The following is a 57,671-nucleotide window of genomic DNA, read 5'->3' as shown; positions in this document are numbered from 1 at the left end:
ATTTAGATTATAACTTCCGTAAACAGAAATATCATGTGTTTTATCATAAGGAGTGCTATACCATTCCCCCAGATTAATACCAGTTTCCTGATTAGACCTGCCGGTATCTTCAACAGCAGGTCTGCCGGGAGTTCTTTGTTCTGAGCGTGATAGGGTATAGGCAAGCCATCCCTGAAACTTCCCCTGATTTTTTCTAAAAAGCAACTCCAAACCATATGCCCGGGCAGAACCATTTAAAATTACCTGCTCAATTGCATTATTGGCAATTAAGTTTGCGCCATCGATATAATCTATTCTATTTTGAATGTCTTTATAAAAGACTTCAGTCTCAAAGGAATAATCACCGCTTTTTATGTTTCTAAAATATCCAAGTGCGTATTGATCCAACAGCTGTGGTTTAACAAAAGGACCGCTGGGAGTCCAGACATCCAGGGGAGTAGGTGAACTGGTATTTGATAGCAGGTGAAGGTATTGGGCAAGTCTTGTATAACTGGCTTTAAACGAATTATCCGGATTTAGAGTGTAAGCCAGTGAAACGCGCGGTTCCAGATTTGCAAATGTGGCCAGAGTTTCTCCCCGATCCGGATTTATGGTTCCAATGGGTTCTGCTTCTCTGTAGATAAGCAGAAAGGGATCAAAAATAACCGGGTTGTTATTTTCGTAAACATTCAATTCCTCCTGACCCAGTCTCATGAAATAACTAAACCTTAAGCCATATTGTAGACTTAGTTTTTCTGTTATGTCCTGTTCTACGCCCAAATAGGCGGCAAATTCATTGGCATATTTTTCAATGAGTTGTTCTTCTACAATTCCGGATTCCGGACTGTTTGGAACTATTTTCCCCGGATTGAATTTATAATAGATATTATTTAAGCCATAATTAAGTTGAAATTTTTCGCTCAGATAATGTTTAAAGTCATATTTGACATTAAAATTCTTAATTCCGGAATTCCATTCAAACCCTACAAAATCAAGCTCCAGACCATAGTAATAATCAGAATAGATCAACGAGAGGTTAGAGAATAATTTATTGGAAAAAAGATGGTTCCAGCGAAAGTTAACTACACTGTTACCATAGGTATTTACAAAATTATTGGAGATGCTAAAAACATCACGACCAAAATAACCCGAAAGGTAAATACTGTTCCTTTCATTTATCTTGTAATTTAACTTGGTATTGAGATCATAGAAATAGGCTTTGTTATCAACATCAACCAAAGGAAGAAATAAATGAGCGTAGGAGGCTCTGCCGCCTATTAAAAAGGCAGCTTTATCTTTTACTATTGGACCTTCTGCCAATAACCTGCTTGCTACCGCCCCTATGCCGCCGGTCATATGAAATTTATTGCTATTACCTTCTTTTTGAAATATTTCAAGTACTGAAGAAACACGTCCACCATACCTGGCAGGAATACCCCCTTTAAATAATTTTACATCCTTTATGGCATCCGGATTAAAAACGGAGAAAAACCCAAATAAGTGGGAAGAGTTAAAAATCGTGGCTTCATCCAGTAATATGAGGTTCTGATCTGCGGCTCCGCCTCGCACGTTAAAACCTGAAGAGGCCTCTCCGGCACTGGTAACGCCAGGCAAAAGGAGCAGTGATTTTATTACATCTGCTTCACCTAAAATAACAGGGATTTTTTTTATGGTTTGAATAGATAATGCATTCACACTCATTTGGGGCTTTCGAATATTTATTTTCTCCACATCTTCAGTTACCACAACTTCTTCGAGTTGTTCAACCTCTTCAAACATTTCAAAATTCAATCTGAGGTTTTTTGTAAGTGATATGGTTTGTACTATGTCCTGGTATCCTAAATAACTCAGCCTGATTTGATACGTTCCTTCCGGCAGGGTTAAGGAGTAGAAACCATAATCATTTGTGGTAACACCGGTATTCAGATCGGGTACTAGTAAAGTAACTCCTATTAAGGTTTCATTACTTGAAGCTTCTGTTACTGTTCCATTTATTGTAAATCTTTGTTGAGAAAAGAGCGCTATAGAGCATAGAAAGAAAAAGGTTATTACGAATTTTCGTAATGGTTGGGTCATAAAAGCAATTTTAACCAAAAATATGGATTAAGAATAAAATCAAATCATTGTTAACAGTAATTTAAAAAAAGAGACCCCAACTAAAATTGTTGAGGTCTATTAATTTATTGCTGAATTATGTCAAATCTGTTCCAATAAAGAATTTAAGGTTTTACTGGGCCTCATAGCGCTTTTTATAAGCATGGGATCTGGCTTATAGTATCCGCCAATATCCTGAGGGCTTCCTTGAGCATTAATTAATTCTTCCTCAATTTGCCTGCAATTTTTTTCAAGTGAATAATATAGTGCTGTAAATGTAGTTTTAAGTTCATTATCTTCTTGCTGACTGGCAAGAGCCTTAGCCCAATAGAGACCTAAGTAGAAATGACTTCCTCTCGTATCCAATTCACCTACTTTTCTTGAAGGGGATTTATCCTTATCTAAAAATTCTTCGGTAGCTTCATCCAATGCTTTGGCCAGAACCAATGCTTTGGGATTGCTATTTTTATTTCCATAAAAGTCAAGAGATACGCTTAACGCCAAAAATTCGCCTAATGAATCCCACCTCAGGTGACCTTCTTCAAGGAATTGTTCCACATGTTTTGGGGCAGAACCCCCGGCTCCGGTTTCAAATAACCCACCTCCATTCATTAAGGGCACAATAGAAAGCATTTTTGCACTGGTTCCAACTTCAAGAATAGGGAACAAGTCTGTTAAATAATCTCTCAGCACATTACCCGATACTGAGATCGTATCTTTTCCTTGTACAATCCGGTTGAGTGTAAATTTTGTGGCTTCTATAGGCGATAATATTCTGATATCCAAACCTGAAGTATCACTTTCAGGAAGATATTTGTTTACTTTTTTAATAAGTTCGGCATCGTGAGCACGCTCTTTATCCAGCCAAAATACAGCAGGTGTATTTGAAGCTCTTGCCCTTGACACTGCAAGTTTTACCCAATCCTGAATAGGTGCATCCTTAACCTGGCACATTCTCCATATGTCGCCTTTTTCAACCTTATGATTCAAAAGTTCCTCCCCGGTTAAATTATCGATAACACTAACAATACCATCTTTTTTTATTTCGAAGGTTTTGTCATGGGAGCCATATTCCTCTGCCTTCTGGGCCATTAGGCCCACATTGGGTACAGTACCCATGGTGCGCGGATCAAAAGCACCATTCTTTTTGCAAAAATCTATAGTAGCCTGGTAGATACCCGCATAGCTGCTGTCAGGGATTATAGCTTTTGTGTCCTGCAGTTTTCCATCCTTATTCCACATCCGGCCTGAAGTACGTATCATAGCGGGCATGGATGCATCAATAATGATGTCGCTTGGTACATGAAGGTTGGTAATTCCTTTTTCGGAATTTACCATGGCAAGATCAGGACCATCTTGAATCGCCTTTGTTATATCTTCCTCAATTTCTGTTCTTTTATTCTCCGGAAGATTTTTTAATTTTTCGAATAACACTTCGAGGCCATCATTAGAACTGATGCCAATTTCCTCAAAAAGGGCTGAATATTTTTTAAATACATCCGCAAAATAGACCTCCATCACATGACCAAAGATAATAGGGTCCGAAACTTTCATCATAGTAGCCTTGAGATGAACTGAGAATAGTACTCCCTTTTTCCTGGCATCTGCCAGCTGCTCCTTTAAAAACTCAAGAAGCGCAGATTTACTAAGGACGGTTGCATCGATTATTTCACCTTGCAGCAAGGATACCTTTTCTTTTAAAATACTTACGGAACCATCCGTAGCCTTCAAAACTATGTTAACATCGCCGGCTTTTTCAATAGTAAGTGATTTTTCATTAGACCTAAAGTCACCATGGCCCATTGTGGCCACATGTGTTTTCGAATTGGCATGCCAGGCACCCATAGAATGCGGGTTTTTCTTCGCATAATTCTTTACAGGCACGGGGGCTCTTCGATCAGAATTACCCTCTCGCAGCACAGGATTTACCGCACTACCTTTAATTCGATCATATCTGGACTTAATCTCAAAATCCTTATCACTTTTGGGTTCATCCGGGTAATCGGGTAGGTTGTAACCTTTACTTTGCAGTTCTTGGATTGCCTCTTTTAATTGGGGTATTGACGCACTGATATTAGGAAGCTTTATTATGTTCGCTTCTGGAGTTTTTGCCAGGTTGCCCAGCTCAGTCAGGTCATCCGGGATTTGCTGATTATCTTCCAAGAAATCCGGGAAAACTGCTAATACCCTTCCTGCTAACGAAATGTCTTTTAATTCGATGACTACACCTGAGGTCTTGGTATATGCTTTTACAATTGGTAAGAATGATTGGGTGGCCAGGGCAGGCGCTTCATCAGTTTTGGTGTAAATAATTTTTGGCATAGATTGAAATAGATTGATTAAAGCGCAGCAAATATACAATATTAAGGTATCATTAAACACCAGATTATCAAACTTTGGCCCATATATCGAAGTGGTGTATTCTTAAATAAAAAAGGCAGGAAATTTTATATAGGGAGGATATAAAAACAAAAGCCATATCGTTGTACAAGTACAATGACATGGCTTTCTAGAAATAGCTAGCAAACTTTTTGTTCTGCACCGTAGTACAGGACTGCAACCATTGATTGCATTTGACTAACTACATCAACGTTTGAAACTTTCTATGTTCTTAATTTTTCAACCAAGCAACATAATGAAGGTATCTTCTTATCGTTTTAATTCACTTATCTTAAACACAAAGCCGAAGCTCTATATTTAACGCAAACGAATCCACATAAGTCCGGAAAACTACAGCCTTCCTTCATCATGCTCGTCTTGCAATTAAAATCTGATAATAAATTACCCTATTTCAATTTTAAAACTAAACAATAATATAAAGAACGTCAACTTTATAATGGTTCTAATGACTTACCCTAGACAGGTATGACCCTTAAACCATGATATAAATATAATGCATTTTTCAAAAGAATTCAAAATTTATAAGAATTTAAAAATCAACATGTTATGAACCTATTTTATAAACAATTGTTGATAAGTATCAAGATCAAAGTCTTTGTGTTGAAAGATATTCAGCCTGTCAATTAAACAGCAATCGGCCCCTGGTGGAGGCCGATTTATTTAAGAAATGTTTTTGGCAATTTTAAGGAGCAGATTCTCCGCCTTCAGTCTTAGACTTTTTTAATTGTCGTTGAATTTTTTTAATAGCAGATTCAATAGACTTTTCAGGTTCTATAATATTGTATTCTCCCCAGAAATCCGGATCTGAAAATCCAACGGCTGCATCACTAAGTATAATAGACGATTTTAGTCTGTCTTTAGCTTTCGGAAGTTCACCGGCAAGATTCTTTTCCCAGTCCGTTACGGCCATTTCACAGCTCATGCTATAAACTGAGTTAAAAAGTTTTTTATCCCAATTGATTTTAAATTCCAATAATGCATTGCTATAGCCATAATACCATTTTCCATCTTTTTCTCTATAATCCACTCTATAGGCAATATCTGTTGGATATACCCGGGCATTGTGGGGTTTTTTTCTGACAAACATTTTACTGGCCAGTTCTTTATCTGTAATATTTAAAGAATATATGGCGCTGGTAAGTATCTTTTTTTCAGCATCAATAAATAATTGGCCTTTATAAAGAGGGTCATAAATATCCGGACGCTGTTTAAATCCTATTACATAAATCAATTTATCATTGATCCTTGTAGATCTTTCAAAAGTAAAATTATAATCTTCCATGGTAACCTCATTAAAGATATATTCCGGGTATTTCATGATATCAACATAAAGAGCATTAAACGGGCCACCCTGAAGTTTCAAAGCTACTGTATCTAATTTGCTGTAATCCGTACTTTTTCTGGCCTTGTAAAGCTGCACCGCATCCTTTTGTCCGGTCGTATATGGGGATTTATATATGTTCACCACGGCCTCTGAAAGCGATACATTTTTCCTTCGTTTTTTAATGGTTTCCCTGTAAAATGCTGTCATAAGTGTGGGATCGTCAAAGTAATTCTCACCTTTTTTTCTAAGCGTTTCCCGTACAAGGGCTCTTGCACTTTTTGGAATAACGACATTTACCTCATCCAATTCGGTTACGGAGACCATCAAAGCAATCCTGTTATTGTTTTCCTTCAATTGCTCCAAAGGAATTGAAGAAGATTTATAACCCAAATAGCCGACCAGGACATTTCCTTGTTTGATGCTGGTAGGTATTTTTAATAAAAATTTCCCTTCCGTATTTGTTATAGTGCTGATGTTGGTTCCTTCCAAAGTTAAAGTAGCAAAGACAAGGGGGTTGTTGTTGTTCGCATCAACTACCTCTCCTCTGAATTGATTGAAAGATGTTTCTTCCTGGACGTCTTCCTGGAAGAAAGTGGCTGCGTGAATATTTGTTGGAATTCCTATTAGCAACATAATCCCTGCGGTAATCGCTAAAAGAATATTGCTAAATTTTACGTTCTGTTTCATGTTATAGCTTTTTTTATTTGGGTTGATTGCAAAAATACAACCCAATTCATTCTAATTTAATGATTTTGATCATCTTATATTGTTAATATATCATAAAAATTATCTAAAGAATGTAAAAGGTTTAATTCCCCGCAGACAGTCCATACCCGAACAGAGTAAGTTTTATTTCAACTGCTTTGGGCGGACTTTCCAATGCATTTACTTCGAATTTGGACGAAGAAATCAGTTATACCGATTATTTATATAAAACCTTGAAATTTGTTGTTATGGATTTGGCTTTATTCGGGAATCCTTTTTCCTTTTTTTACCAGTAAATTGGGTCGGTTCCAAGATACTTTTGAGCTATAGGTAAATAATAGGCCTTAATCTCTTCGAGATCATAGGTCTTATTGCATTTAGTGTAAAGATCGTATTTATTGAAATCTCGTATCCAATTTAAATATTCCTTGTCTTTGCCAGAGAGTAAAGAGCCATAGCTTTCTCCGGTATGCCATGGGTAAAAGGAATGGAACCTGATCATGGCCATCCCTGCTTCTGGTATTGAATTGCTTTTGTGGTTTTTTAAGACCTGAAACAGATATTCATCATGCCCCCAGGCTAAAGTAAGATTATCCAGACCGCAATGCTTTTCATATATTCCTAATTCAGAATTATACCTGGTATCCTTCATATCCGGATTTAGCTCATTGAATTCAGGATAAACACAGGATTCCGGAAGTGCACAGCCAACCACAAAAACATCACCAACCATTCCCCATTGTTCATTCTGGCTGGTTCCGTCTTCATCACTTCCCCATAAAAACATTACTTTCCCCAAATCATGAATGAGTCCAACCAATTGCATCCAGTCTGGCCGGTTGTCCTCTCTTATTGCTTCGGCACTTTGAATAAGATGTTGCACATTGGGCAGATCCAAATCCGGATCACTAACATCAATAAGGTCATTTAAATGGCCCATTGCATCCCAGAGATCCATGGGTTTGTCAAACTTCAAATATTTTCTTTGCATCCGCTGTACATATTCAAAGGTCTGCCTTTCGCGCATTTTACGATAATGGTCCCGAACGGCTGCGTTTACAGCTATATCCTTATAATTTCTGAATACTTTTTCCATATTAGACATTTCCCAGTAAAAGGTACAAAATAATGGTGAATACTACCAAAAACAAGCTAAACGGTCCTGCAAATTTCCATGGCTTAAGGTTTATTAATCCCGCATCCTTAATCACAAATATTTCTTTATTCGGAATAAACCGTGATACCAAAAGCATTATACCAATATTAAGTACAAATTCTATCCCCCAAATATGAACAAAATGCAGATCAACTTCCAGGATAAAGTAACTTAAAATATAAAATAGCAAACCAAAGAGCAAGCCGGCCTTAGCTCCTGTGGCTGAGACCTTGGGCAATAAAAAGCCTGCAATAATTACGCTGGCAATTGGGATGAAAAATATGCCGTTAAGTTGTTGCAGGAGTTGGTAAAGTCCTTCTGGAGCATTGGCCACAAAGGGAGCTATTCCAATAGCGAAGACGGCAAGTATGGCTGAAGTCCATTTGCCTATATTTACGAGTCTTTTTTCGGTTGCATTTTTTTGAATATACCGCTTAAAAATACCAAGGCTAAAAACTGTCGCAGCACTATTTAAAGCACTGTTGAACGTAGTGAGTATTGCCCCCATCATAACGGCTACAAAGAATCCGGTTAGCCAGGCAGGTAAAACCATTTTTACCAGGTTGGGATAAACACTGTCCGGATTGTTATAAAATTCATCCCCAAAATAATAAAACCCTATAAGCCCCGGAAGTACTATTATCAGAGGAACCAGGATTTTCAGTAACCCTGTAAACAGCAACCCTTTTTGTGCTTCTTTAAGGCTAACCGCCCCAAGTACCTTTTGGATAATTGACTGGTGCATGGTCCAGAAATAAATCTGGTTCAACATCAATCCTGTAAAAATTACTTCGAAAGGTAATATTGCAGTTCTCGATCCGGGCCCAATGCCCGTTTCTCTGCTAATAATATTAAATTTACCAGGGTTTTTTTTAAATACCATACTAATACCCTCGGCAAGATTTCCATCGCCAATACTCCAGAGGGCCAAAATAGGAACAAGCAACCCGGCCACTAGTAAACCAAAACCATTTATAGTATCTGTGTAGGCGACCATCTTAAGGCCACCAAATATGGCATAGATGGCGCCAATTCCTCCAACAACCAGTATGGTAATCCATATACCTTCTTTTTGGCTGACATTTAATAGTTCGGATATTTCAAAAATGGCCTCGATATTTAAGGCCCCGGTATATAGGACTATAGGCAGCAGCGTAGCCACAAATGATATAATAAGCAACAATGCAATAAGAGTTCTTGTTAGGCCATCAAACCGTTTTTCCAAAAATTCCGGAATGGTTGTCAGGCCCATTTTTAGGTACCGGGGTGCAAAATATAAAGCTGCAATTACCAGAGCCAATGCCGATGTCACCTCCCATGCAATTATAATGGCACCGTTTTTATAGGCAGAGCCATTCATCCCAACAAGGTGCTCGGTAGAAATATTTGTCAGTAGTAAGGACCCTGCAATGACTACTCCTGTAAGTGATCTGCCTCCCAGAAAATAACCGTCTTTGGTATTTAATTTATCCTGTCGAAGTTTCCAGGTGGCATAAAGGGCAACAAAGCCTGTGAAGAGTATAAAAGTGAGTAATGTCATTGCTTTAAAAATAAGCAATAGCATTCAAATGCAAATGGCCGCTGCTAACAAAATGGTAAAAGGGCGTAAACATTCTCTTTTTATTGGATAAATCCTGTCAGAGAATTGGAGGAAATATAAAATGCTATTTCTGTTTAATCTCAAATAATTACTCGGATCGCCTTTCACCTGCAAACACATTTACTTTGGGATCAATTGGGTTGCCCGCAGCTCTTCTTAAAGCTACAATCTGACCGCAATGCCATACGGCATCCTCAATAGGACCGTTTATTTGATTCCAGAAAGGATTATTAAATGTGCCTGATTTGGTTTTAAAGATTATTGGATGTTCATTCAGATCTTCAGCATTACCTAAAATTTCGCTGGCTTTCTTAAAATTTAACAAAGTGCGCTTTCTTTTTTCCTGGAAAGAAAGTGGTTTTTCACCGGGCTGTGTTCTGTCATTTATTTCTTTTATGGCGGAGTTGTAAACAACTCGGGATAGGTTATATATGTGATCGAGGGTTTCGTCAATAGTTCTATTGCTTTCTGAAGGCTTATATGCCAGGTCCTCAGCGTTCAATCCTTCAGTTGCCCAAAAATACCTGAATCCCAAACCATCTATCATACGGGCAACCACGGTTCCCGGGGTATAACTATCCGGATAGTCCGGAATCTGGTAGTATGGGATGTCCTGAGGGTTCTTTTCCTGTGCATTCATAACCGTAATTAAAAATAAGGCCATAAGGGTATTTTTTATCTTCATATTCTTACTTTTTTAATACTGATGGAATGCGTCTGATACAAATTCCAGAACAACAGGAAGCGACTCTCTCCAATAGGTCCAGCTATGGCTGCCATTACGAACCCGGTATTCATGGGGGATATCTTTTTTCCTCATTGCGATATGCACAAGACTGTTTCCTTCATACAGAAAATCATCATCCCCACAATCAATAAACCATCTGACTGATTTAATTTCTTCTGCGGGCATAGATTCTACCAGTGAAATGGCATTGTGATTTTCAAAATAGGCCTTAACTTGTTCTTCTGGCAAGGATTCTCCTCTATCTTTTAACCTTTCTTTGAATTTATCTATTGTAAGAGAACCAACAGACGCACTTAAAGGGCAAGAAGAAGAAAATAACTCCGGATGATGCAAGGCGTACATAAAAGAACCGCCACCACCCATGGAGAGACCGGCTATTGCACGAAATCTTTTCTCTCCTTTTATACGATACGTAGATTCCACATAGGGTATAAGCTCTTCAAAAAAGAAATCTTCATAGCGCCATTCTCCCATGTTAAAATATCCACGCTTACCGGTATTTGCATCTGGCATTACTATGATCATAGGAGTTGCTTTGCCTTCGCTAATGGCTTTATCTGTAATATGTAAAACTTCACCGAATTGAACCCAACCAGTTTGATCATCACCTCCGCCGTGCAGTAAATAGAGTACCGGATAACTTCTTTTAGAGGAATCATAATCCGGTGGTAAGTAAATCGCAAATTTTCTTTCGCTTTTTAAAATTTTACTGGTCATTGTAAGCTCGTCCAGTACAGTCCCCTGTTGACTAAATGCGAATGTGCTAATTAAGAGATAAAGGGATAAAAGAAGAATTTTATTTTTCACTTGATTTATTTTTTAGTCATGATTATTTATTTGCCAAACTATGCCCATTCCGGGAAAACACCTTCTCTTGTGTCACAAATAAAGATACCAAAATAATATGTTAATACTGATACCAAAATAATCCCAATGATATTAAGGAAAAATCCGGTTTTCGCCATTTCAATTACGGAAATGCGTTTACTTCCATAAACTATGGCATTGGGCGGCGTGGCAACTGGCAGCATAAATGCCACGAGACCTTCAATGGCCGGAAGCATAAAGAGCAGGGGGTTGGGTTCTATGCTGACTACAAGTACCGCCAGAATGGGCTATAGGGTTTCTACAGTTGCCATATTGGAGGTGATTTTAGTCAAAAAAGTGATAGGGAAACAGATGCATAGAATTAGAAGGAGAGGGTATTCAGCGATAAATTTTCTGCCTGTTGGCATGGGTTTACTTTTTTATACTAATTTATACATTGATTAACGAATTGGTAATTCTTAAGCTAATCCTCAGCTTGTTTTCAAATAATCAGACAATCTTAAAGACAGTGCAACAAGCGTAAGTGTTGGATTTGGGGCACCGGCCGTACTAAAGCACCCGGAGCCGGCTATAAAGAGATTGGAAATACCATGAACTTTGCAATTTGCATCTACTACTCCTTTATTGGGGTCTTCACTCATTCTGGTAGTTCCCATGTGATGCCAGCCTCCACCTAACTGATCTGGCATTGCATTATCGTTTTCATCCCATAGGAATTCTTCCAGTTTTACCCTGCCTATGCCGGCTTTCCCCATTTGCAGGCCAAGAATATGATAGAATTTTCTAAGACTGTATTTGTCCAGATGCGTTAACTCCCAATGCAATTGAGGTCTTGGTACACCCAAGGCATCTTTTTCATTCGAAAGCGTTATTCTGGAATTGCGGTTTGGGGCTTGTTCCATGCGTGTAAATAATTCAAAAGCCCTGTTTCCCTTCTTTTCCTGCCAGGAAGTGTTTTGCTCTCTGGATTTTCTGAAATTTGCTACTAATTTATCGAAGGATTTCCGTGGATCTTCATTGTTCCATACATCTATTAAAGGCGTCTGTTGTTTGGCCATTACAAGTGGTGTCAGGGAAGCAGTACCGTTGAGAATGCCGCTCTCTTCTTGAATCCTTTCGGTAAGAGCTAATTCCGCCCTTGGTTTTCGCGTGCTGTAATCAAAAATGTATAACTCGGTTGAAATTGGTTTCCTGAGCCATAATTCGGCAGACTTAATTTCCAGATGTTCCATAAAATATCGGCCCACGACGTCATTATCATTACCTATTCCTTTTTTTGCAACACCCCTTGAGGCCAGTAACATCCTTGCATTTTGTATTGCACCGCAGGCCAGGACAAATTTTTTGGCCCTTACTTTGTGGGTTTTTCCTTCGTGATTTTTTACTATCAGTTCCTTTATACTGCTAGCTGTATTGTTAGTTATAATTTTCGTAAGATTGGCATAAGTATAAAGATGAATATTTGGCGACTTCACAATGGTTTCCTTATATGTTTTACCAAATCTTGTGGGGGGGCTGAATTGCCACATTTTTGACCAGATAATATCTTTGTCGAGTGGGAAAGGAGTAATGGCGGGGTACTCTTTTTGCCAGTAGTGCAGGTTGTAATTATAAGTATCCAGTTCAAATAAACTTTGGGCTTTTTTATAAAAGGGTACAAGATCCTGCAGTGTTATTGGCCAGCCACTATCCGATACCCAACTTCTCTTTTTAAAATCTATTGGATCAAATGGGGCGCACATACCTCCCCAATGGCCGGTTGTCCCCCCAAATAAATGCAACCTGCATGAACGCAAAGGATAATATCTTTGCCCCGTGGAGTTACCGGAATATAAGTCTTGAATTTTGTTGTCATACTCAAAACCTCCACCTTCCAGGAGGATTACATTTTTGCCATTTTTATTCCAGTCCAGTGCCATGCTAATGCCCGCTGCACCTGCACCAACAATACAAATATCCCCTTCAATTTTGGTATTGTTTTCAAGTTTTCTGGCGTCTGTATGCATAAATTTTAATTTGCTTCAGACATTGATAAATAAGCACATTGCCTGGCTTCTGTTTTAGAGAGTAACCAGCCATCAACTAGGATAGTATTTCCGGTTCTAAAGTCATCCGTTGTTTTAGTTCTTAAGTTCATTTTTAGCTTGGTTTCCATCATTCCTGCATCCTGAAGCAAAAGTTCTTCCAAATGGTTTTTAGTATTCTCATTGGTTAGTTTCCGATACGTATTTCCAATATGAATTAAAGTTTTCCGATCACAGATTTCTGAAAGTTCTTCAGGATAGCCAAGTGCTTTGGTCGTTGCAGATTTAAACTTCAAATACCAAAGTGAAATTAAGCCCAGAACTAAGGCAAAAAAAGATACTAACAGAAAATTTCTTCTTTTCATTTTGGCTTACATCTGAAGTAATTGACTTTAATAATTGATCTGAAACGCTAAAATACACCGGCTTTAAAATCCTTCTTATAGATTTTTTTAAGCACACGCTAAAGGTAATAAAAATGATGGGTTAACCCTTATTGCAAATAGACTTTCAACCTAATGTAAATCAGGTATTTAAGACTTTTAATACCCTTTCCTGAGTGAAAGGCAAATGCCTGAGCGGTTTACCGGTTAATTTGAGGAATGCGTTGGCAATGGCACATGCCACTAAAGGCGTTCCGGATTCTCCCACACCACGGGGTGTTTCTCGAGATTCGATTATTTCCGTTTCTATGCTATCAGGGATATCTGCCATTCGCAATATTTCGTAATCATCGAAGTTAGACTGTTGTATCTGGCCGTTAACGATAGTCAGCTGTTCTTTGAGGACACTGCTAATCCCCATTAATATTCCACCTTCCATTTGAGCTTTAACATTGTCTGGTTGTATTATGATTCCTGCATCACTGGCACTCCAAAATTTATGAACGTTTATTTTGCCCGTTGTTCTATTTACTGAAATTTCACAAACACCGGTGCTAAGAGTTCCACTGCGCTCCAGGAAAGCAATTCCTTTTGCACGGTTAGAATCAGTTTCAGAACCCCAATCAGACATTTCTATTGCTTTTTCCAGGGTGGCCAGTGCCCTTGGTGACTTGGCCAGCAATTTTTTTCTAAAATCGGCCGGATCTTTCCTGAAATAGGTAGCTATTTCATCAATCATACATTCTATAGCAAATTTGTTTGGTCCATGTCCCACGGAACGCCAGTGTTTTAATCTGATACCTTCAGAAACTTCCCGCCATTCTGCAAATTTATTGGGTATATCATAATAATCTATTTGAATACCACTGGCAACCAAATTACCGCCATCCCCAACAACACAATGTGAAAAACCTGTAATATTTCCCTGGGAATCCGTGGCAGCTATTAATCGTTGTAAAGTCAGCGGTCTGTATGCGCCATATCTGACATCATCTTCACGGGTCCAAATTAATTTAACAGGTCTGGGAGCAACCTCCCTGGCCAAACCTGTTCCTTCCAAAACAAAATCGGTCATACTCCTTCTTCCGAATCCCCCTCCCAAATACTGCAAATTTATTTTTACATTTTCTTCCGGAATCCCAAGGTACTTTGGTATACCAAGCTTAGAATCGAAGCCCTGCTGACTTCCAACCCAGACCTCAGCTGAATTTCCGTCTTTACCAACCTGTACAACAGCATTAAGGGGTTCCATTTGGGCGTGATAGACATAATCATTTTTAAAATCAACTGTAAACTTTTTATCGGCTGATTTAATAGCGATACTAATATCTCCTTCATTTACTATCACTTTACCGGTTGACTTATCTGCTGCTATTTCGCCATATTTCTTGAAACATTCCTGGGAATTGAAACCGTTTGAAGGTGCTTCACTCCAGGTAATATCCAGCAGTTTTTTCGCGGCCAGAGCCTGCTCAATGGTTTCCGTAATAATCCCTATTGCATAATCAAAACGAACCAGCTTTAGCACTCCTTCGAGTGCGAGTATTTCCGACTCATTATTGAGCTTTGGGCTTGCCCCATGCACTTTTCCACGCTCCAGTACGCCAAAGAGCATTTCCGGTAATTTAATATCGATTGCAAATCTGGTGGTTCCCTTCACTTTTTCGGGAATATCTACTCTGGGTTGATCTATTCCTATAAACCGATAATTTTTAGGATCCTTGAAGTCCGGTTCAGAGAATTCCGGCAGCTTATCAGGCATGGTCAGATGAGGTACAAGTTCACCATAACTAATACTCCTGCCGCCCTGATTGTCCATTATCCGGCCATTGGCCGTGCTAAGGCCTTCTAAGGGGGTTTTCCAAAGTTCGGCTGCACTATGCATTAAAATATAACGGGCCTGAGCCCCGGCTTGCCTCATAATAGAATAATAACCATAGGTTATCCTGCTTCCTGCAGTAAGCATTACCTTATTATTTGGACTCCATTTATCCGATCCGTAAATAGCAGATACCTGGGGCGAGAATTCTACTGAGACCGTAGACCAATCTGCATCCATTTCTTCTGCAAAAATTGCAGGTAATGAAGTCATGGATCCCTGGCCCAATTCTGCTGCCGGGTTGTAAATAATAACCCTGCCGTCATCGGTTAATTGTACCCAGGCAGTTAGCGGATGCTTTTGTATAATTCCCTGAACTTCTTTTTTGCTTTTACAAGAAATCATCTGAGGCAGAATGCCGGAAACACCAATAAATAAGGCAACCCCACCGGAGGTTTTAAGAAATTCTCTTCTACTTACAGACTTATTCATTATTGTATCTAAAGTTATATGCCCTTAAATCTTTTTAAGTGTTTGCTGCTATTTTTTCTGCCGCTATTTCTATGGCTCGCAAAATGCGTAAATACGTACCACACCGGCATAGATTTCCATTCATATATGTTTTTATCTCTTCCCTAGTTGGATTAGGGTTTTCGGTAAGTAAGGCCGCGGCCTGCATAATCTGTCCTGTTTGGCAATAGCCACATTGAGGGGCTTGAGCTTCTATCCACGCTTTCTGAATCTCATGATCACCATTTTGGGATAAACCTTCTATTGTTGTTATTTTTTGATCTTTTTTCAGTGCACTCAAGGGCAATGTGCATGATCTGACCGGCTTACCGTCCAGATGCACCGTACAAGAGCCACATAAAGCTATGCCACAGCCATATTTTGTGCCGGTGAGTCCAAGATGCTCGCGCAATACCCAGAGTAAAGTAGTCTCCCCCTTTATTTCTACATTGTAAGTTTGGTTATTAATAGTAAGTGAATGGCCAGCCATAACTCCTCAATAAAATTCAGGTATAAATTACTAAAAAGAAGCTAAATAAAAGAATTGGGTAAAAATTATTTTTCAGATCTGTATCTGTCTACAAATCGACGCAGTATTTCCCTGGGGACCGGGGTATGAGATTCTCTAATGGCAGCGCTTAGTTCTTCTGCTTCCTCGGGTTGGAAATATCCCGCATATTTATAAATTCTAATTCGCAGTATGAATTCTTCGGCATCTGCTTCAGGATGAAATTGAGTAGCATAAATATTTTTTTTGATCCTAAACATCTGCACCGGGCAAGGATCTGAAGTAACCAGGAGAACAGCCCCCCGGGGAACAGTATCGCAAGCTTCTTTATGCCCCGCCAATGCGGAGAATTTCTTTGGAAGGCCTTTCAATAATGGATCTTCAGCCCCTTCTTTCGTAACCCATACCTCAACACTTCTTAAAGTTTCTGCGTATTTACCAGAAATGGAAGTCCCGCAGTATCTTCCTAATAGTCCATTGCCTGAACAAGCTCCAAGAAACGGAAAATCTTCAGGGATTACTTTGTCAAAAAGAGAATTAAAGAAAACTTCAACCCTTTTTTGCATGCTACTTTTTTTTACTTCCGGGATGCTTATATCAAAAGGGCTTCCACCTGCAATTATGGCGGAATAATTATTTATGTCTATATCTCTGATGTCCTTTTGTTCAACCCTGATACGGCAGACCTCTTCACGAGTTAAACCACCAAAACGCAAAATTGCATTAAGCTCACTTTCACAAGCTTCAGTTTCCGGGCGCATTTGAAGAATTAGAAATTTTTTCAAGAATCCGGTTTTACGTTTCTATATAGGTCTATTTAGAAAGTTTTTTCTTTTTTCACAATGATATGGATCATATTCTTAAATTAGTATCGAACACCATTTACTTTCATATCCAGGGTATAGACCGAGTTCATTGCAGTAATGAATAAGACGCTCTGATCAGGCCCGCCGAACGTAACATTGGCTGTCCATTTTTGTGGTACCGGAATTTGTAGTATTTCTTCACCTTTTTTATTAAAAACGGTAACTCCATTTCCGGTCAAATAAACATTGCCTTTATTATCTATTGTCATCCCGTCTGACCCCAGCTCCGTAAATAAGGTCTTATTGTAAAGGTCACCATTTTCAGAAATAGAAAAGCTATAGGTTTTTTTATCGCCTATATCCGCGATATAAATCATTTTACCATCCGGTGTTCCTATTATACCATTGGGCTGTACAAAATCGTTCGCCACAATGCGCAACTCAGTCCGTTCAGGGTTTAAATAGTAAACCCTTTCTTCTTCAATTTCTTTCTCTTTGCGTTCCCAATAAGGTCTTTGATAATAGGGATCTGTAAAATAAATCCCACCTTTTAAGTCTACCCACAAGTCATTGGGCCCATTGAGTTTTTTTCCTTGAAATTCGTCGACCAGTACTACATGATTTTTGTTCTTATCTATTTTCCAAAGTTCAAAGTTTTCATCGGCACATGCCAAAAGACTCCCATCATGATCAAAGTAGAGTCCGTTAGCTCTCCCTGCTTCTTCTATATAAACGGCAACTGAGTTATCTGATGCATTCCATTTAATAATTCTGTTATTTGGTTGATCGGTGAAGTATACATCGCCATTTTTAGCCATAGCCGGTCCTTCAGTAAATTTGTAATCCGCGGCTACAAGGGTTAGAGTGGCGTTATCGGCCACCAATTCCGATTTTTGGGCATAACACCCTATTGAAATTAATAAGATTACTGTTGCACTTAATTTTTTCATGTAGTTATATTTAAAAGGATACAATGATTTAATTCCCCTTCCACCCTGGACCACGAACAACCCTGCCCGGGAAAGCACCGGTATGTTCCCCATCCCGGAGCACCGGGATACCATTTACAAATACATACTTCATACCTGTGGTATATTGATGAGGATTGGCAAAGGTAGCATTGTCTTTTATTTTATCTGCATCAAAAAGGACCACATCTGCATAATAACCGGCTTTAAGCAAGCCCCTATTCTTTAGTTTTAAATTTGTTGCAGGAAGAGAGGTAAGTTTATAAATAGCCTCCTCCAGAGAAATAACTTTTTCATCACGTACAAAATGACCTAATAAGCGTGCAAATGATCCATAGGCCCTTGGATGCGTACTTTGTTCCAAAAATACACCTTCGTTTGTATAAGATCCGGCATCAGAGCAAATGGCCATATAAGGAAGTGCTAATTTCTTTTTAATGTTTTCTTCAGACATTGAGAAATAGACAACCTGAATTCTGCTATTGTCTTCCTGTATTAAATCAACCACGGCTTCCGCCGCAGATATATTCCTATCTTCAGCTATTTCGCCGAGTGTTTTGCCAATAAGTTGTCTCATTTGTTCATTTCGGAAACCAACTAAAAGAATCTTTTCCGGAGGTACATGAAAATCTATTTCCTTAATCATCTGATTCCTTTTTTCCGGTTGCGCAATAAGTTCCATGGTTTTCTTGTGTCCGCCTTCTTTTGCCCATGCCGGTAATACTACGTTGAGCCCTGTAGAACTGGCATTATACATATACATATCAGTGGTTATAGGGAGGCCTTCTTTTCGTGCGTTATCTACAAGTGTTATTGCACTGTCCAGTAAATGCCAGTTGGCATTGCCTGAAGCTTTAAAGTGGTATATTTCTGAGCGTATCTCCGCTTCTCTGGATATTGTAATAAGTTCCTGAACCGCATCAAGAAGATGTTCTTCTTCATCCCTGATATGCGATACATACATTCCATCATAAGTTGCGGCAACTTTGGCTAATTCAATAATTTCCTCAGTTTTAGCATGCCCGCTGGGCACGTAGATTAAAGATGTGGAAAGGCCAACTGCACCTTCCTCCATAGCCTCTTTAGCAAGCTCTTTCATTTTTTCCAATTCAGTTGCATTTGGAAGCCTGGTCTCATAATTCATAACATATTCCCTTAAAGTTCCATTGCCAACAAAAGAAGCGATATTTGTAGAAATGCCTTTTTCTTCAAGATACTCCAGATATTCTCCAAGGGTAGTCCAGTTAATATCATAAGTGATATTTTGTTGCGATTCTTTCATTTCCAATTTCATAGCCTCATTTAACGGGCCCATAGAATGTCCTTCACCCATAACCTCAAGGGTTACACCTTGTCTTATATCACCTTGCGATCTTCCATCTTCAATAAGAGAAACATTGGCCCAACTCAACATATTTATAAACCCGGGAGCAACTGTAAGTCCACTGGCATCTATTTCTACCGATCCAACAACATTTTTTAAATCGCCAATCGCAGCTATGGTATCGGCATTGATCGCAATACTTCCTTTAAATGATTTTTCACCTGAGCCATCTATTATAGTACCATTTCTAATGACAAGATCATAAGATTTCTGGTTCTCACACCCGATTAGAACTCCAATTACAGTTAATGTAATTACAAAGTGTTTTAAGTTCATAATATATTTTTTTTCAATTCATTTTCCCAGCAAGAATCAGCCGAATAATTTGACAATACCTAAAATACCAACACCAAGAATACTTAATATACTCAACCATAAGATAAGATCATAAAAAAATCCTGGTTTAAACAGGGGCTGCCCTCTTAAATATCTGAAATGAATTACTGAATAGACCACGAGAAAAAGCAGGAAAGATCCGATAATACCGCCGGTAAGAACCATTAATACCGGCAACTTAATAAAGACAAACAGCAAAGCCCATAATAAAGGCACTACCCATGCTAGGACCGCTATTGTTTTTTTTCTTTGTTTAAAATCTGAAAAGCTAATCCATCCTATTTGACCAAATATGTCGGTAATCTGCCTGGTCCATGCCGCCAAAGCGGCGAACAGTGTGGAGAACAAGGTAATAAAAGCCCCAATTAGGAATACAGATTTTGCATGAGGGCCTAATGATTCTGTGTACATAGCAGAGAGCGTCTCTACCATGGCGTATCCTTCGGGCACAAAACCCTGAGCATGGAGTACGGCTGCCCCCAGTAAATAAAAAGCTGCGGTTACAGAGGTATAGATTAACATGGCAATAATTGCATCGAGTTTCATTACTTTTAACCAGCCCTGAGCCCTTATTTTCCATTCTTTCGAATTGTCATTCTTGCCTGTAAATGCGGCATAGCCTTTTTCAAGGCACCAATAGTTATAATGTATTATTTCATCTCCACCAACACCTGTTATCCCAAAAGCACCTATAGCAACGGCTACTGCTTCTTTAGGCAAATTAAACTGAAGGCCACTCCAGATACTTTCAAAGGCTATGTTATAGGGGGTAAATTTTAGAAAATACAGGGAGGCAAATGTGAATATTGTAAAGAATCCGATCATACTGAGGGAAAATTTTTCAATAAAAGAGTAATACCCTCTGAAAATCATCAACGCCACGATTATTGCAATCCCAAAACAAAATGCCGGTACGCCAATTCCGGGGATAGCCATATTTAAGATTATAGCTACGCCTCCTACGATACCTCCAACTTGCAGAAGTTTTATGATCATTACAGCCAATACAGTCCAAACAGTCCACCTGGCTTTCCCAAAAACAGGCCCGGGAAGCTTATTGAAGGCCTGCATAGCTGTTTCGCCGGTAAGGATCGTATGTTTTCCAAATTCTAACTGAACCGCAACTTTTACTATGCAGCTCACAATGATCACCCAAAAAGTTATAAACCCTGCTTCGGCTCCTAAAGTGGTTGTTGCTATTAATTCTCCCGATCCGACAATTGAAGCAGAAAGTATGAAGCTGGGCCCCAAAAATTTCAAACGTCCTTTAAAGGTTGAAGGAGGTTGTTTAATTTTATCAGGGGAAAGTGAGTATGGATCTATTATTTCAGACATTGTTTTTTTATGGGCCCAATAAACTAATTTCTATGAAAGGTTTTTTAAAAAAGCCATATTATGTTTCATGCTTTCCAAAGGATTGCTGGCATATTCTTCCTGTTCTATGAAGATGTGCTTTACACCCGATTCCTTTTTATGGGCCATCATTCGAGGAATATCGAGGCCACCTTTTCCAAATTCAGTACTTTCTTTCTTATCCATATCCATATCCTTGAGGTGCCATAAAGGAAATCTTCCCGGATACTTTTTAAAGTAGTCTAAAGGGTCCTTACCTGCCACAATAACCCATCCCAGATCTAACTCCATATAAACGAGATCTGCCTCGGTATTTTTTAGGAGAACATCGTAAAGAACCTGATTATTTTCGGTTTCAAATTCATATTCATGATTGTGATAACCAAATTTAAGATTCAACTTTTTACATGCCTCGCCGGCTTTATTAAATTCTTCAGCCACCTTTTTATAGTTATCTATGGTTTGTCCCTGGCTGGGCATTGAAGAACAGATAAGATACTCCTGACCAGATTCCACAGCTTCTTCCATGGTTTGTTGCCATTTATTATCTAAATGAACATGTCCACTCTTCAGGTTCATATTGAGATCTTTACAAACCGCTTTCATCTCTGCAGGGGCAAGACCGTAGTAGTGCCCTTTCTGACTTCGGGCCGTTTCAATTTCTTTAAAGCCAAGAGAGGCAATTTGTTTTAATGTCCCAATGGCATCTTTAGCCATTTCGTTGCGAAATGAATACAATTGAACCCCAAAATGCTGTTTTATAACTGAAGCATAGGTAAAGGAAGGCAGCAGGAAAGACCCTGTAGTAAAAATAGTGGATTGCAATAAGAAATCTTTTCTGGATAGCATGTTGTTTTTGTTTATATATGGTGGTTGAATTCTCCTAAATTAGTCTAAATTTTCCATACACCTATTTCATTCGTATTTGTACTTTTACACAAATGCTGGTTTTATGAATAAAAGGGAATTACAACTAAAAGCCTTCGATAGGCTGCTAACTATTATGGAAGAGCTCCGGGAGCAATGTCCATGGGATAAAAAACAGACACTTCAAACACTAAGACACCTTACAATTGAAGAAACCTATGAATTGGGTGACGCAATTCTCGATAACGACCTCAATGAAGTGAAAAATGAGCTTGGAGATCTATTATTACATATTGTTTTTTATGCAAAAATAGGATCCGAAACGAATAGTTTTGATATAGCTGATGTAGCTGATTCAATTTGTGATAAACTCATAAACCGGCACCCTCATATTTATGGGGATGTATCCGTTGCAAATGAAGAGGATGTAAAAAGGAATTGGGAAAATATTAAACTTAAAGAAGGAAAAAAAAGTGTGCTTGAAGGAGTTCCAAACAGTCTTCCCGCATTAGTTAAGGCCAATAGAATTCAGGAAAAAGTAGCAGGAGTTGGATTTGACTGGGAACGCCCGGAACAAGTGTTTGAAAAAGTTAAAGAAGAATTGTCAGAATTGCAGGAAGAACTTAATTCAGGGAACAAGGACAAGTTAGAAGCCGAGTTTGGAGATGTGCTATTCTCTATAGTTAATTATGCCAGATTTTTAGATATTAACCCGGAAAGTGCACTGGAAAGAACTAACAAGAAATTTATTAAGCGGTTTCAGTATCTGGAAGGCAAGGCCAAAGAAAAGCGCAAAAACCTCAGGGAAATGTCGCTTGCCGAAATGGATGTATTTTGGGAAGAAGCCAAGGAAATATAGCCTTTTCGGAGAAGGTTACTTTAGAATATTGCACACATCATTACATGGGTTGGTATACCTGCAATCCTATTGTCAGAAGTTGATCAATTCTCAGATTAAACCGATAGTAAATCCTATATTTGCAGCCTCAAAATTATCCAGATTTGCTGCAACGGTATACCAAAGAATTCAGATATAATACAAGGTTAGCTGTGCCCGTTATTTTAGGGATGCTGGGGCATACCTTTGTTTCTTTTGCCGATAATATAATGGTAGGGCAATTGGGTACGGCGGAATTGGCAGCGGTTTCTTTGGGAAATAGTTTTGTCTTTATAGCTATGTCCCTTGGAATAGGGTTTTCAACCGCAATTACGCCATTGGTCGCTGAGGCTGATGGTGCCGGCGATAAGGCTGGTGGTAAAAGCGCTCTTAAGCATGGATTGTTGCTATGTACCTTGCTTGGGATAGCTCTTTTTGGGGTTATTCAGTTGGGAAAGCCTTTACTATATCTAATGGACCAACCACCTGAAGTAGTAGCCTTATCTATTCCATATCTGGATTTGGTGGCTTTTTCATTGGTTCCCCTGGTAATGTTTCAGGCTTATAAACAGTTTTCAGAAGGTTTGTCTCAAACCAAATATCCAATGTATGCCACTATTGCAGCTAATGTGGTTAATATAGTTCTGAATTACCTTCTGATTTTTGGAGCCATGGGTTTTCCAAAACTGGGAATTATAGGGGCTGCCATTGGAACCCTCGCGTCACGGGTCATTATGCTGATAATGCTTTGGTATATGTTGGAGAAAAAGAAAAAATTTCACGATTATGTAACAGGGTTTAACTTCAAAAAGATCGAGAAAGCGGTTATGCGAAAGATCATTCATCTTGGATTTCCATCTGCATTGCAAATGTTTTTTGAGGTAGCCATATTTACAGCGGCCATCTGGATCAGTGGTGTTTTAGGCAAAAATCCGCAGGCAGCTAATCAGATAGCATTAAACTTAAGCAGCATGACTTTCATGTTTGGTATGGGGCTAGGAGTAGCCGCCATGATTCGTGTTGGGAATCAGAAAGGTCTTAAAAATTTTGCGGACTTACGGCGAATTGCGCTGTCTATTTTTTTCCTTACATTACTATTGGAGGTGGTTTTTGCTATATTTTTCCTTTTAGGCCGTCATTGGTTCCCTACTATTTACCTGGATGTTAATGACCCTATAAACCAGGCAGACAATTTGGAAGTTATTCTTTTGGCTTCGCAATTACTTTTGGTTGCAGCTTTTTTCCAGATATCAGACGGTCTTCAGGTGGTTATACTTGGTGCTTTAAGGGGCTTGCAGGATGTCAAAGTACCAACGCTAATTACGCTAATTGCCTATTGGTTGATAGGCTTTCCAATATGCTACTATCTTGGTTTGCATACAGAATTAAAGAGTACGGGTATATGGATAGGATTGCTTTCAGGTTTAACGGCATCGGCAATTATGTTGTATATTCGATTCAACAAAATGACCAAACGGCTAATTCGTAATTAAGAGTTTTACTTCTTACTACACTTATGCATATCATTAGTACATTTTGTTGCGCTTTAAATTTAAAAATGAATTGATCTATGCAATTTCCAAAATTTTTACTTGGTGATAATACGGATTACCCAACTGCCATTTTTATAGTGCATACCGAGTATCCAAGGTTTATATTGAACCTGGAAAATGATGAGGTGGAATGGCTGGAAGATTTCACTGCAGAAGATGAAAAATCACTGACTGAAGAAGCAGAGAATTTAATAGAAGCGGCTACTGAATTTTATGATCGGGAAATAGCCAGATACGAAGATTAAGATGTTTGAAGAATTAATGCAACTCGACAAGGAGGTGTTCCTTTTTCTAAACAATCTGGGAAGTCCCGAATGGGATGCTTTTTGGATGTTCCTTACCAACAAGTGGAGTGCAATTCCATTATACGTATTTTTACTAATACTCTTATATAAACATTTTGGAACAAAGAAATTGCTTTTCGTAGTAATTACTGTAATCTTATTGATAACGGCTACAGATCAACTATCTAATTTTTTTAAGTATGGCATTCAACGATTGCGTCCCTGCTATGATCCTGAGGTAAGCCATATGGTGCGTCTGGTAAAAGACCATTGCGGTGGCAGATTCGGCTATTTTTCAGCACATGCTGCAAATACCACGGCACTGGCTTTATTCTTTACCATACTCTTTAAGCCTTACTATAAGTTTTTTGGGATCTTTTTAATTGTTTGGGCCATCTTTGTCTCCTATAGCAGAATTTATATAGGGGTACATTTTCCTTTAGACGTTTTAAGTGGCATAGCTATTGGATTATTATTTGGTTGGCTGTTTGCAAAGTTGTATATCTTTGCTATTTACAAGTATCGTATATGATCTCAAATACGAGGTATTGGTTTTTCCTTATACTTATTATTCTGGTATACCTGGCCGGAATGTTTGTGACTCTTTTTGAATATGATTCCGCTCAATTTGCTGTAATGGCAATGCGAATGGTACAGGAAAACGACTTCATTAATTTGTTTAAAGGGACGGAGGAGTATCTGGATAAGCCACATATGCATTACTGGCTGGCAGCCATTTCTTATAAAATATTCGGACTGCATGATTGGGCCTATCGCATTCCCGGTATCCTTGCCACTTTGTTGGGAGCCTTTAGTTGTTATGGTTTAGGCAAACTCCTTTATAATAAAGAGGTAGGAAAAGTTGCCTCACTTATATTTATGACGGCGCAAACCATTATGCTTTCCAATATTGATGTGCGCACAGATGCTGTGCTTACCGGATTTACAGCTTTTGCTATTTGGCAAATAGCAACCTATATCGAAAGAAATTCCCTGAAGAATTTACTACTGGGTGCATTTGGAGCGGGAATTGCTTTTTCCACCAAAGGACAGATTGCGATATTAGTAATTGGTCTTCCAATATTATGCCATTTGGGTTATAGCAAGAAATGGAAATTACTATTTAGTTGGAAGGTTTTAGTTGCATTGGTTGTTTTTGGATTAACAATTTCACCAATACTTTACGCGTACTACCTTCAATTTGACCTGCATCCGGAGAAAGTTATTCGTGGAAAAGACCATAGGAGTGGAATACTCTTTATTTTATGGGAGCAGAGTTTTGAACGATTAAGCGGAGAAGGGGTAGGGAAGAATAGTAGTGATTATTTTTTCTTTTTCCATACTTTTTTATGGGTATTTCTACCCTGGACTATACTTGGCCTTGCTGCATATTGGACTCGAATAAAGGCGTTTTTCAATACAAAGTTCAGGAGGAGTTCGGGTCTGGAGTTTCTTACTATTGGAGGTATTACTATAATTTTTATAATAATAAGTTTTGCGCAATTTAAATTACCGCATTACCTGAATATCACGATACCTTTGTTTGCGGTGCTCACAGCTTCCTTTATACAAGAATTATTCAATGACCCTAAGGTTAAAAAACGGAAAGTATTTCTGGGACTACAATATTTCATTCTGGGTTTGGTTGGCATAAGCTCAATTCTGATTTGTTTTTTTGTTTTCAAATTTTCTAACTGGTATGCCTATATTTTATTTGTGTCCGCATTTTTGCTAACAGGCTTGATCTGTTTGAGGAAACAGGAATACGATATTCGACTACTAACCATCACCCTGTTCAGTTCTCTATTTCTTAATGCGGTAATGAATTTACATTTTTACCCATCTTTATTAAAGTATCAGGCTGGTTCCACGATTGCCGGTATAGTTGCAGAGAAGAACATCCCGGTGGATCAGATATACAAGATTTCCCCAAGATCTTCCTGGGCAATGGATTTTTACAACCAACATCCCATTAAGATTACGGAGACCTCAAATTTATCCGATATAGGTGCTATATGGGTTTATGGTACAGATGATGACCTTCAAAAGCTTAAAGAATCTGGTTACGCCTGGGATGAGCATTATTCGGCGGAGCAATTCAGGATAACACGTTTGCAGCCGAAATTCTTAAATCCTTCAACAAGGGAGCAAGTGCTGAACCATATGCATTTAATTCACCTTAAAGAATAAAACAGTTAAGTTATAATCTCTTTTAGTTCTGGTTTTTTAAAATGGTAAACTATTCCTGCTAGTGAAACTGTGGCGGTGATAAGGAAAAATAGCATGCTAATACTTACAGATGTATTCTCGTCTAGAGTAAGCCATAATGCCCCATAATAGAAAACCACTTCTCTACTGCCTATTCCACCGATTGTAAGGGGCAATACCGATACTATAGAGGATATCAGGAATATAAATAAATAAGCGACAGTATTGTCCTCCACGCCTAATGCTTTCAAAATAAATAGAACGCTTACTAATTGGGCAAGCTGCACCAAAGCAGAAAATCCCAGTGATTTCCAAAAAACCGGGTATACGAATGAAAAAAATCTTTTATTGAAAACCCAAAAAACCAGAATGCTCAGAGCAATGGCTAAGCCAAACAAACTTTTATAGGAATTTATGCTGCTTTCGTTTAAAAACAGGGCAAGGATACAGCTAATTACAAAGATTAATAAAAGGCCATTAAGCCGGTCTAAAATCAGAATAGAAACTACGCTCCTGGTCTTTATATCGTACTTATTTTTTAGTACATACCCCTTATATGCATCACCTCCTATGCCTCCCGGTAAAAAGAGATTATAGAACATGCCCAGCAGGTAAAGTTTTATATTGCTTAATTGTGTAAGAAATATTTTTATTTGATGAATATATAAGTTCAGACGAAGGGCTGAAAAGACTTTGGATATTACAAAAAACAAGAGAGCTGCAAACAAATAAGTAAAATCACTTCCTTTGAGGATTTTCCAAACTTCGTTGAATTGGATCTTTGTAAAAACAAAATATAGCAATACAAAGCTAAAAAGGATTTTAAGGAAGGTGATCCCTTTTTTACGAAGATTGTCCACCAACAGATATGTTTTTTATTCGGTACGGACGCTTATTTTGAGATTCGTAGTAGGTTCGAATTAACAGTTCCATGACTATTCCAATCGTAAACAGCTGAATCCCTGCCAATATGAACATCATTCCAAAAATAAGTAAGGGTCTGTTGCCTATGTCCTGTCCGTAACCCAGTTTTACAATGAGTAAGTAAATATTTATAAAAATTCCCAAAATAATCAGAAGTACTCCAATAATGCCAAAAAGATGAATTGGTCGTTGAAAATACTTCCTGATAAAAAGCAGGAGCATCATATCTGCTACTACTTTAAAAACGCGTTCCAATCCATATTTCGAAACCCCTGCATTTCTTGCATGGTGTTGTACCGGCACCTGTTTTATCTGAGCACCTTCCAAATGCGCCAGTAAAGTAATAAATCGATGCATTTCACCATATAAATTCAAATCCTTTGCAATATCCCTGGTAAATACTTTAAGAGCACATCCATTGTCTTTGATGTCTAACTTAGTTACGCGCCTGACCATGAAATTTGCAATCCTGGAAGGAATTTTCTTAACCAGGGAATCCTTTCTTTTTTGACGTATTCCGGTAACAACGTCATATTCACCACTTACCACATACTCCATCATTTTAGGAATATCCTGCGGATCATTTTGCAGGTCTCCATCCATGGTTATGATATATTCTCCCTGAGCATAATCAATGCCTGCCGCCAATGCCAGGCTTTGCCCATAGTTCTTTTTTAAGGCAATAAGGTGAACATTGGGATCCTTCATATCCTTTATGACTTTTCGGGTATTGTCCGTAGAAAAATCATCCACATAAATAATCTGATGAAGATACCCTTTCAGGCTTTCGTTAATCTTTTTGGTGAGAAGGACTACATTTTCCTCTTCGTTATAAAGAGGTATGACAATTGAAATAAGTGAGAGCGTTACCGGCTTCATTCTGCTTTATAAAAGTGTTGCGGCAAATTTATACTTTTTATTTAAGTTCTTTCTTATATCCCGCCATAAGTACTTCGGCAGCCCTAAATGGTGAGATCTTATCTTGTGCTACCTTCACCATCATTGTTTCCAGATTTTCTTTGACACTGGGTACCTGGAAAAAGTGTTGTTTCAATAGTTCATTTATGGTCTGCAACAGCCAGTATTTATTCTGATTTTGTCGGTTGCTTTCAAAATATCCACTGTCCTTGGTAGTGTCCAAAAATTTCTCGATTGTCTCCCATATTTCAACTATTCCCGAATTCTCAATTGACGAACAAGTACTTACCTTTGGAATCCAGCCATTTTCTTTTGGGGGATAGAGCTGCAATGCTCTTTCAAATTCCGATTTTGCCCGTTGCGCTTTTTTCAGATTATCGCCTTCAGCTTTATTGATTACTATGGCATCTGCCATTTCCATAATGCCTCTTTTTATCCCCTGAAGCTCGTCTCCGGCACCTGCTAATTTTAAAAGCAGAAAAAAATCAACCATACTATGCACAGCAGTTTCGCTTTGCCCAACCCCTACCGTCTCTATTAAAACTATATCAAATCCGGCTGCTTCGCATAAGATCACTGACTCCCTGGTCTTGCGTGCCACTCCTCCAAGGGAATCACCAGATGGCGAGGGCCGTATAAAAGCATTAGGATCCTTTACCAGCTCCTGCATACGCGTTTTATCACCAAGGATACTGCCCTTACTAAAGGTGCTTGTAGGATCTACAGCCAATACGGCAACTTTCCTGCCAAGGCTGGTAAGGGTTGTACCAAAGACTTCAATGAAGGTGCTCTTGCCAACACCCGGCACTCCTGTTATACCAATCCGTATACTATTGGATTTCCTTGAAAGGCAATTCTCAACCAAGGTATAAGCCTTCTTGAGATCTTCATTTCGGGTGCTTTCTACAATGGTTATGGCCCTTGCCAAAACCGATTTATCTCCATTAAAGACCCCTTGAGTAAGCTCCTCAACCGAGAGCTTCTTTTTACGGTGTTTTTTTACCTGAAGAACTCCTTTTTTACCCGTATTTTTTTCTGTACCCAATGTTAGTTATTAATAGGTACCCGTACCTTGGTTTTATCCCATTCAATGCTCAGGTACAACTGCCCGGTCTCTTCGAAAGAGATGGTAAAACTTTCAACTGTTTCCAACAAATTAATAACCGGCACTTCCACAGTAACCAAATCTTCTTCGGGCATACGTGTTGTTTCTTTTCCACCACTTGTAAGGGTCACGCCCCATTCCGGGACATTCTTATTGAAAATTACCTGCCAGTTTTCTCTGCCGGGAATGGTCCAAATGGAATAAGTGCCTGTCGGAAGTTCTTTGTCTATAATATAAATTTTGGAATTTGTGGTAAAGGTAGTGGGCTCATTTGCACCGGTTCGCCATACGGTATCATAAGGCACCAGCCCGCCAAATATAACCCGTTCCTTTTTAAAGGGACTACTGTATTTTATGGTAAGATCCATGCCGTTTTCAGTATAAACAACAGTCTTCTGAGGGCTGTTCTTTTTTGTTTGTTCTTTTAGATAGGGCATTCCCACAAAGAAAAAAAGCAAGGCTAATGCCATCAGGATGATCAAAATCCATTTGATTACTTTCATATTAAAGATGTCTTGTTTAGTTTGTCTAAGTTACTAAATCAAATGTAAAAACTGCCTTGTTGATGTAGGTTTCTCCGGGATGAAGTATGGCGGAGGGAAATGATAGAATGTTGGGCGCATCCGGATAGTTTTGGGTTTCAAAACAAATAGCTCCAAACTCAGGGGGAGTATAAACAATAACTGCAGGTTGATTACTTTCCACCGTCATTCGCATTCCTGAAACCGGGGAATATAATTCCGCCACTTTTTTGGCACTATCTGAAACCACGTAAGCAGTATCTAATCGTATTTTTCCAATCTCTTTTCTGGTAAGGAAGTCATATTGAGTATCCTTAACAGAAACCAGCTTTCCTGTAGGCAGTAAACTATTATCGGTTTCTAATATTTCAGGGCATTGCAATTGCAACTGATAATGATCAATGGAATTGGTGCTATCCAGGCAAAAGTAGGAATGGTTGGTCAGGTTTAGTATCGTAGTCCTGTCTGTTATCGCCTCATGAATAATTTGTAATGAATTATCTATTAGCTTATAAGTCACACTGGCCTTTAGGTTTCCAGGATAACCTTCTTCCATATGAGGGCTTTGGCGCGTCAATTTTACGAAGGGTTGTTCCCTGTGCTCAATAGCATCAAACTTCCAGTATTTTTGTGCGAAACCCTGTTTTCCACCGTGAAGATGCACGCCATTCTGGGTATATAAATTATAGGTATTCCCTTCTATCTGAAATCCCCCGTTTGATATCCTTCCCGCATATCGGCCAACGCAGGCGCCTAAACATTTATGATCGTCCAGATAACTTTTCGGGTTCTCCAGCCCTACAACTAAATTCAGCTCTTTTCCTTCCTTGTCCTTCACCAGAAGCTTTTGAATAATAGCACCGTAGTCTAGAACGCTTAAGGATATAAAATCGTTTTTAATTGTAACTTGTTCCAAGGGCGACCATTTAAATAGTTCTTAAAAATACTTGTTTTTTGCAACATGTAATATTTTCATGTCTCCTTTAGATAATTACATTCAAATACCCTTTTCAAACATACGTAAATCTATCATCAACGGTAAAGCAGGTAAAACTATTTTACATTGGATTCCCCCTTATTTTTTAATGATGCCGGAAACTTTCACAAACTCCATTATGGGTATAAACTTATCGGGTTTGATCGCTATGGAGAGTAGTAAAATACCTAGAAATAGGTATTTTAATTATGCTTATCTCTGCGTAACTTTAAAGTTGGAGTATTCTAAATAGCTATGAAAATAAAAAATGCAATTCATTTTTCCAGATCTTGATAATGAGGATGAAATTCTTGGAAAATAATTACCTGCGAGGAAGCAATAAATGGTAAAGCAATAGTTGAATAATATTAATCGAAAATATCTAAGTGATGGCAATAGCAGTTAAAAATTCAGAAACAAAGTCCGATAGAGCATCGGCCGTAAACACAGGACGTGTCAATGCCGATACGGCAAGGATCGACCAGTTAAAAGAAGTTATGCGGAGCACTCCTGCCGAAGTGGATTTCGAGCGGATAATAATCATGAAGGAAGTATACGAGAACACCGAAGGATATCCTAATGTAATTCGAAGAGCCAGGTTTAATGAGGCATTGCTAGACCGAAAGAAACTCTACATTGATGACAATCTCTTTGTTGGTGCCATGGCGAGCACTGTCAACGGTATTTACACTTACCCTGAATGGCAGGTGGGCTGGATGATTGAAGAAAAAGTAGTAGAAAATTCAAAAACTCCTGAATTAAAGGCAGCTAACCAATGGGTTCTTGATTATTGGGGCAAGCGTGCGCAAGTACCGCGCGTTCATGAAATTTATGAAAAAAGATATGGCTATGATGCCAGGCCCATTTACCAGGCAGGCCTGGTAGCAGATTTTTTTAGCTGGCCGGCTGGGGGAGGTAACCTGGACTACCCCCGGGTTTACAGAGAAGGCCTTGCGAGTATGATCAAGGAAGTGGAAGAGCGAATGATGTCGCTTGAAATGCGATTGCCCAACAAAGAAAAATTCTACTTCTACGAAGCTGGATTGATTACAATGAAGGCTATTTTACGCTATGCCAAACGTTATGCTGCATTGGCGCGTGAAATGGCAGCGAAAGAAAAAAATGAAATACGCAAAGCAGAACTTATTTCCCTTGCCGAAACCTGCGAATGGGTACCTGAACATCCGGCCCGAAACCTTCGCGAAGCGATGCAGTCCCACTTCTTCTGCCACATTGTTGCAGAAATTGAACAGGTAGGTTGCGGGTATTCTGAGGCTTACCTTGGGCAGAATCTGGAACCATATTATCAAGCCGATAAAGCAGCCGGGCTGATTAACTATGAGGATGCTGTTTTTATGTTTGAAAACCTCGTGATTAAGCTCAACGAAATCGGCTATTACTTTGGAGAGAAAGTTGCGCTTCAAAATTCTGCCGACCTTGGCCAAAGCATCACGCTTGGCGGGTATGATGAAGAGGGGGACCATGCACATGCGGAAATGGATTTTGTGATTCTTGATGCGTGCAACCACCTTCATTTACCACAGCCGCCACTATCTTTGTGTTACACCAATAAAACCCCCGGAAAACTACTCGAAAAAGTACTGGATGTTATTGGTACCGGTATTGGCATGCCTCAATTTATTAGCGGGGATGCCATGTTCAAACGGGCCCTGCACATGTGGGGACATTCCAAAAACGGGGATCTACCTTTGTCCAAAGCCAGACGCACCTGCGTAGGAGCTTGTGTGGGTAGTTATATCCCTTATGAAACCGGCCACCCGGTAGAAGGCCAGCCGAACCTGGGTAAGGTGCTGGAATTAACATTGAATGATGGATTTGATCCGCGCACAAAAAAACAGATAGGCCCTAAAACAGGAGATCCTGAAACATTCAAGGATTTTGAAGAATTGTATGCCGCTTTTGAAAAACAGCTTCAATTCTGCGAGGATGTGCTCCGCAGGGGTGCCTGGATTGCCAGTATGCTGGCAGCAGAGTATCTGCCGGTAACCTGGCGTTCGCTTCTTACCGGAGGATGTATTGAGTCGGGTATTGATGTATGGAACGGTGGTGCCAATTACTATACAGTTGCTCAAATTTCTGTTGGATCGGTGGATGCCGGTAACGGGCTAATGGCAGTCAAGCATTTGATATACGACAAAAAGAAACTTACCTGGAAAGAATTAAAGGCTGCACTCGCTGCCAATTTTGAAGGCGAATATGAACGCGTGCACAAGATGGTTTACGTGGATGCTCCTAAATATGGTAACAACCTGGCCGAACCTGATCACATGGTGAGACGGGTAAATGATAGCATTTTAGCCGCTTTCAAAAATGTAGATGGCGGGGGTAACTACATTACCAGGGATATCAAAACCTCACTCGATCAATACACTAAGAGCGTGCATAACCTGATGGGTAAGGTCACCGGCGCTTTGCCAACTGGCAAGAAAGCTGGATTGGCACTTACCGATGGCAGTTTATCGGCCATGCCGGGTACCGATGTTAACGGACCTACTGCTCTGGTAATGTCGGCTACTGTGGGTAATGATGCGGTTAAGTGGACTGCCACACACATGAACATGAAAGTGCAGCCGGATCAGCTGAAGACACGAAAAGGTAGAGATCAAATTTTAGCTCTGGTAAAAACCTTATTCGACAATGGCGGCTACCACATTCAGTTCAACTGTCTGGATACTGAAATGCTTCGAGATGCACAAAAACATCCGGAAAACTACCGTGACCTGGTGGTTAGGGTAGCAGGTTTTAGCGCCTTTTTCACCAAACTTGATGTGGGTGTTCAGAACGAGGTCATTGAGCGTACGCTGCAAACATTCAATTAGAATCAAAAGATACAGTCGAGGGTTTTACCTCGACTGTATCTAAATAATACATAAAGAAAGTAATTATGAAAACCATAAAGAAAATAGCTATCGCCATTGGGGCAGGGTATACTCCCGGCATCAATTCCATAATTATGGGAGCTGCTATTTCAGCCCACAAAGCAGGTTGGGAAGTAGTAGGTATTCGCGATGGTTTCGAAGGATTGCTCTTCCCTGAAAAATATCCGAACAAAGGATTGATTGACTTAGGGCCGGAGGTAATCAGCAAATTGAATCCGATGAGCAGCGATGCCATGGGTACAGCAGCGAGCATGGACCCCTTTAATGTGCGGACCATCAACGAATTGGAAATGATTGAAGAAGTGGATATGTCAGATACCCTTCTCGAGAATATTAAGAAAGAAAATATTGATGGCGTTATCGCCATTATGATGGGCAGAGGTCTAAGCATACTTCATAAGCTTAATGCAAAAGGCTTAAAGTCAGTATGTATACCACGAACTGTAGAAAATGATATGGCTGCGACTCCCGTTGCTTTCGGATTCAATACTGCACTGAGCTTCTGTATCGAAATGCTCGACAGGGCCAAACAGGCAGCTGTCTCCGCTAAAAAAATCGGAGTTGTGGAAGTCCCCGGGTCGCAGGCCGGATGGCTGGCTTTGCAAAGCGGCATTGCCGCTTTGGCAGATGCTGTTATATCGCCGGAGTTCCCTTGCGATGTGAATGACCTGGCGCAAAACCTGAAATCCAGAATAACCCCTGACAAGCCGCACGCTTTGGTGGTAGTGGCAGAAGGAAGTTCGTTTGTAAATCTTCCAGGGCGCACAGAAGATACCCTTAGTGATTTGAGGAAGGCATTGTCGCCTTCGGCAACAGAAGAAGACAGCGAATTTACCATCAATAAAAGCGGGCAGGCAGCAAAAACGTTGTCGTACGCCTTGCAACAGTTGCTTGCAGATGAGGTATATCCATTGGTCTTGGGTCCCTGGGTGCGCGGAGGGAATACCACTGCCGTGGATCGTCAATTAGGACTGGCCTATGGCGCAGCGTCCGCTAAAGCCCTCGAACAAAGCAAGTTTGGCACTATGGCGACATTCGTACCCCCGCATATAGACTTTGTGCCGCTCATTGATGCGTTGAACAAAGTTCGCAGGGTGGACAAGGACCATGGATTTATTAAAGTAGCCCAGGCATTGGGAATTTATACAGGAGTTTAATTCAACTATTATGGAAGCTCAAAATTATTTAGATATAAAAGGCCGCGTATTGAATATACAGCGGTTCTGTGGAGAAGACGGACCGGGTACCCGGACAACCGTATTCCTGAAAGGTTGCTCCTATCGCTGTAAGTGGTGCAGCAACCCGGAGAGTATAAAACCGCAACCGGAGCTGGATTTTAATCGAAAGGCGTGCAAAGGCGCGGCAGCATGCGGCATTTGTTTGAAGGGTCCCTTCCCTCCGGGAGCGTTTTACGTGCTGGATGGTGACGATGACAAAGTTCATGCGAACTGGGATTTGGCCAATGCCTGTACTGAAGAACTTGCAGAATTATGTCCTACCGGAGCTATTGGTATGTTTGGCAAAGAAATGACGGCCGGCGAAGTGCTTACCGAAGTGCTGAAAGATGAAAGTATGTATCGCAATACCGGTGGTGGTGTAACCATTAGCGGTGGCGAGTGTTTACTGCAACCTGATTTTACTGCGGCTATTTTGCGCGGGGCCCAAGAAAGTGGTATTCATACTGCTATCGAAACGGCTGGCAATGTTCCATGGGAGTTTATGGAGAAAGTTTTAAAGTATGTTGACCTGATGCAGCACGATAATAAACTGATGAATCCAGATCCGGAACGCCATAAAAAATGGATTGGTGTAACTAATAAGCGCTCGCTTGAAAACTTTAAGAAAGCCTACGAAACTTTTCCAGACGTAGAATTTATAGCACGAACACCACTTATTCCCGGCATTAATGCCGATGAAGGGCATATTCGTGCGGTACTTGATTTTATAAAGCCCTACAAAAATGTGATTGATTATGAATTGCTACCGTATCACCGCTATGGGTTAGGTAAATATGCCTATTTAGGCAAGGTTTACGAATTACAGGATTATCAATCGCCTTCGCCTGAATTACTTGAACATCTGAGGAGTATTATTGATGAGGCTTTTGGCCGGAAGGCGGAAGCCAAAGCATAACCTAAATGTAGTAGTCCATGCCTTGTTCATGTTTATTGACAGGGCATGGCTTATGAACAGGTAGGTAAATTAAGAATTGTAAAGTATTTGATTCATGGAAACAGAAAACACATAAAAGAGTCAATTCACCGGGCCTGGTTTTAAAGCAAAATTGAAATTTTATCATTGCAGAAGCAGCTACGATTGCATTGCTGCTTGTCCTGAGCAGGCCATAACCAAAGGTGCCGACCGCTTCCCCCCAATGGCCTGCCAGAGTAATGACCTGTTGCCTGGCAAGCCTGAAATTGATCTGGCCAAATGTACAGGATGCGGAGATTGTATTTCAGCTTGCCCGAACAATGCCCTGGAGATGGTTCCAGTAACCAGTCGAGGAGGCTCGGTCTTTTCTTAAGTATTTGAAAAACATAAATCCAACCCAAAATGTCACTGTATCCTAAAAACATGTTTTTTACTTCAGAATCCGTAACGGAAGGTCATCCGGATAAGTTTTGCGATCTCATATCGGATACCGTTCTTGACGAATGTCTGAGACTCGATCCGATGTCACGTGTAGCCTGCGAGACCTACGTCACAATGGGCCTGGTGATCGTCGGCGGTGAGGTGACCACCAAGGCAATCTTTGATATATCCGAGGTGGTGCGCGAATTAGGAAATGATGTCGGTTATATTTCGCCGGAGTATGGTTTTGATGTCAATACAGGAGCTATTGCCCGAACCATACACAGGCAGTCGCCGGATATCAGTCTGGGGATTGCAAAAAAAGGAGGGAAAATTGGTGCCGGCGATCAGGGTCTGATGTTCGGATACGCATGTAACCAAACGAAAGAACTAATGCCCATGCCCATCATGCTGGCACATAAGCTGGCACGAAAGCTTACGGAAGTCCGCAAAACAAAAGTATTGCCTTATCTTGGGCCTGATGGTAAGACACAGGTAACCCTGGAATATCAAAATGGCAAACCTGTACGTGCTGATTACGTTGTTATAGCTGCATCGCATACATCCGCAGTAGTTACCCCCGACGGTAAATTCACTACCGAAGAAGCTAAGCATGAAATTATTGAAAAAGTGGTGCGTCCGGTTATGGGCGATTTGATGGACAAGCAGACCAAAATTACCGTAAACGGTACGGGAAAATTCCTCGTTAGCGGACCTCAGGCCGACACGGGGCTTACAGGTCGTAAAATTATTGTGGACACTTATGGTGGCTGGTCAGTGCATGGAGGCGGCGCCTTTAGTGGAAAAGACCCAACAAAGGTTGACCGGTCAGCCGGGTACATGACAAGGTATATTGCAAAGAACATAGTATCGGCTAAACTGGCAGATGAGTGTCTGGTTCAGTTAGGTTACTGTATCGGCCTTGTGGATCCGGTATCAGTTATGGTCAACAGCTACGGCACCGGCAAGATATCAGACGAAGCCCTGTCAAAGCTGGTTCGTAAGGTCTTCCCACTTTCACCACAAGGCATAATTGACCTCTTTAAGCTAAGACGTCCTATTTACCGAAATACTGCAGCATACGGGCACTTTGGCCGTGAGGAGTTTGAATGGGAAAAATTGGATGCAAGAGATGAATTACTAGCTCAGTTTTCCAGGGTTTGAAATTCATCTTACAGTATTCCTGATTAACGCTGGTTTTAATCCAGCCTGAATAAATTAGATAATCTCAATTGACTTATGGAACTTACTAAGAATGATATTATCAGGCAACATCTGATCGATCCGGAGACCTGTATTCAGTGTAATACCTGTAAAACTACATGCCCGGAGGGTGCTATTTCGAACGATTCGGGAAAATATGTGGTAGATTCGATCAAGTGTACTTCCTGTATGGCGTGTATAGATCCTTGTCCTACGGGCGCCATAGACAATTGGAGGATGGTACCACGCTCAAATGCCTATAGCGTTCAGACACAAATAGGCTGGGATGCGCTCCCGGTCGAATTGACGGCTGGCCAGCTTGCAGCTGCAGGTGTGAGTGGTATAGCGAAGCCCGAAGCTGAAGTATTAAAACCCTCCAAGAGCATTCAGGGACATCCATTGAGTGATCTGAATATTGGTTCAACACTTCCACCCTGGTCTGCTGCTCATGCCTACACCAGGCTATATGATCCAAAAAATCCTGTGACGGCAACCATCACAGGTAATATGCGTGTCACAGAAAGGGAGAAGGAATACGACACCCACCTTATCGTACTGGATTTTGGTAAAACCCCCTTCCCTGTCCTGGAAGGCCAGTCCATAGGTGTTATTCCTCCCGGCATAGACGCCTCCGGTAAACCACACCATGTACGTCAGTATTCTGTATCCAGTGCACGGGATGGTGAGCGGGAAGGGTACAACAATCTTTCGCTGACGGTAAAACGGGTGAATAAAGATCGTGAAGGCAATTCTGTACATGGTATTGCCAGTAACTACCTCTGCGATCTGAAGGTTGGAGATTCTTTGAAAGTAACCGGCCCTTATGGCAACAGTTTTTTGATGCCGAATCATTCGGGTAGCCATATTGTGATGATCTGCACCGGTACGGGCTCGGCCCCAATGCGTAGCATGCTCCATCGGCGGGACCGTCTGCGGCGCTCAGATAAATTTACAAGTGGCAAGATGATGCTGTTCTTTGGTGCCCGTACAAAGGAGGAACTTCCTTTTTTTGGAAGATTGTATAAAATTCCAAAGGATCTTGTGGATGTAAATATTGCTTTTTCAAGAACTCCCGGTCAACCTAAGAAATATGTACAGGACCTCATGCGCGAGCGGAGTGCAGATCTGGCCGTCTTACTGGCAGACCCTGATAGCTATTTCTACATTTGTGGCCTAAGGAGTATGGAAGAAGGTGTCATACTGACGCTGCGTGACATAGCAGAGCAGGCAGGGTTGAATTGGAAAACGTTGAGTAAGGAACTGAAAAACAATGGTCGTCTGCACATAGAGACTTATTGATCATTTTCAACCAGTTTATAGGTCAAGTTTATGTTTCCCGGATAAACTTCTTCCAAATACACAATATTAGGTATCAACTTATCTGGTTTATCCATATAGATGAGCATCCGGTTTATTTTTTGAATACATGAAGCTGATTTGATAACCATGGAAAGTCATAAAATACCTATTTCTAAGTATTTTATTTATCCGCATTCAATTGTAATTTTAATAGTGAAAAACCTTACATATTTATGAACTTAAAGAACACAATCATTTATGCCAGTTTGTTGATAGAGGGGATAAAAATCTCGTAAAATAATGAGCTCAGAATGTAAAAAAAGATAAAGCAAAAGTGAAATAGAAATAATCAGATATTAAAGAATTAGACATGTTCAATGTTTTCTTAATAGGCCTGCTGAGTTCCTCTTCACTTATTATAGGAGGAGTACTCGCCTCGCGTTTCACCTTGGAAAAGCGTATGATCGGCATCATCATGGGGTTTGGCGCAGGAACGCTAATTTCAGCCGTTTCTTATGAGTTAATTTTTGAAGCTGTACAAATTGCAAAAAGAAGTGGTTTTCCTGCATATGGCTTTTTTAGTGGAGCTTTGACATTTTTACTGGCGGACTGGTTGATCGGTCGATTTAGTTTTTCCAAGACGCAAAAACCAGACCCAAACAGTCATACTGCCTTGATTGTCCCCATGATTCTCGCGATCATACTGGATGGTATACCTGAATCCATCGTATTGGGATTGGGAATTTTTGAGTATGGATCCGTTAGTTTGTCCATGTTGGTAGCTATATTCATTTCTAATTTGCCTGAGGCCATTGCCGGGTCGGTGGGAATGAAGGAAGGTGGCTGGAGCCGCAAAAAGATAATTATTCTATGGTTTGGCATCGCGCTTTTTTGTGCTGTCGCTACTCTCCTGGGATTCACTTTATTCAGTAACATATCTCCTTCCTGGATGGCCTTTATTAATGCCTATGCAGGAGGGGCCATTCTGATGATGCTTGCCAATTCAATGATTCCCGAAGCCTACGAGAATGGAGGAAAACTTGCGGGAGTCTTTACAATTCTTGGGTTTTTTGTTTCCGTCTCAATAGTCATTTTAGAAAATTCCTGATGGAACAGACGAAAAAATAAGGAGAAAAAAAGAATTATAACAGTTAGGGAAATTAAATATTTCGACTTCAACTAAATAACAAGGTTATGGAAAATATCAGATTGCAGGAAGCACGTGAGAATAAACTCCCTTGGAAAAAGTGGGGGCCATATTTGAGTGAAAGGCAGTGGGGTACCGTTCGCGAAGATTATAGCGAGAATGGTGACGCCTGGAATTTTTTCACCCACGATCATGCCCGCTCCCGCGCTTACCGTTGGGGTGAAGATGGCATTGCCGGGATTTCGGATGACAAGCAGCACCTTTGCTTTTCACTGGCCTTATGGAATGGAAAAGATGCTATACTCAAAGAGCGGCTATTCGGATTGACCAACAACCAGGGCAACCACGGGGAGGATGTAAAGGAGTACTACTTCTACCTTGACAATACTCCTTCACATTCATATATGAAATATCTCTACAAGTACCCGCAGGCGGCATATCCATACAGTGATCTTGAAAGAGTAAATGCTCAACGTTCGCGAAATGAAATGGAATATGAACTGCTCGACACGGGTATATTTAATGAGGATCGGTACTTCGATGTGTTCATAGAATATGCCAAACAGGGTCCGGAAGATATTCTCATAAAGATCAGTGTAGCTAACCGCGGACCGGAAGCAGCGGAGTTATATCTACTACCTACCTTGTGGTTTCGCAACGACTGGTCGGCATGGATTGCCGACTCCAACCGGGTAGCGACAAAGCCAATACTATCGCAAATTAAATCAAAGAAAGGGGTGAGCGCACTCATGGCTAATCATTCAAAACTGGGTGAATTTATATTCTCCTGTGAGGGTGATGTGCAACTGTTGTTCACCGAAAACGAAACGAATCATGAAAAACTTTTTCCCGGAACCAAAAATGAAAGCCCTTATGTTAAAGATGGCATCAACGACTATGTTATACATGGTGCACAACAGGCGGTGAATCCAAAAAACCAGGGAACAAAAGCAGCAGCTCTTTATCAGCTTGTGGTCGGTGCCGGTGAGACTTCCGAAGTTCGGTTGCGCCTGACTAAAAAATCAGAAGAAGCAATGACCGCGCTTTTCGGAAAAGATTTTGAAACCGTGTTTGAAAAGCGGGTTGGTGAAGCAGATGCATTTTATGCCTCCATTACTCCACATTCAGCCAGTGCTGACGAAGCCAATGTGATGCGACAGGCCCTGTCGGGTATGCTGTGGAGTAAGCAGTTCTTCTTTTTTGATGGTGACAACTGGTTGGATGAACACAATTCTAATCCCCTGCATTCAGGCTATCATAATGCCCGAAATTCGGAATGGTATCACATGTTGAACATGGATATCATTTCTATGCCAGACAAATGGGAGTATCCGTGGTATGCGGCCTGGGATCTTGCCTTTCATACACTGCCTCTTTCTATCGTTGATCCTGATTTCGCGAAGAACCAGATGGAGTTAATGCTACGCGGATTATACCTCCATCCCAATGGACAGATGCCGGCCTATGAATGGAACTTTAGCGACGTAAATCCTCCTGTACATGCATGGGCGACCTTATTCCTGCATCGATCAGAGATGACATTGCGCGGGGAGGCGGATGTAAATTTTTTACGTTCCACTTTCAATAAGTTATTAATCAATTTTACCTGGTGGGTAAATCGTAAAGACCGTTTTGGTAAAAATGTGTTTGAAGGCGGATTTCTTGGTCTGGATAACATCGGTATTTTTGACCGTAGTGCACCTCTGCCAACCGGAGGTAATCTTGAGCAAGCGGATGGCACGGCCTGGATGGCGCTCTTCAGCCAGAATATGCTGAACCTTGCCAGTGAACTCACTGTGCATGATAGTTCCTACGACGAAATGATTGTGAAGTTTGCACAGCATTTCCTATTTATTGCCAGAGCTATGAATAAGCCAGGCAACGATGGGATGTGGGATGAGGAGGATGGATTTTATTATGATCTGCTTCGATTACCTGATGGAAGTGCTGTCAGGCTAAAAGTGCGCTCGCTGGTAGGGTTACTACCCTTATGTGCTACGAGTATAGTGGAAAAAGTACAGCGAGATCGGATTCCCGAGGCAATGGCAACCATAAGGGAATTTGAACGCAGAATGCCCGAACTTTTAGAAACCATACATGCCACCGGCGAAGGAAAATTTGGTGTAAATGAGCGCGGTATTCTGGCCCTGGTAAATGAAGATAGATTACGTAAGATTCTTTCAAAAATGCTCGATGAAAATGAGTTTCTGGGTCCACATGGAATTCGTTCGATTTCCAAGTTTCATCAGGAACATCCATATGTCATGCACGTTGAAGGTCAGGAATTCCGGGTGGATTATCTACCCGCCGAGTCCGATACAGGAATGTTTGGAGGTAACTCAAACTGGCGTGGCCCTGTATGGATGCCTATTAACATCATGTTGGTGCGGGCACTGCAACAATACTATTTGTATTACGGGGATAAATTTCAAGTGGAATGTCCAACTGGCTCTGGCAACATGATGAACCTCTTTGAGGTGAGCAAGGAAATTAGCCATCGGCTTATCAGTACGTATACACGAGGTGCCAATGGAAAACGTCCGGTGTATGGAGGTACAGAAAAATTCCAAAATGATCCCAACTGGCGCGATCTGATTTTATTTTATGAGTATTACCATGGCGACAACGGGGCCGGATTGGGTGCGAGTCATCAAACTGGCTGGAGCGGAGTGGTGGCAAAACTTATTCAAATCTTTGGTCAGGTGGATGCAGAGCAACTCCTAAAAGACGGAATAAAAACCACATTTGTGAAGGACAAGAAGGTAACCGGCAAGAAGAAGCGTACAGTGAAAAAAATTACTGAAGAAATTATATAAGGGGTTGTAGCTAAATCCTAATTAAAAAAATAAATAGTAACACATGAAAGCAATTACTGTAGAACCTAAAAAACCCGGAACAGCAAAACTGATGGATATTCCCGAGCCGGGAGTGCACGAAGGCTCCGTATTGGTGCAGGCAGTCGCCGTCGGTGTATGCGGTACCGATGTTGAAATCGTGGAGGGGAAATATGGTTGGGCACCACCTGGTCAGAAACATCTGGTACTCGGCCATGAATCACTGGGTCGTGTAATTGACCCGGGGCCAACCAGCGGGCTTAAGAAAGGGGACCTGGTTGTTGGCATCGTAAGGCGGCCAGACCCGGTGCCTTGTCCGAATTGTGCGGTAGGAGAATGGGACATGTGCAGCAACGGATTATATACAGAACGAGGAATCAAAGAGATCAACGGTTATATGTCAGAATATTGGCGTATTGAACCAGAGTATGCCATTAAAGTTGATCCAACCCTCGGCTTATTGGGTGTATTGCTTGAACCTTCTTCAGTAGTGGCCAAAGCATTGGAACAGGTAGGTCTGATCGGAAGGCGTTCGTTCTGGGAACCCAGGACGGCCTTGATTACAGGTGCTGGTCCGATTGGCTTACTGGCAGCCCTCTTTGCGAAATTGTATGGTCTAGATGTGCACGTTCTCGATCGGGCCGCAGGTGGCCTTAAGGTCGACCTGGTGCGTGAATTGGGCGCTACCTATCATTCCGGTAGTGTAAAGGATCTTGATTTCGAACCCGATACGATTATCGAATGTACCGGTGTGGGTCAGGTAATAGCAGAATCTATTCAAAGGATTGGGGCAAATGGTATAGTATGTCTGGCAGGTATAGGTCATGGCGGGGCTTCCCCCACGTCAAGCATAGCGGATGTAGCCTCCGCAGCAGTGCTTAGGAATAATGTAATTGTGGGAAGTGTAAATGCCAATAAACGCCATTGGTACAGGGCCAGTCAATACCTGGCTCGTGCAGACCGCGGATGGTTGACCAAACTCATTACCCGGATTGAGAAACCGGAAAATTTTATGAAGGCTCTGCAACGCTCTCCGGATGATATCAAAGTGGTTATTCAGTTTTCAGATATTTAGGAGGCGATCTTTTGATCAGTGTTCATGTAAAAAAGCGGAGCTGGTAAACTTATAGAGAAGACCATATTGCGTGCAATATTATTTTTACGCTTTTTGAATAAAATAATTGGGTGCCGAAATTATTTCTGACAAATCACCAAATGTCATCGGAGTGGACACCCAGGGAGACCTAAGTTCAGCTCTTTTCCTTCCCGGTCTATAACCAGTAGCTTTTGAATAATAGCCTTTAGTCAATAATGCTTACGGCTGTAAAATTGTTTTTAATTGTAACTTGTTATAAGGTGGACCATTTAAATATTTCTTAAAAACACTTGTTTTTTGCAACATGTAATATTTTCACTCGTCCTTTAGATAATAACAACTAGCACCAAAAATTGGAAACCGGCCAAATGTTTCAAATAGATCTGGTAGAACGTTGCAAAGCCAACGATCGTAAAGCGCAATTAAGGCTTTACAGGCAATATTGTGAGGGAATGTTTTTTGTGGCAAAACGATTTGTAAATGACCCCGATGACGCGGAAGATGTCGTACAGGAGGCATTTATTAAGGCTTTTCAAAAGATAGATCAATTCAAAGGTGAAGTAACATTTGGTGCATGGTTGAAGCGAATTGTCATCAACAAGAGTATTGATTTTCTTAAAACGAAAAAGGAACGTTTTCAGGAGCTGAATGAGAATAGCATTCATATCGTGGAGGATGATGACTGGACAGTAGAAGATGGGATATCTATTGATGAGGTTAAAGAGGCTATAAATCAACTGACAGAGAAATACCGGCTTGTTGTACAGCTTTACCTCATGGAGGGATATGATCACAAAGAGATTTCGCAAATAATGAAATTAACAGAGACCACTTGCAGAACCCGCTTGCTCAGAGGCAAAGGGCATTTAAAGGAATTATTAAAAGAAAGGCGTTATGGCACAGGATCTTAGAGAATTATTTAAAAAGGAGAAACGGGAAAAGCACCCAATGAAAAAAGGACATGAAGAACGGTTTTTAAGTCGGTTAGATAAGGAGTTACCTGTTAAAAGAAAGTCAACCTTCTATTTTATAAAAATTGCGGCTTCAATTTTAGTTCTTTTTAGCCTGGGAATTTATACGTATTTAAATTTTAGCTATGAGGCACCCCAACCATCAGTAATAGTTGATAAAGGAACAGAGAATAAGCAACCTTATGAGTATTCCTTGGGGGACCTCTCACCGGATTTGAAGAAAATAGAAAACTACTATGTGGCCAATATTAATCTGGAATTATCCCGTTTGGAGGTTTCCGATGAAAATAGGGGGCTGGTAGATGATTTTATGTCACGGTTATCTGAGCTGGATAAGGAATACCAAAGACTGAATACCGAATTAAATGAAATTGGGCCCAATGATCAGACCATAAATGCTCTTATTAAAAATCTACAATTAAGATTACAATTATTACAGAAGTTAAAATTAAAATTAGATCAATTAAAATCATCAGAAAATGAACAAGTTACATCAAAAAGTGTTTAAAAATGCAGTTCTATGCTGTTGCCTTTTTACAATGGCCGGCTATGGACAAACTCAATCCAAAACCTACAAAGAAACTTTTTCGGTAGGGGACGAGGCTGTTGTAGATATCAACACGAGTCATGCCGATATTGAATTTGAAACCTGGAATAAAAACCAGGTAATTATTGAAGCTACAATTGAACTTGAGGGTGCCACCCCGGAAGAGGCCGAAGCTTATTTTAATAAAGAGGGAATTAAAATACTCGGCAACAGTCAGGAAATAACTATTAAAACCAGTGGTGAGCATTCATGGAGCTATTGGGACGGCCGGGCAAATAAGCATATTGTAGTGGACATTCCGGAAATGCCAAATATGGAGCCCTTGTTTTTGGATTTACAAATTCCCGATATACCTGAAATTATTAAGGAAATGCCTCCAATGCCACCTCTTCCTCCAATACATATTGAGAAATTTGATTACGATGCCTACGAGAAAGAAGGTGAAAAGTATATAGAAAAATGGGCCATTGAGTTTGAAAAGGGTTTTGATGAGGAATATCAAAAGGAAATGGAAGCATGGGGCAAGGAGATGGAGGCCAGGGTAAAAGAGCGTGAAGCTGCCAGAGAAGAAATGATGAAAGAAAGAGAGGAAATGAGCAAAGAAGGAGAAGAAATGAGAAAAGAAGCGCAGGAATTGAGGCAGGAGGCGCATGAAGCGAGGCGAGAAGCAATGGAAGAGCATCGCAAGGTTCAAAAGAATGTTATAATATCGAAGCACGGGAAGGATGGCCCTAATGTTTTCTATCGGTCCGCAGATGGTGAAAGAAGAAATTATAAAGTTAAAAAGACCATAAAAATTAAAATGCCTAAGTCCACGAAGCTTAAAATGAATGTGCGCCACGGAGAGGTTAAATTAGCTGAAAATACAAGAAACATGGATGCAACCTTGTCTTATTCAAGGTTGCTTGCCTCCACAATAGATGGAGAAAAGACTAAAATTGTAGCTTCCTATTCTCCGGTATCTGTTCAACGATGGAATTATGGGAATTTAAACCTGAATTTCTCAGAGGAAGTGGCTCTGAAGGATGTAAATATCTTAAAACTAAACGCTACTTCTTCTGATGTTACTATAGACAGGTTACTTAAAAGCGCTCATATTAAAAATGATCTGGGCGCATTAGTGATCAATACAATTGCTGATGAATTTGAGGATTTAGAAGTGGTTGTGCAGAATGGAGAATTTGTTTGCCTGTTACCGCGTACACCATTTAATATTTCAATAGACGGAACTTCCTCCTCATACTCAGGACCATCAGATTTAAAATTGGTATCTGAAAAAAATGGAAACAGTTTTGTACATAGCGGTTATTTTATGCAAAAGGATTCAGGAAAGTCAATAGTAATAGATTCCAGATATAGCGAAATCCAACTCAAAAAATAACCTGCGCCTTCAACTTCAAAGTCATGAATTTGAGCAGCTCCTGCTTATAAATTCAATTCCTTGTTCCATTCCACTATTTTATTCTCGTACATAGCGTCTAAACCCATCTGAACACAGGCAGCGGCCTTAGCTCCGGTAATAACGTTAGATTCAGGGACTGTATTATTTAATATGCTGGTTTTAAAGTCAATTAAAGCCTGGGCACTTGGATCTGCATGTTCTATATCAATTGGGATTCCTTTTCCTTCATCCCATTTAACGGTAGCTCCGGAAACGCCGTCAACATCCTGAATTTCTTTTTTGTAATTCCCTTCCGGGAAGAACCATGCGTTGACGTAATCAACGATCAGCGTACCTTTGTCTCCCATCACTTTTATTTGGTAATCATCTTTTGAATTACTGGTTAAGCATGTAAAAGAAGCTTTTACACCATTGGGATAACTATAGATAAGATGCACATTATCAAATGTTTCCCGGCCGTCTTTCCAGTAATCAACTCCACCAACGCCAATTACCTGGTCTGGTGTTGCGTTTAATACCCAGTTCGTAAAATCAATCTGATGGGAACATAATTCAGCTGTCAAACCACCGGAATATTCCCGGTACATTCGCCAGTTAATTGCTCGTTCTAATTTAGAATCAGGCACCGGTCTCCTCCAGTTTCCATTTCGGTTCCATTGACATTCAATAGCAGTTACTTTTCCTACTTTGCCATTCCGGATAAGGTCTACCACATGGCTGTATAAACGAGAACTATGGTACTGATGTCCTGTTTGGAAAATTATATCGGAATTTTCTACTTTGTTTTTCAGTTGGATAATACCGTCAAATCCTTTAGCCAGGGTTTTTTCACAAAAAACATGCTTATCCGCATCAATGGCTTCCATTGCTATTTGTGAATGCGTATTAAATGGTGTAGCAATCAAAACAGCATCTATATCTTTCTGATCCAGAAGTCTGCGGTAATCGGTATATCCTTTTGCTTTTCCAGAGGTATTTGAAATTCCTTTCTGCAGTCGGAATGGCAAAACATCACAGCAGGAAATTACATTTAGCTCAGGAATAGTATTCATTACATTTATAAGCCCCCCTCCACGATCTCCTGTACCAATAACACCAATGTTTATTATATCTGACCCCTTATAGGGATATGCCATCCCGGATGTCATAAAACCTGTAGTACCAATTGCCGTAGTAGCCAGACTGCTTTTAATCAAAAACTCTCTCCTCTTCATATTTTTATTTACCTATAATTCAGGCTCCCACCCTTTTTCATAATCTCTTTTCCAGGACTCCATTGCTTTCTTGTTATTCAGGATTTTACCTGTCTTTGTATCCACCTTTAATGTTTCTCCGGCATCCTGGGCCATATTTCCCAGATGACAAATCATTGTAGTTATGCTTGCGTCTGTTATTGGTGAGTTTTGTGCTTCATCTAACCGAATGGCATTAAAGAAATTTGCAATATGCATACCATCCAGATCACCGGCGCCCATAGTATCTATTGTTGCACTGCCACCTGTTTCAAATTCAAATTTGATGGGTCTGCCATCCAAATCATACAATTTATAGCTTTGTCTGCTGAGTTCAATGGTACCCTTGCTACCATAAATGGTGGCACCTCTTCCTGGCTGTTCCGGCTTAATTACCCCCCTGCTATGTCCATTCCATGTTATGAACTTGTTGTCGCTGAAGGTATAGGTCACCTGTTGGTTATCCGGGAATTGCCAATCGTCATCATAAGCATATTTTCCACCAAAAGAAGTAACGGTTTCAGGAAGATCTACACCCAATGCCCATCGACAGATATCTATTTCATGAGTACCGTTGTTATGAATTTCACCTGTACCCCAGTTACGGAACCAGTGCCAATTGTATGGGTGAATATTATCTTTATATGCTCTTCGGGGAGCAGGTCCTTGCCACAGTTCCCAGTTTAATGAAGATGGTACAGCTACATTAACCCCGTTTCCTATAGAGGAACGGCTATTGGAGTAGTAGGCCTCTCCCTTGTATACATTTCCGATAATACCACTTCTAATATCCCTTATGGCTGCAATAGAAGTTCGAGCGGAACGCTGTTGGTTGCCCATCTGTACTTTCTTCCCATATTTTTTTTGAGCTGCAACCAATAAATCATTTTCGTAAGGATTATGACTGCATGGCTTCTCAACATAAACGTGTTTACCTGCCTGCAGGGCCATTATGGCCATCGGGGCATGCCAGTGTTCCGGTGTTGCTATGAATACAGCATCTACATCTTTATCTTCCAGCATTTTTCTGAAATCCTTTTCCACTTTAGGTACGTAACCAATTTTCTCCTGACACCAGATATTGTGTTCTTCTATTATGGTGTCATCGACATCGCAATTGTAAATGATCTTAACATTTGGACTTTTGGAAATACCCATGGTCAGGGCTTTAGCCCTGCTTCTTACTCCAATAACGGCTACCTGCAATTGATCATTGGCTCCTAAAATACCTGCATTCAGGTTTCCTGGCAGGGCAAAAGTGCCTAATGTAACAGCGGCACTGCCGACAGTGGTTTTTTTAATAAAATCTCTTCTTGTAGTCATTGTTTATTGGCTTAGGATTGGTCTTATTTTAATATTCTTGAATGCTACATGATCACCATGATCCTGCAGCAGTATATGGCCCTGATCAGCTTCTCCAAAATTAGGCCAGACCTTATATTTGCTTTCTGCCACCAATTTTTTGTACGAATCACTTTTTCGTTCATATTCCAAAACTTTCATGCCATTTAACCAATGTTCCACATGATTGTCTTTGGAAACGATACGGGCATGATTCCATTCACCAACAGGATTCACGTGTTTATCCGGATCAACTTTTATGAGATCATAGAGCGATGCCAGGGTTCTGCTACCTTCATGATTGCCCAATTTGGCATCTGGATGATTTTCATCATCCAGAATTTGGTATTCCAGGCCAATAGATGATCCCGGACCTTTATTAATATCTGTATCCACAAAATATTTAATTCCGCTATTTGCACCTTTGGTAAGTTTAAAATCCAGCTTCAGTTCAAAATTGCCATAAAGATCCTCGGTAACAATGTCTCCTCCCGCCGCAGATTCTTCACCACCGGATGATAACACAATAAGCTCTCCATTTTCAATAATCCAGCCTTCAGCCGGGAAGTCATCCAGGCGTGCTCCCCGCCAGCCTTTATATGTAGAACCATCCCAAAGGAGTTTCCATCCATTTTTTTCTTCGTCTAAAGTGAGTTGGTTTTTCGTAATAATTGGCGTCAGTGGGCTTTTCCTTGCGTATTTGGCAAGGCTGTCTGTAAGGATTCTTATGTTTTTCCATTGAATTTCTGTTCCTGCCTCTTGATCTTTTCCAATGCTGTGTACCTGCAATCCTATAAAACCACTACTGGTTTTTTCATCTATCAAATAGGCGGCGGGTATGTCATTAATCCAGGTTTTTAGCGTATCTCCAATAGCTTCAATTCTATAATGATTCCAGTCGTTTTGCTTGAATGCCTGTTGTGCTTTTGGATTATTATCCATAGTGTTTAACCAGCCCCTTCTGGCTTCGTCATAGATTCCGGCGCTCCATGCTCTATCTGAAGGATCTATTTCAATCTGGTAACCATGAACACGACCATTCCTGTAATAAGGAAAGCTATTGCTTCGAATTTGAATACCTGAATTCATAGTGGAATCCACTTTGTAGTCTAATTCCAGTATAAAATCATCATACATTTTATCTGTGGTTAAAAAGGTGTTTGGCGTATCATGTACAGTGCTACCTACAATTATTCTGTCCCTTACTTCATAGGAGGCTTCCCCTCCTTTGATTGTCCAGCCACTCAGGCTTTCCCCATCGAACAAAGAAATCCAGGGAACATCGTCTTTTTTGGAATCTGAACACCCCAGTGTGGTAAGCAATAGTAAAAGGATGGCAGTATTGTAAAAATAGAAGTTTTTATTTTTTTCCATTGGGCAGGTTTATTTGATTTGTTTAAATATAGGCCGTACAGTCCACAAATAAAAAAAAGCAACTTAAAAAAGTCGCTTTTTACCAGAATTATTTTGTCTTTTTATATAAACCTAATGCACCTCTTCTTTAAGATAATCAGGAAAATTCTTTTTGAATCTGTTTAACCTGGGAATGGATACATTACGGATATAGGAATTATCAGGATGTTTTTTTTCGTAATCCTGATGGTAATCTTCAGCATCATAAAATTTGGTGAAAGCGGTAACTTCCGTTACAAGAGGGGAACCATACACTCCACTTTCTTCCAATGCTGCCATGTAGGTCTCTATTATCTTCTTTTCTTCAGGATTTTTGTAAAATGCAATAGAACGATATTGAGCTCCACGATCCGGGCCCTGACGATTTAGGCTGGTTGGATCATGAGATCCAAAGAATACTTGTACCAATTCCATATAGGAGATCTCTTTTGGGTCGTAGTATACTTCTACCGCTTCAGCATGTGAAGTCTTTCCATAACCTACCTGTTCATAAGTAGGATTTTCTTCAGTTCCACCGGCATAACCCGAAATCACTTCCTTTACGCCTTTCACACTTTCGAATATGGCTTCAACACACCAGAAGCATCCGCTGGCAAAATAGGCAGTTTCATACTTTTGAAGATCCTGTTTGGAATATTTTTCAACTAATACTACTTCTTTGGCCGGCTCTGTTTTATTTTTAATTTTGGATTCACAACTTATCGTGAACAAAGTTATGGCTAGTAATATCCCTGATTTAAGCAATTTCATTTTTCGAATTTATTTCAAAAATCAATAAATCTTTTATCAAATGAGGTTAAAGACCTGTTAATTAATGACTTTACGCTCTATATGGCCAAAGATGCAAAACCTTTAATTTGAATTTCCATGACTTTTTTTGAGAAATTACTTCTAAACCATGCCAAAGGACCACGAACTGTTTTGGACAGCGAAATTCCGATCAGTAATTATATTCCAATTGATCTATCAATTTTCAATAAAGAACTGGAACTCCTTGATGTGAGTAATCCAAATGTATGTCAGGAATATATTGACGAAGTAGTGAACTATAACTCCCATAAAATAGCATATGGCGGCTATTTGGAAAGGCGCAATTTGTATAAAAAAAGTCCTGGTTTTGTTGGCAAAGGTGATGAGGAACGCAATATTCACCTGGGCATAGATTTTTGGGCTGCTACCGGTACTAAGGTAATTGCACCATTGGAAGGTGTTGTACACAGTTTCAAAAACAATGCAGCATCCGGCGATTATGGCCCGACTATTATTTTGAGACATGAATTTGGAGAGGAACCATTCTATACGCTGTATGGGCATTTGTCTATTGAGTCACTTCACGGATTACATAAAAACAAGGAAGTCAATGCCGGGGATGTAATAGCAGCTTTAGGCGAAACAGAGATTAATGTGAACTACGCTCCACATTTGCATTTCCAGATTATAAAGGATTTAGGAGATCATACGGGAGATTATCCCGGGGTTTGCAGTCAAAAGGACCTGGATGGATATCAAAAAAATTGCCCGGACCCTAATTTATTGCTGAAAATCACACCACCTTTTGTCGGTTAAATACACAAAATATCGCTTAGGTGTTTTAGGGGTTTGATCTTTTCATCGGCACTTTTCTGCACTTCATCCATGTTTTTGTCAGATACCGAAAAATAACGGTTTTTCGACGAATTACAACAGGGATGAGATGAGAAGGAGACGTTTTATATATATAAAACGCCCCAAGTGATGAAAACGATTGTAACTTTAATTTTTGTTCTTTTTATAGGAGTAGCTGCTCAAGCTCAGGATTCTAAAGTTGCTACCAAAGTAGAAACCATGGAAATGAGTATTGTTACTTCAATTACAAAAGAAAACACAGTTGCCCGGTTGTACAAAAACAAAAATAGCCGTGTTAAGAAAGCTTTATCTTTTACTACAAAGAGAAGCAAGGCTAAATTGGCTTAATTCCTCATTTACGTTTAGGCCATCAAATGTTTTTCAAAAAGCATACTACCCACGTAAAAGGACGCGATAATGATCCAAACAATTTGTGGAATCATCCATTTATATTCCTTAATCGGGAGTTTCTTTAACTTTTTCATATAAGTAACGGTAGCCCATAAGGTGATCAGATTGCCCATTAATGCAACTTCTAACTGATTAAATAGAAAAGTGTAAAGTGGATATAACCATACCAGGACCATCAGAAAGATGCCAAAGTGGAAGACCGGATGTTTCCTTCCCTCTGTTTCATATACTTTATAAAGAAACCAAAACATGATGATGGTAAGCAGAATCCAGACTGTAGCAGCGGCAGAATCTATCCAGGAAAGCGCATTGATAATATTTTCCATATTATTTTTATTTCAGGTTGTTCAATGTTTATTTGGTCAATACAGGTTCCAATACTTCCCATACATTTTTGGCCACTATTTTTTGTCCCTCCACAGTTGGATGAATTCCGTCATCCTGATTTAAATCCGGAATACCCGCTACATGATCCAATAAAAAAGGGATAATCAATGTTTTATTTTTATCGGCCAGTTCAGGGAAGATTTTTCTGAATTCTGCTGTATACTCCTGTCCCATGTTTGGTGGTATCTGCATCCCGGCAAGGATGATAACGGTTTCCTGATTTTTCTCTTTGACAGCATCTATAATGGCCTGCAGGTTAAGTCTTGTCTCATTTAGTGGTATGCCACGCAACCCGTCATTGGCACCTAATTCCAAAATAAACACATCGGCTTTCTGAATCAGTGTCCAATCCAGTCTGTTCCTGCCGCTAGCTGTTGTTTCACCACTCAGGCCGGCGTTAACTACCATGTAATTTAAACTAAGGGAATCAATATACTGCTGAATTACAGCGGGGAATGCCTCCTCGGTTTCGAGACCATATCCGGCTGTAAGGCTATCACCAAAGAAAATAATAACTTTGTCGTTTTCCGATTCATTGACATTTTCTTCCGCTTGTTCGTTTGTAGTTGAAGAATTGGTATTGGTCTGGCCAGACTTTTCTCCACAAGCCACCAATAGTAAAAAAACTAAAAAATAACGAAATTTTAAGAAGGTCTGCATGGTATAAGGGTCTATATGTCGAAATCATTTCATTATTTTGCTGCGTCGTTGCAAGCAAAAATCTAAATTCTATCAATGTCAAAGATATTAAACGTTAACCAACTTGGGAAGAGCTATTCCAGCGGGTCTAAAAAACTAACTGTTCTGGATGCTATTTCCTTTGAAATAGAGGAAGGCGATACTTTTGCTATTGTGGGTCCCTCGGGTAGTGGCAAAACTACATTGTTAGGACTATGTGCCGGATTAGATGAACCAGATTCCGGTTTCATAGAGCTTTGCGGCACAAGAATTAATGATTTAAGCGAGGATCAACGTTCTCTTTTGCGGAATAGAGAAGTTGGGTTTATTTTTCAGGATTTTCAGTTACTACCTACCTTAACTGCACTGGAGAATGTGAGTGTGCCATTAGAGTTGCAAGGGGTAAAAGAAGCCGGCAGTCAGGCCATGGCACTTTTGGAGAAAGTTGGGCTGGCAGATAGGTCGCACCATTATCCTTCCCAATTGTCAGGTGGAGAGCAACAGAGGGTTGCGTTGGCAAGAGCATTTAGCAATAGACCTTCTATTCTATTTGCCGATGAACCTACCGGAAACCTTGATGAGGAAACCGGAGAAAAAGTTGTAAAACTACTTTTTGAACTCAATGAAGAAGCTGGTACTACTTTGGTTATAGTAACACATGACCTTGACCTTGCCAAACGCACTCAGCATATACTCAGGCTTAAAGGAGGTAAGATAGTTACTAACGAAAGGACGGTATTATCGTGAGGCAAGAGCAGGAACCCACATCTGTGGCAGGCACAGCCTGGCTATTTAAAATGGCATGGCGTGATGGAAAGGCCAGTGGGGGAAGACTTATTTTGTTTATGGCCTCAATAATCCTGGGCATTACTGCACTGGTTTCCATTCAATCTTTTAGTGATAACCTAAAAGAAAATATTCGCCTCCAGTCCAAAGCACTTATGGGTGCCGATTTTATTATAGATTCAAGACAACCGCCTAATGAAAAAGTTCAGAAGATCATGGATTCATTAGGAGGGTCAAAGGGTATGGAAGTGAATTTTGCATCCATGGCGGCATTTCCAAAAAATGAAGGTAGTAAACTGGTACGTGTTCGTGGAATTAAAGGTAGTTTTCCCCTTTATGGAGAGTTGGAAACTGAACCCGCAGAGGCTTCAACTACCTATATCTCCAAAGAAGGTGCGCTTGTAGACGCCACAGTAATGCTGCAATTTGATTTGGAAGTCGGAGATTTAATAAAAATAGGCAATACTAGTTTGCCAATCATTGGATCCCTTATATCTTCTCCTGGTAATGGTGCAATTGCAAGTTCTGTTGCGCCACCGGTTATTGTTCCATTTGGTATTATTGACCAAACCGGATTACTTCAGGTAGGGAGCCGTCTGGATTATAATTACTATTTCCTAGCCCCACCGGAAATGGATCTCGATGTTCTTGACAAGGAACTCGACCCTGTTTTAGATGCCGAAAATGCAGATCTTGATACGCATACCTCCGGGAGCAGGCAATTGGGACGTAACTATGGAAATGTTGGAAAATTCCTTAATCTAGTGGCATTTATTGCTCTTTTGTTAGGCTGCGTAGGTATCGCAAGTTCCGTACAAATCTATATAAAGAAAAAATTGAGATCAGTGGCCGTTCTCAAATGTATGGGGGCAAGCCGGAGACAATCATTCCTTATTTATTTGATCCAAATAGCCGGTATGGGCTTTCTTGGAGGTATTATAGGAACCATAGGGGGTATATTGTTGCAGCTTACATTTCCAAGCCTGTTACAGGAGTTTTTACCTTTTGAAATTCAATTGTCATTATCAACGCAACCCATTATAATGGGCTTGTTGCTTGGAGTGCTGATGTCTGTGTTATTTGCACTTTTACCTCTTATGAGTACCTGGTATGTCTCACCTTTGCAGGTGCTGCGAATTCAGGAAACACAAGAGGAGCGTCCAAGAAGAGCCAGAGCACTTGTGTTTACAGGAATAATAATCTTTGTTTTTCTTTTTTCCCTGTGGCTTTTGGAAGACCTGCGTTATGCCTTAGGTTTTGTGATCAGTATTTCAGTAACATTTTCCATATTGGCAGGTGTTGCGACCCTTTTTATGAAAGGGATAAAAAAGTACTTTCCTGCCAAATGGAGTTTTACTTCGAGGCAAAGCCTATTAAACCTTTTTCGACCAAATAATCAGACCATGGTATTACTTGTGGCAATTGGGGTCGGAGCTTTTTTAATCAGTACCCTATATTTTACAAAAGATATGCTGTTGGCAATGGCACAGCTCGATAGCAGTAAAAATAGTCCCAATATAATTTTGTTGGATGTGCAAAGCGAGCAAAAAGAAGAAGTAGAGGGAAGCATCACTCCCAAAGGCTTAACGGTATTAGACAATATTCCAATTGTTACTATGCGGATGCATTCGATAAAAGGACGATCTGCGAATGATCTCAGGAAAGATACAACCCTGACCATGAACAAATGGGTTTTAAATCATGAATTCAGAGTAACTTACAGGGATAGCATGATTTCTTCAGAATCCCTTATCGAAGGTGAATGGGTGTCTGAAATCCCCAAAGAAGGACTTATTCCTGTTTCAATAGCCGATAATATTGCCAGGGATGCTGAAGTAGTGCTGGGTGATACAATTGTTTTTAATGTGCAGGGTGTGCTGATGGAAACTGTTGTAGGTAATATTCGTGCAGTGGAATGGGCAAGAATGCAACCCAATTTTAACCTGGTCTTTCCCAAAGGTGTATTGGAAAATGCACCGCAGTTTCACGTTATCACAACCAATGCGCCGGATGCAGAGGCCTCGGCAGGACTTCAACGTGAATTGGTCAAAAAATTCCCCAATATCTCCGTGCTCGATTTACGTCAAATAGTAACCCTAATTGAGAATATCCTCGATAAAATTGCATGGGTTATCAATTTTATGGCCTTTTTTAGCATCTTAACCGGCATTATTGTATTAATTGGAGCCGTTCGGACCAGTAAATATCAGCGCATTAAAGAGAGCGTTCTTTTGCGAACTCTGGGTGCAAAAAGTAAACAAATACTACAAATAACCGCCCTTGAATATTTTTATTTAGGCATATTGGGCAGTGGTATCGGAATATTGCTTTCGCTGATTAGCAGTCAGCTACTTGCTAGTTTTGTATTTAAAGCACCTTTTGTGCCTTCACTTGTGCCGTTTTTAGTTTTATTGCCGGGAATAACCATTTTAGTGCTGGTGATTGGCCTTAGCAACAGCAGGAGTGTGTTAAACAGTCCTCCCTTGGTGGTTTTGCGCAAGGAAGGAATGTAACGACAGACTTTTACGGTGAGGATAGGATTTCTCAATCGTTGCATTGCAACTCATGTGGAAATGACCCGGAGGGGTTTTAATGTCCTATTGCATCTTACATCTGTCATTTCGAACGGACCTGGGTGTATTTCTAATATTTCCAAAAGGTCAGCACCTGTCATTTCGAATCGAACGAAG

General features: G+C 40.3%; 50 protein-coding genes (1 of these 50 cut by a window edge). 22 read left to right on the top strand and 28 right to left on the bottom strand.

Annotated features, from left to right (window positions below):
* The 8 genes from G504_RS0111275 to G504_RS20135 form a co-directional block, all read right to left on the bottom strand.
* A protein-coding gene (locus G504_RS0111275; RefSeq protein ID WP_019670288.1) for a TonB-dependent receptor crosses the window boundary here: on the bottom strand, positions 1 to 2,055 show its 5' portion. The gene continues 348 nt to the left of window position 1, outside the view; only the first 2,055 of its 2,403 coding nucleotides appear in the window; its start codon is at positions 2,053 to 2,055; the stop codon falls past the left edge of the window.
* 120 nt (positions 2,056 to 2,175) lie between these two features.
* A complete protein-coding gene (locus G504_RS0111270) occupies positions 2,176 to 4,395 on the bottom strand; it encodes an NADP-dependent isocitrate dehydrogenase (RefSeq protein WP_019670287.1) in 2,220 nt (739 codons plus the stop codon).
* 760 nt (positions 4,396 to 5,155) lie between these two features.
* On the bottom strand, positions 5,156 to 6,484 hold the full coding sequence (locus G504_RS0111265) for a carboxypeptidase-like regulatory domain-containing protein (RefSeq protein WP_019670286.1): 1,329 nt from the start codon (positions 6,482 to 6,484) through the stop codon (positions 5,156 to 5,158).
* 304 nt (positions 6,485 to 6,788) lie between these two features.
* The gene (locus tag G504_RS18610) at positions 6,789 to 7,598 is read right to left on the bottom strand and encodes an inositol oxygenase family protein (protein WP_157473261.1); all 810 of its coding nucleotides are present in this window, start codon (positions 7,596 to 7,598) and stop codon (positions 6,789 to 6,791) included.
* Between the two features lies 1 nt (position 7,599).
* Positions 7,600 to 9,198, bottom strand: coding sequence for a solute:sodium symporter family transporter (locus G504_RS0111250; protein ID WP_157473258.1), 1,599 nt, complete (start codon positions 9,196 to 9,198; stop codon positions 7,600 to 7,602).
* Positions 9,199 to 9,346: 148 nt separating this feature from the next.
* Positions 9,347 to 9,943, bottom strand: coding sequence for a DinB family protein (locus tag G504_RS0111245; RefSeq protein ID WP_019670282.1), 597 nt, complete (start codon positions 9,941 to 9,943; stop codon positions 9,347 to 9,349).
* Between the two features lie 12 nt (positions 9,944 to 9,955).
* Positions 9,956 to 10,813, bottom strand: a complete 858-nt coding sequence (locus tag G504_RS0111240) for an alpha/beta hydrolase (protein WP_026348527.1) — start codon at positions 10,811 to 10,813, stop codon at positions 9,956 to 9,958.
* A gap of 38 nt (positions 10,814 to 10,851) precedes the next feature.
* Positions 10,852 to 11,070, bottom strand: coding sequence for an anion permease (locus G504_RS20135; RefSeq protein WP_019670280.1), 219 nt, complete (start codon positions 11,068 to 11,070; stop codon positions 10,852 to 10,854).
* Between G504_RS20135 and G504_RS19880 the strand changes: the two genes are divergently transcribed.
* Positions 11,006 to 11,278 carry a hypothetical protein gene (locus G504_RS19880; protein ID WP_205619666.1) on the top strand — a complete coding sequence of 91 codons (273 nt, stop codon included), beginning with the start codon at positions 11,006 to 11,008 and terminating at the stop codon, positions 11,276 to 11,278. The two genes, G504_RS20135 and G504_RS19880, sit on opposite strands and share 65 nt — an antisense overlap.
* A 26-nt stretch (positions 11,279 to 11,304) precedes the next feature.
* Here the strand turns inward: G504_RS19880 and G504_RS0111225 are convergent, their stop codons facing one another.
* The 9 genes from G504_RS0111225 to G504_RS0111185 all read right to left on the bottom strand — a co-directional run bounded on the left by G504_RS0111225 (position 11,305) and on the right by G504_RS0111185 (position 21,774).
* A complete protein-coding gene (locus G504_RS0111225) occupies positions 11,305 to 12,840 on the bottom strand; it encodes a GMC oxidoreductase (protein WP_019670278.1) in 1,536 nt (511 codons plus the stop codon).
* Positions 12,841 to 12,845: 5 nt separating this feature from the next.
* The gene (locus G504_RS0111220; RefSeq protein WP_019670277.1) at positions 12,846 to 13,223 is read right to left on the bottom strand and encodes a hypothetical protein; all 378 of its coding nucleotides are present in this window, start codon (positions 13,221 to 13,223) and stop codon (positions 12,846 to 12,848) included.
* Positions 13,224 to 13,383: 160 nt separating this feature from the next.
* Positions 13,384 to 15,552, bottom strand: coding sequence for a xanthine dehydrogenase family protein molybdopterin-binding subunit (locus G504_RS0111215; RefSeq protein WP_019670276.1), 2,169 nt, complete (start codon positions 15,550 to 15,552; stop codon positions 13,384 to 13,386).
* A gap of 34 nt (positions 15,553 to 15,586) precedes the next feature.
* The gene (locus G504_RS0111210; protein WP_019670275.1) at positions 15,587 to 16,060 is read right to left on the bottom strand and encodes a (2Fe-2S)-binding protein; all 474 of its coding nucleotides are present in this window, start codon (positions 16,058 to 16,060) and stop codon (positions 15,587 to 15,589) included.
* Between the two features lie 65 nt (positions 16,061 to 16,125).
* Positions 16,126 to 16,863 (bottom strand): glutamine amidotransferase, encoded by a 738-nt coding sequence (locus G504_RS0111205; RefSeq protein ID WP_026348525.1) that lies wholly within the window; start codon positions 16,861 to 16,863, stop codon positions 16,126 to 16,128.
* 80 nt (positions 16,864 to 16,943) lie between these two features.
* Positions 16,944 to 17,834: an SMP-30/gluconolactonase/LRE family protein gene (locus G504_RS0111200; protein WP_019670273.1), complete on the bottom strand. Its 891-nt coding sequence runs from the start codon at positions 17,832 to 17,834 to the stop codon at positions 16,944 to 16,946.
* A 28-nt stretch (positions 17,835 to 17,862) separates the two neighbouring features.
* Positions 17,863 to 19,512: an N-acyl-D-amino-acid deacylase family protein gene (locus G504_RS0111195; protein WP_019670272.1), complete on the bottom strand. Its 1,650-nt coding sequence runs from the start codon at positions 19,510 to 19,512 to the stop codon at positions 17,863 to 17,865.
* Between the two features lie 36 nt (positions 19,513 to 19,548).
* Positions 19,549 to 20,907: an Nramp family divalent metal transporter gene (locus tag G504_RS0111190; RefSeq protein ID WP_019670271.1), complete on the bottom strand. Its 1,359-nt coding sequence runs from the start codon at positions 20,905 to 20,907 to the stop codon at positions 19,549 to 19,551.
* A gap of 30 nt (positions 20,908 to 20,937) precedes the next feature.
* Positions 20,938 to 21,774, bottom strand: a complete 837-nt coding sequence (locus G504_RS0111185) for a sugar phosphate isomerase/epimerase family protein (RefSeq protein ID WP_019670270.1) — start codon at positions 21,772 to 21,774, stop codon at positions 20,938 to 20,940.
* 103 nt (positions 21,775 to 21,877) lie between these two features.
* On the opposite strand from G504_RS0111185, the gene mazG reads away from it, so the two are divergent.
* The 5 genes from mazG (at position 21,878) to G504_RS0111160 (ending at position 26,696) form a co-directional block, all read left to right on the top strand.
* Entirely contained in the window at positions 21,878 to 22,651 is a 774-nt protein-coding gene (gene mazG, locus G504_RS0111180) for a nucleoside triphosphate pyrophosphohydrolase (protein WP_019670269.1), read from the top strand.
* A 143-nt stretch (positions 22,652 to 22,794) separates the two neighbouring features.
* Positions 22,795 to 24,162 carry an MATE family efflux transporter gene (locus G504_RS0111175; RefSeq protein ID WP_019670268.1) on the top strand — a complete coding sequence of 456 codons (1,368 nt, stop codon included), beginning with the start codon at positions 22,795 to 22,797 and terminating at the stop codon, positions 24,160 to 24,162.
* Positions 24,163 to 24,239: 77 nt separating this feature from the next.
* Entirely contained in the window at positions 24,240 to 24,467 is a 228-nt protein-coding gene (locus G504_RS0111170; protein WP_019670267.1) for a hypothetical protein, read from the top strand.
* Position 24,468: 1 nt separating this feature from the next.
* Positions 24,469 to 25,038 (top strand): phosphatase PAP2 family protein, encoded by a 570-nt coding sequence (locus tag G504_RS0111165; RefSeq protein ID WP_019670266.1) that lies wholly within the window; start codon positions 24,469 to 24,471, stop codon positions 25,036 to 25,038.
* Positions 25,035 to 26,696 (top strand): ArnT family glycosyltransferase, encoded by a 1,662-nt coding sequence (locus G504_RS0111160; protein WP_019670265.1) that lies wholly within the window; start codon positions 25,035 to 25,037, stop codon positions 26,694 to 26,696. Before G504_RS0111165 ends, G504_RS0111160 begins: the two co-directional genes overlap by 4 nt.
* Before the next feature lie 5 nt (positions 26,697 to 26,701).
* On the opposite strand, the gene G504_RS0111155 is transcribed toward G504_RS0111160, so the two are convergent.
* Genes G504_RS0111155 through G504_RS0111135 form a run of 5 tightly spaced genes read right to left on the bottom strand, consistent with a single transcriptional unit; the run spans position 26,702 to position 31,098 of the window.
* Positions 26,702 to 27,574 carry a lysylphosphatidylglycerol synthase transmembrane domain-containing protein gene (locus G504_RS0111155; RefSeq protein ID WP_240473041.1) on the bottom strand — a complete coding sequence of 291 codons (873 nt, stop codon included), beginning with the start codon at positions 27,572 to 27,574 and terminating at the stop codon, positions 26,702 to 26,704.
* A complete protein-coding gene (locus G504_RS0111150; RefSeq protein ID WP_019670263.1) occupies positions 27,558 to 28,517 on the bottom strand; it encodes a glycosyltransferase family 2 protein in 960 nt (319 codons plus the stop codon). The genes G504_RS0111155 and G504_RS0111150 overlap by 17 nt, the downstream gene beginning before the upstream one ends.
* 37 nt (positions 28,518 to 28,554) lie before the next feature.
* Positions 28,555 to 29,601, bottom strand: a complete 1,047-nt coding sequence (gene meaB, locus G504_RS0111145) for a methylmalonyl Co-A mutase-associated GTPase MeaB (RefSeq protein WP_019670262.1) — start codon at positions 29,599 to 29,601, stop codon at positions 28,555 to 28,557.
* 2 nt (positions 29,602 to 29,603) lie between these two features.
* A complete protein-coding gene (locus G504_RS0111140) occupies positions 29,604 to 30,164 on the bottom strand; it encodes a DUF2911 domain-containing protein (protein WP_019670261.1) in 561 nt (186 codons plus the stop codon).
* Between the two features lie 25 nt (positions 30,165 to 30,189).
* On the bottom strand, positions 30,190 to 31,098 hold the full coding sequence (locus tag G504_RS0111135) for an aldose epimerase family protein (protein WP_019670260.1): 909 nt from the start codon (positions 31,096 to 31,098) through the stop codon (positions 30,190 to 30,192).
* A gap of 449 nt (positions 31,099 to 31,547) precedes the next feature.
* Here G504_RS0111135 and G504_RS19245 point away from each other — a divergent pair, with 449 nt between their 5' ends.
* The 12 genes from G504_RS19245 to G504_RS0111065 all read left to right on the top strand — a co-directional run bounded on the left by G504_RS19245 (position 31,548) and on the right by G504_RS0111065 (position 47,107).
* Positions 31,548 to 33,998, top strand: coding sequence for a pyruvate formate lyase family protein (locus tag G504_RS19245; protein ID WP_019670258.1), 2,451 nt, complete (start codon positions 31,548 to 31,550; stop codon positions 33,996 to 33,998).
* 65 nt (positions 33,999 to 34,063) lie between these two features.
* Entirely contained in the window at positions 34,064 to 35,215 is a 1,152-nt protein-coding gene (locus tag G504_RS0111120) for a 6-phosphofructokinase (RefSeq protein WP_019670257.1), read from the top strand.
* A gap of 49 nt (positions 35,216 to 35,264) precedes the next feature.
* The gene (locus tag G504_RS0111115; RefSeq protein WP_169336909.1) at positions 35,265 to 36,191 is read left to right on the top strand and encodes a glycyl-radical enzyme activating protein; all 927 of its coding nucleotides are present in this window, start codon (positions 35,265 to 35,267) and stop codon (positions 36,189 to 36,191) included.
* A 151-nt stretch (positions 36,192 to 36,342) separates the two neighbouring features.
* Positions 36,343 to 36,582 (top strand): 4Fe-4S dicluster domain-containing protein, encoded by a 240-nt coding sequence (locus G504_RS20130; protein ID WP_019670255.1) that lies wholly within the window; start codon positions 36,343 to 36,345, stop codon positions 36,580 to 36,582.
* 29 nt (positions 36,583 to 36,611) lie between these two features.
* On the top strand, positions 36,612 to 37,793 hold the full coding sequence (gene metK, locus G504_RS0111105; protein ID WP_019670254.1) for a methionine adenosyltransferase: 1,182 nt from the start codon (positions 36,612 to 36,614) through the stop codon (positions 37,791 to 37,793).
* Between the two features lie 75 nt (positions 37,794 to 37,868).
* Positions 37,869 to 39,131 carry a benzoyl-CoA 2,3-epoxidase subunit BoxA gene (gene boxA / locus G504_RS0111100; protein ID WP_019670253.1) on the top strand — a complete coding sequence of 421 codons (1,263 nt, stop codon included), beginning with the start codon at positions 37,869 to 37,871 and terminating at the stop codon, positions 39,129 to 39,131.
* 370 nt (positions 39,132 to 39,501) lie between these two features.
* Positions 39,502 to 40,239, top strand: coding sequence for a ZIP family metal transporter (locus tag G504_RS0111090; protein ID WP_019670251.1), 738 nt, complete (start codon positions 39,502 to 39,504; stop codon positions 40,237 to 40,239).
* Positions 40,240 to 41,078: 839 nt separating this feature from the next.
* Entirely contained in the window at positions 41,079 to 43,094 is a 2,016-nt protein-coding gene (locus tag G504_RS0111085) for an MGH1-like glycoside hydrolase domain-containing protein (protein ID WP_240473040.1), read from the top strand.
* Between the two features lie 43 nt (positions 43,095 to 43,137).
* Positions 43,138 to 44,187 carry a glucose 1-dehydrogenase gene (locus G504_RS0111080; RefSeq protein ID WP_019670249.1) on the top strand — a complete coding sequence of 350 codons (1,050 nt, stop codon included), beginning with the start codon at positions 43,138 to 43,140 and terminating at the stop codon, positions 44,185 to 44,187.
* Between the two features lie 389 nt (positions 44,188 to 44,576).
* On the top strand, positions 44,577 to 45,119 hold the full coding sequence (locus G504_RS0111075) for an RNA polymerase sigma factor (protein WP_026348522.1): 543 nt from the start codon (positions 44,577 to 44,579) through the stop codon (positions 45,117 to 45,119).
* The gene (locus G504_RS0111070; RefSeq protein WP_019670247.1) at positions 45,103 to 45,687 is read left to right on the top strand and encodes a hypothetical protein; all 585 of its coding nucleotides are present in this window, start codon (positions 45,103 to 45,105) and stop codon (positions 45,685 to 45,687) included. Before G504_RS0111075 ends, G504_RS0111070 begins: the two co-directional genes overlap by 17 nt.
* Complete coding sequence (locus tag G504_RS0111065; protein ID WP_157473255.1) at positions 45,659 to 47,107, top strand: hypothetical protein; 1,449 nt, start codon at positions 45,659 to 45,661, stop codon at positions 47,105 to 47,107. Before G504_RS0111070 ends, G504_RS0111065 begins: the two co-directional genes overlap by 29 nt.
* Positions 47,108 to 47,151: 44 nt before the next feature.
* Here the strand turns inward: G504_RS0111065 and G504_RS0111060 are convergent, their stop codons facing one another.
* From G504_RS0111060 to msrA, 4 genes are all read right to left on the bottom strand, one after another.
* A complete protein-coding gene (locus G504_RS0111060) occupies positions 47,152 to 48,342 on the bottom strand; it encodes a Gfo/Idh/MocA family protein (RefSeq protein ID WP_019670245.1) in 1,191 nt (396 codons plus the stop codon).
* 12 nt (positions 48,343 to 48,354) lie between these two features.
* Positions 48,355 to 49,683, bottom strand: coding sequence for a Gfo/Idh/MocA family oxidoreductase (locus G504_RS0111055; protein WP_019670244.1), 1,329 nt, complete (start codon positions 49,681 to 49,683; stop codon positions 48,355 to 48,357).
* Positions 49,684 to 49,686: 3 nt separating this feature from the next.
* Positions 49,687 to 51,075 carry a 3-keto-disaccharide hydrolase gene (locus G504_RS0111050; RefSeq protein WP_019670243.1) on the bottom strand — a complete coding sequence of 463 codons (1,389 nt, stop codon included), beginning with the start codon at positions 51,073 to 51,075 and terminating at the stop codon, positions 49,687 to 49,689.
* A 111-nt stretch (positions 51,076 to 51,186) separates the two neighbouring features.
* On the bottom strand, positions 51,187 to 51,864 hold the full coding sequence (gene msrA / locus G504_RS0111045; RefSeq protein ID WP_019670242.1) for a peptide-methionine (S)-S-oxide reductase MsrA: 678 nt from the start codon (positions 51,862 to 51,864) through the stop codon (positions 51,187 to 51,189).
* Positions 51,865 to 51,981: 117 nt separating this feature from the next.
* Between msrA and G504_RS0111040 the strand changes: the two genes are divergently transcribed.
* Both G504_RS0111040 and G504_RS0111035 read left to right on the top strand, forming a co-directional pair.
* Entirely contained in the window at positions 51,982 to 52,680 is a 699-nt protein-coding gene (locus G504_RS0111040; protein ID WP_019670241.1) for a peptidoglycan DD-metalloendopeptidase family protein, read from the top strand.
* A 168-nt stretch (positions 52,681 to 52,848) separates the two neighbouring features.
* On the top strand, positions 52,849 to 53,067 hold the full coding sequence (locus G504_RS0111035) for a hypothetical protein (RefSeq protein ID WP_019670240.1): 219 nt from the start codon (positions 52,849 to 52,851) through the stop codon (positions 53,065 to 53,067).
* A 14-nt stretch (positions 53,068 to 53,081) separates the two neighbouring features.
* On the opposite strand, the gene G504_RS0111030 is transcribed toward G504_RS0111035, so the two are convergent.
* Complete coding sequence (locus tag G504_RS0111030) at positions 53,082 to 53,456, bottom strand: tryptophan-rich sensory protein (RefSeq protein WP_019670239.1); 375 nt, start codon at positions 53,454 to 53,456, stop codon at positions 53,082 to 53,084.
* A gap of 28 nt (positions 53,457 to 53,484) precedes the next feature.
* The gene (locus G504_RS0111025) at positions 53,485 to 54,177 is read right to left on the bottom strand and encodes an arylesterase (protein ID WP_019670238.1); all 693 of its coding nucleotides are present in this window, start codon (positions 54,175 to 54,177) and stop codon (positions 53,485 to 53,487) included.
* A 75-nt stretch (positions 54,178 to 54,252) separates the two neighbouring features.
* Between G504_RS0111025 and G504_RS0111020 the strand changes: the two genes are divergently transcribed.
* Both G504_RS0111020 and G504_RS0111015 read left to right on the top strand, forming a co-directional pair.
* Positions 54,253 to 54,942 (top strand): ABC transporter ATP-binding protein, encoded by a 690-nt coding sequence (locus G504_RS0111020; protein WP_019670237.1) that lies wholly within the window; start codon positions 54,253 to 54,255, stop codon positions 54,940 to 54,942.
* 50 nt (positions 54,943 to 54,992) lie between these two features.
* Positions 54,993 to 57,494 carry an ABC transporter permease gene (locus G504_RS0111015; RefSeq protein WP_040444149.1) on the top strand — a complete coding sequence of 834 codons (2,502 nt, stop codon included), beginning with the start codon at positions 54,993 to 54,995 and terminating at the stop codon, positions 57,492 to 57,494.
* Positions 57,495 to 57,671 lie beyond the last annotated feature (177 nt).

This window comes from Eudoraea adriatica DSM 19308 (assembly GCF_000382125.1).
GTDB classification, from domain to species: domain Bacteria; phylum Bacteroidota; class Bacteroidia; order Flavobacteriales; family Flavobacteriaceae; genus Eudoraea; species Eudoraea adriatica.
The sequence above is the reverse complement of the archived record's forward strand: the minus strand, read 5'-3'. Positions and strand labels throughout refer to the sequence as shown.

Excerpts from the sequence above, each read along its gene's own strand:
- G504_RS0111140 (WP_019670261.1), bottom strand. The coding sequence starts at position 30,164 with ATGAAAGTAATCAAATGGATTTTGATCATCCTGATGGCATTAGCCTTG.
- G504_RS0111060 (WP_019670245.1), bottom strand. The coding sequence starts at position 48,342 with ATGAAGAGGAGAGAGTTTTTGATTAAAAGCAGTCTGGCTACTACGGCA.
- mazG (WP_019670269.1), top strand. The coding sequence starts at position 21,878 with ATGAATAAAAGGGAATTACAACTAAAAGCCTTCGATAGGCTGCTAACT.
- G504_RS0111265 (WP_019670286.1), bottom strand. The coding sequence starts at position 6,484 with ATGAAACAGAACGTAAAATTTAGCAATATTCTTTTAGCGATTACCGCA.
- G504_RS0111170 (WP_019670267.1), top strand. The coding sequence starts at position 24,240 with ATGCAATTTCCAAAATTTTTACTTGGTGATAATACGGATTACCCAACT.
- G504_RS0111150 (WP_019670263.1), bottom strand. The coding sequence starts at position 28,517 with ATGAAGCCGGTAACGCTCTCACTTATTTCAATTGTCATACCTCTTTAT.
- G504_RS0111165 (WP_019670266.1), top strand. The coding sequence starts at position 24,469 with ATGTTTGAAGAATTAATGCAACTCGACAAGGAGGTGTTCCTTTTTCTA.
- boxA (WP_019670253.1), top strand. The coding sequence starts at position 37,869 with ATGGAACTTACTAAGAATGATATTATCAGGCAACATCTGATCGATCCG.
- G504_RS0111020 (WP_019670237.1), top strand. The coding sequence starts at position 54,253 with ATGTCAAAGATATTAAACGTTAACCAACTTGGGAAGAGCTATTCCAGC.
- G504_RS19245 (WP_019670258.1), top strand. The coding sequence starts at position 31,548 with ATGGCAATAGCAGTTAAAAATTCAGAAACAAAGTCCGATAGAGCATCG.
- G504_RS0111195 (WP_019670272.1), bottom strand. The coding sequence starts at position 19,512 with ATGAACTTAAAACACTTTGTAATTACATTAACTGTAATTGGAGTTCTA.
- G504_RS0111050 (WP_019670243.1), bottom strand. The coding sequence starts at position 51,075 with ATGGAAAAAAATAAAAACTTCTATTTTTACAATACTGCCATCCTTTTA.
- G504_RS0111225 (WP_019670278.1), bottom strand. The coding sequence starts at position 12,840 with ATGCATACAGACGCCAGAAAACTTGAAAACAATACCAAAATTGAAGGG.
- G504_RS0111070 (WP_019670247.1), top strand. The coding sequence starts at position 45,103 with ATGGCACAGGATCTTAGAGAATTATTTAAAAAGGAGAAACGGGAAAAG.
- G504_RS0111090 (WP_019670251.1), top strand. The coding sequence starts at position 39,502 with ATGTTCAATGTTTTCTTAATAGGCCTGCTGAGTTCCTCTTCACTTATT.
- msrA (WP_019670242.1), bottom strand. The coding sequence starts at position 51,864 with ATGAAATTGCTTAAATCAGGGATATTACTAGCCATAACTTTGTTCACG.
- G504_RS0111065 (WP_157473255.1), top strand. The coding sequence starts at position 45,659 with ATGAACAAGTTACATCAAAAAGTGTTTAAAAATGCAGTTCTATGCTGT.
- G504_RS0111220 (WP_019670277.1), bottom strand. The coding sequence starts at position 13,223 with ATGAAAAGAAGAAATTTTCTGTTAGTATCTTTTTTTGCCTTAGTTCTG.
- G504_RS0111245 (WP_019670282.1), bottom strand. The coding sequence starts at position 9,943 with ATGAAGATAAAAAATACCCTTATGGCCTTATTTTTAATTACGGTTATG.
- G504_RS20135 (WP_019670280.1), bottom strand. The coding sequence starts at position 11,070 with ATGCTTCCGGCCATTGAAGGTCTCGTGGCATTTATGCTGCCAGTTGCC.
- G504_RS0111160 (WP_019670265.1), top strand. The coding sequence starts at position 25,035 with ATGATCTCAAATACGAGGTATTGGTTTTTCCTTATACTTATTATTCTG.
- G504_RS0111250 (WP_157473258.1), bottom strand. The coding sequence starts at position 9,198 with ATGACATTACTCACTTTTATACTCTTCACAGGCTTTGTTGCCCTTTAT.
- G504_RS0111030 (WP_019670239.1), bottom strand. The coding sequence starts at position 53,456 with ATGGAAAATATTATCAATGCGCTTTCCTGGATAGATTCTGCCGCTGCT.
- G504_RS0111025 (WP_019670238.1), bottom strand. The coding sequence starts at position 54,177 with ATGCAGACCTTCTTAAAATTTCGTTATTTTTTAGTTTTTTTACTATTG.
- G504_RS0111210 (WP_019670275.1), bottom strand. The coding sequence starts at position 16,060 with ATGGCTGGCCATTCACTTACTATTAATAACCAAACTTACAATGTAGAA.
- G504_RS0111190 (WP_019670271.1), bottom strand. The coding sequence starts at position 20,907 with ATGTCTGAAATAATAGATCCATACTCACTTTCCCCTGATAAAATTAAA.
- G504_RS0111215 (WP_019670276.1), bottom strand. The coding sequence starts at position 15,552 with ATGAATAAGTCTGTAAGTAGAAGAGAATTTCTTAAAACCTCCGGTGGG.
- G504_RS18610 (WP_157473261.1), bottom strand. The coding sequence starts at position 7,598 with ATGGAAAAAGTATTCAGAAATTATAAGGATATAGCTGTAAACGCAGCC.
- G504_RS0111040 (WP_019670241.1), top strand. The coding sequence starts at position 51,982 with ATGACTTTTTTTGAGAAATTACTTCTAAACCATGCCAAAGGACCACGA.
- G504_RS0111035 (WP_019670240.1), top strand. The coding sequence starts at position 52,849 with ATGAAAACGATTGTAACTTTAATTTTTGTTCTTTTTATAGGAGTAGCT.
- G504_RS0111055 (WP_019670244.1), bottom strand. The coding sequence starts at position 49,683 with ATGACTACAAGAAGAGATTTTATTAAAAAAACCACTGTCGGCAGTGCC.
- G504_RS0111120 (WP_019670257.1), top strand. The coding sequence starts at position 34,064 with ATGAAAACCATAAAGAAAATAGCTATCGCCATTGGGGCAGGGTATACT.
- G504_RS0111075 (WP_026348522.1), top strand. The coding sequence starts at position 44,577 with ATGTTTCAAATAGATCTGGTAGAACGTTGCAAAGCCAACGATCGTAAA.
- G504_RS0111200 (WP_019670273.1), bottom strand. The coding sequence starts at position 17,834 with ATGAAAAAATTAAGTGCAACAGTAATCTTATTAATTTCAATAGGGTGT.
- G504_RS0111185 (WP_019670270.1), bottom strand. The coding sequence starts at position 21,774 with ATGCTATCCAGAAAAGATTTCTTATTGCAATCCACTATTTTTACTACA.
- G504_RS19880 (WP_205619666.1), top strand. The coding sequence starts at position 11,006 with ATGGCATTGGGCGGCGTGGCAACTGGCAGCATAAATGCCACGAGACCT.
- G504_RS0111015 (WP_040444149.1), top strand. The coding sequence starts at position 54,993 with ATGGCATGGCGTGATGGAAAGGCCAGTGGGGGAAGACTTATTTTGTTT.
- G504_RS0111270 (WP_019670287.1), bottom strand. The coding sequence starts at position 4,395 with ATGCCAAAAATTATTTACACCAAAACTGATGAAGCGCCTGCCCTGGCC.
- metK (WP_019670254.1), top strand. The coding sequence starts at position 36,612 with ATGTCACTGTATCCTAAAAACATGTTTTTTACTTCAGAATCCGTAACG.
- G504_RS0111080 (WP_019670249.1), top strand. The coding sequence starts at position 43,138 with ATGAAAGCAATTACTGTAGAACCTAAAAAACCCGGAACAGCAAAACTG.